This is a genomic window from Corallococcus sp. AS-1-12, from assembly GCF_020036995.1.
GTDB lineage: Bacteria > Myxococcota > Myxococcia > Myxococcales > Myxococcaceae > Corallococcus.
In genome coordinates this window covers 112852-170522 of the sequence record NZ_JAIQDD010000014.1, presented here as the reverse complement: position 1 = coordinate 170522, position 57671 = coordinate 112852, and the positions used below count along the sequence as shown (strand labels likewise).

Sequence of the window (57671 nt, the reverse complement as noted above, 5' to 3'; positions counted from 1 at the left end):
GCGTGCTGGAGGCAGGCGGCGCGCCGGTGGCGCTCGGCCCCACGGACCTGGACTCGCTGGCCGTCTATGCCGTGGAAGGCAGCGCCGTGCCCCGGCTCATCACCTGGCGCGGGCTCTTCACTTCGGCACGCCTGGAGTCCTCGCGCGTCCTGCACGTCGAAGAGGTGCTGGGAGACGTGTCGCCGGCAACGGAGGCGCTGCCACTTCCGTCGCCAGAGTCCCTGGCGTGGCTCCTGCCCATGGGGGCGGGCCAGCCCGCGTGGGCGTTGAGTCACGCGTCGCTCACGGGCTTCTTCGCGGGACTGGATGCGCCGCTGCGTCCGGCGCCGGGCACCACCTGGCTCGCCGCGTCCGAACCCGCCCCCGAGAAGCCCGAACTGGAGTCCCTCTGGGCCCTGTCTCGCGGCCTGCGCGTGCTGTACCCCTCCGAGGCCACCACGTCGCGCCGGGGCTCGCCGGACGAGGCGGCATCACGTCCGCTTCAGCTCAGCCTGTCGTACTTCGCCAACGACGAGGACTCGCTCTCCGGACCCAAGTACGAGCTGCTGATGGAGGGCGCGAAGTTCGCGGACGCGAACGGCTTCTCCGCCATCTGGACGCCCGAGCGGCACTTCCACTCCTTCGGCGGCATCTACCCGCAGCCCGCGGTGGTCTCCGCGGCGCTCGCGTCCGTCACGAAGCACCTGCGCTTGCGCTCGGGCAGCGTGGTGCTGCCGCTGCATGATCCGCTGCTCGTCGCGGAGCAGTGGGCCGTGGTGGACAACCTGTCGCAGGGCCGCGTGGACGTGTCGGTGGCGACGGGCTGGCACGTGCAGGACTTCATCTTCGCGCCCGGGAACTACGCCGACCGGCGCAACATCCTGCTGCGCCACCTGGAGACGCTGCGAGGCCTGTGGCGCGGAGATCGACTGCGGCGCCCGGGCGGCAACGGCGTCACCGTGGAGGTGGGCCTGCGCCCGAAGCCGGTGCAGCGCGAGCTGCCGGTGTGGCTCACCGCCACCGCGAACCCGGAGACGTTCCGGCTCGCGGGCGAGTTGGGCGCGGGTGTGCTCACGGGCCTCTTCGCCCACTCGCTGGAGGAGCTGAAGCCGAAGGTGGCCCTCTACCGCGAAGCGTGGCGCCGCAACGGCCACCCGGGCCGGGGCCACATCACCTGCATGCTGCACACGTACCTGGGGGACGACGAGGCGGAGGTCCTGAGGCGGGTGCGCAAGCCGCTGCTGGCGTACTTCCGGAGTTCGGCGGACATCACCACGTCGCTGCTCGCCGCGCAGGGATACCAGGGGGAGATCGCCAAGGTGTCCCGCGAGGACATCGACGCGCTGCTGGAGCACACCTTCGAGCACCACGCGAAGGGCACCGGCCTCATCGGCACGGTGGAGAGCGGCATCCAGCGGCTGCGCGAGGTGCGGGCCTCGGACGTGGACGAGGTGACGTGCCTCATCGACTTCGGCCTGGAGACGCCGGTCGTCCTGGAAGGGCTCCAGCGTCTGGCCAGGGCGCGAGAGGCCGTAGCCGCCGACGCGGCGTCGCACTCGCGGCGCGTGCGCGGCGAGCAGGAGACGGATGCGGCGGAGGTGCTGTCGCTGGCGAAGCAGTCAGGCGCGGTGCTGGTGAACACCACCGCACGGCTGGCCCGCGCGTTGACGGACCTCCCGGGTGCGCGGGAGGCCCTGGCTCCGGTGGGGGCATGGGTCCTGGAGAACGCGTCCGCGGAGCTGGCGTCGGCGATCCAGCGGACCGCGGGAGGGGACGTGCTGCTCGCGGGGGAGGCCCGGGAGGGAGGCCTGCTGCCGCGTGCGCCAGAGGAGAAGCTGCCGCCGGGCCTGGAGGTCTGGGTGTTGGACGCGGCCGGGGCGCCCGTGCCCGCGGGCGTCGTCGGAGAGTTGGCCCTGTCGGGCGCGGGGCTCCCTGCCGCGCTTTGGAAGGCAACGGGCGAGGCGCCAGACCGGTTGGCGCCGCATCCGAGGAGTGGATCCGCGAGCCTCTACCGCACGGGCCGCGCCGTGCGCCTGCGCGCCGACGGTCGTGTCGAAGCCGTGAACGTCCCTGGCTTCAAGCTGCCCGCGCCACCTGCCGCCACGTCTGGTCCGGACGCCACCTTGCACGCCCCTGCGTCCAAGCTCGCGCCACGCCCCGCGTCGCCCGCCGTTACGAGCGCTCCAGACGCGACCTTGAGCGCCCCTGCGTCCAAGCCGCTCGCGCCACACTCCGCGTCGTCCGCCGCCACGAGCGCCCCGGAAGCGACCTTGAGCGCCCCTGCGTCAAAGCCGCCCGCGCCACGCCTCGCGTCGCCCGCCGTCACGAGCGCTCCGGACGCCGCCTTGCATGCTCCGGCGTCCAAGCCGTCCTCGCCACGCCCCGCGTCGCCCGCGGGCACGGGGGCCCCGGACGCGACCTTGCATGCGGTTTCCCTCAGCGCAGCCGGTGCGCTCCAGACGATCCCGCGAGCGCCGCGCGACCGGCCGTTGCCGCTGTCATTCGCGCAGCAACGCCTCTGGTACCTCCAGGAACTGGAGCCGGAGAGCACCGCCTACAACAACGCGATCATCTTCCGGCTCACGGGCGCGCTGAACGTCACCGCGCTCCAGACGGCGCTCCACGCGCTCGTGGAGCGCCATGAGGTCCTGCGCACCACCTACGCGCTGGGCGACACCGGGGCCGTGCAGGTCATCCACGCGACCGGCACCCTGCCCCTGGAGACGGAGGACGTCCCCGGCGACACGGCCGAGGCGCGGGAGGCCGCCATGCTCCGGCGCTGCCAGGCGTACACCGCGACGCCCTTCCACCTGGACACGGGTCCCGTGGCGCGCGCGCTGTTGCTGCGGCTGGCTCCGGACACGCACGTCCTGCACCTGCTCCTGCACCACGTCGTCTCCGACGCCTGGTGCGCCCTGGTCCTCAGCCGCGAGCTGCCGGTCCTCTACGCCTGCGCCAGCGCCGGTGTGCCCTCCGTCCTGCCGCCGCTGCCGGTGCAGTACGCCGACTACGCCGTGTGGCAGCGCGCGTGGCTGACCGGGCCGGTGCTGGAGGAGCAGGCCCGCTGGTGGAAGGATCTGCTCCAGGGCACGCCGCCGCTGGAGCTGCCCACCGACCATCCCCGCCCCGCCGCGCAGTCCTACGCGGGCGCCGCGCACGCCTTCCACCTGCCTCGCGAGCTGTCCGAGCCGCTCCTCGCGCTGGGCCGCCGTGGAGGCGCCACGTCCTTCATGGTCCTGATGGCGCTGTTCCAGGTGCTGCTCTCCCGCACCTCCGGACAGGACGACTTCGCGGTGGGCACGCCCATCGCAGGGCGCTCACGCCCCGAGGTGGAAGGCCTGCTCGGCTGCTTCGTCAACACGCTCGCCTTCCGCGCGAGGCTCGGCGGGGCACCGGGGTTCCGGGAGCTCGTCTCGCGCGTGAAGCAGCAGGCCCTGGGCGGCTACGCGCGCCAGGACATGCCCTTCGAGCAGTTGGTGGACGTGCTCCAGGCGCCTCGCGACCTGAGCCGCACGCCGGTGTTCCAGACCGTCCTCAACGTCATCAACGTGCCCGAGGCCCAGACGACCGGAGGCGCCGGGCTCCAGATTGGCGGCGTGGACGTGCCGGTGACGACGTCCAAGTTCGACCTGACCCTGGAGGTCTGGGAGCAGCGCGACGGCCTGCGCTGCCGCCTGGAGTACGCCACCGCCCTCTTTGACGCCGCGACGCTGGAGCGCATGGCGGAACACCTGACCGTGCTGGCGAAGGCGGTCGTCGCGACGCCGGACGCGCCGGTCTCCACCTTGTCGCTGCTCACGCCGGCCGAGCGTGAACAGGTGCTGCGCGACTGGAACGACACGCGCGTGGACCATCCGCGAGGCGCCACGCTCCATCACCTCTTCGAAGCCCAGGCCGAACGCACGCCGGAGGCCACCGCGCTCCAGTTCGAGGACCAGCGCCTGACGTACGCGCAGCTCGAAGTCCGGGCCAACCAGGTCGCGCACCACCTGCGTGCGCGCGGCGTCGGCCCGGAGACCCTGGTGGGCGTCTGCATGGAGCGCTCGCTGGAGCTGGTGGTCGCCCTCCTGGGCGTCCTGAAGTCCGGCGCGGCCTACGTCCCGCTGGATCCGGCCACGCCCTCGGAGCGGCTCGCCGGGATGCTGGAGGACACCGCCGCGCCGGTGCTCCTCATCCAGGAGCGCTTCCGCGCCACGCTGACTCCGCAGGCCGCGCGAGATGCGCTGCCTCCGCATGACGAGCACGTCACCCATCGGAATGCCCAGGGAGATATCGACGCCGTGCGGTCGACGCAGGCCGCGCACGTCATCGCGCTCGACAGCCAGTGGGAGGCCATCGCGCGTGAGTCCACGGACCGTCCCGTGTCGCTGGCCGGTGAGGACTCGCTCGCCTACGTCATCTTCACGTCCGGAAGCACGGGCCGTCCCAAGGGCGCGATGAACGCGCACGCGGGCGTCGTCAACCGCCTGCGCTGGATGCAGGGGCGCTACGGTCTGACGCCTTCCGACACGGTGCTTCAGAAGACGCCGTTCAGCTTCGACGTGTCCGTGTGGGAGTTCTTCTGGCCCCTGATGACGGGCGCGCGGCTGGTACTCACGCGGCCCGGCGGCCACCAGGAGCCGGACTACCTCGTGGCCCTGATGGCACGCGAGCACGTGACGACGGTGCACTTCGTGCCGTCCATGCTGCGCGCCTTCGTGGAGGAGCCCGGCCTGGAGTCCCTGTCGCGGCTGCGTCAGGTGATGTGCAGCGGCGAAGCCCTGCCCGCGGACCTGGTGCTCCGAGCCCATGCTCGAATGCCGCACGCCACGCTGCACAACCTCTACGGCCCCACCGAGGCCGCCGTGGACGTGACGTCCTGGGAGTGCCCGCACGACGAGTCCCCGCGAATCATCCCCATCGGCAGGCCCGTGGCCAACACGCGCATGCACGTCCTGGATGCCCACGGTCAACCTGTGCCCCCAGGCATCCCGGGCGAGCTGTTCATCGGCGGCGTGCAGGTGGGCCGGGGCTACTGGCGCCGCCCCTCGCTCACGGCCGAGCGCTTCATCCCCGACGCCTTCAGTGACACGCCCGGCGCGCGCCTGTACCGCACGGGCGACATCGCCCGGTGGCGGACCGACGGCACACTGGAGTACCTGGGCCGCGCCGACTTCCAGGTGAAGCTGCGCGGCTTCCGCATCGAATTGGGCGACATCGAAGCCGCGATCCAGTCCTGGCCCGGCGTGCGCGACACCGTGGCCGTCGTCCGCCAGGAAGGCACGGCGGGACCGCGCCTCGTCGCCTACGTCCGCATCGACGGCGGGACGCTGGACACCGCGGGCCTGCGCGCGTTCCTGCACTCCCGGCTGCCCGAGTACATGGTGCCCTCCACCCTCGTCCGCCTGGACGTCCTGCCCCTCACCTCCAGCGGCAAGGTGGACCGCAGGGCCCTGCCCGCGCCGGACGCGCCCACCACCGGACGCGCGGACCCCATCGCTCCGCGTGACGACACCGAGCGCGCCCTGGCGGAGATCTTCGCGCAGGTGCTCGGCCTCCCCCAGGTCGGCGTGCGGGACAGCTTCTTCGAACTGGGCGGACACTCGCTGCTCGCGACCCAGGTGGCCGCGCGCGTGCGGACGCGCCTGGGCCAGGAGGTGCCGCTGCGCACGCTGTTCGAAGCCCCCACCGTGGAGGCGCTCGCCCGGCGCATCGTCCCCGCCCAGGCCGTGGCCCCCGCACCAACCCAACCGGAGAAGCCCGAGCCCACTGGACTCACGCCGTTGACCCGTGGCGTACGGCCCGCGGTGCTGCCGCTGTCGTTCGCGCAGCAGCGGCTGTGGTTCATCCACCAACTGGGCACCACGGACACGGCCTACAACATGCCGTTCTCGCTCCGGCTGGAGGGCACGCTGGACCTGGGCGCGCTCCAGCGGAGCTTCGACCGGCTGGTGCGCCGGCATGAAGTCCTGCGCACCACGTTCCGCGAGTACGAAGGAGCCCCGGAGCAGGTCATCCACGCTCCCGCTCCGCTGCCCCTGCGACAGGTGGACCTCACCGGCATCCCGGACCTGGAGCCGCGCCGGGCCGAAGCCACCCGGCTCGCCCGCGAGGAGGCGCGCACCCCGTTCGACCTGGAGCAGGGTCCCCTCCTCCGGGCCCTGTTGCTGAAGCTGTCGCCCACGGAGCACGTGCTGGTGCTGAACCTGCACCACATCATCTCCGACGGCTGGTCCACCGGCGTCCTGGTGCGCGAGATGGGCACGCTCTACGCCGCGCTCTCCCGCAACCTCCCCTCCCCGCTTCCCGAGCTGCCGGTGCAGTACGCCGACCACGCGCTGTGGCAGCGGGGCTGGTTGCAGGGCGCGGTGCTGGACGCGCAACTCGGCTACTGGCGGCGGCAGTTGGAAGGCGCGCCGTCGCACCTGGAGCTGCCCACGGACCATCCGCGTCCGGCCCGGCAGTCCTTCCAGGGCGCCCTGATGCCCGTCACCCTCCCGCAAGCTTTGAGCGAAGCCCTGGAGTCCCTGGCGAAGCGCGAGGGCGCCACGCCGTACATGGCGCTGCTGGCCGCGTTCCAATTGCTGTTGTCGCGGTACGCCGGCCAGGACGACGTGCTGGTGGGCTCCCCCATCGCGGGCCGCCGCCACGCCGAGTCCGAACCGCTCATCGGCTACTTCGCCAACACCGTCGTCCTGCGCACCCGCCTGCGCGAGGACGACACCTTCGCCTCCCTGCTGGCGCGCGTGCGGGACACCACCCTGGGCGCCTACGAGCACCAGGACCTCCCGTTCGAGAAGCTCGTCGAAGCGCTGCACCCCGCGCGCGACGCGTCCCGGACGCCGTTCTTCCAGGTCACCTTCACGCTGCAGAACGCGCCGCTGCCGCCGCTCGCCCTGCCCGGCCTGACACTCGAGCCGATGAACGCCGATCCGGGCGCCATCCGCTTCGACCTGGAGCTGCAGTTGCACCGCGCCCCCGAGGGCTTCACGGGAGGCCTCAACTTCAACACCGCCCTGTTCACACCCGGCACGGTGGCCGGGATGGCGCGGCACCTGAACGTGCTGCTCGAAGCCGCGGTGGCCTCGCCAGGGACGCCGCTCTCGCGCCTGCCGCTGCTGACGCCCGAGGAGCGGCGCCAGGTGCTCGTCGCCTGGAACGACACCGCGACGGATTATCCGCGTGACGCCTCCGTGCCCGCGCTGTTCGCGGAGCAGGCCGCGCGCACACCGGACGCCGTCGCCGTGAGGATGCCCGCGAGTCCGGGGGCCTCCCCATCGCCGGGCACGGCGCGTGAGCTCACGTACGGAGAACTGGAGCATCGCGCGAACCAGCTCGCGCACCACCTGCGCCAGGTGGGCGTGCGGCCCGGGGACCGCGTGGGGCTGTGCGTGGAGCGTTCGCCGGAGCTCGTCGTCGCGATGCTCGGCATCCTCAAGGCGGGCGCGGCCTACGTGCCCGTGGAGGCGAAGGCTCCGGCGGACCGCACGGCCTGGGTGCTCCAGGAGGCGGGTGTCGGCGTGCTCGTCACGCAGGAAGCGCTGGCGGATGAGCTGCCGGCGGTGACCGGGCTCCTCGTGCTTCTGGACGCGGAGGCGGATCCGATCGCGAAGCAGCCGGCCACGCCGCCGGGCGTGCGGGTGCCCGCGGAGGCGCTGGCCTACGTGATGTTCACGTCGGGCAGCACCGGCCGTCCCAAGGGGGTCTGCGTGCCCCACCGGGGCATCGTGCGCCTCGTCCGAGGCAATGGCTTCATCGCGTTCGGCCCGGACCAGGTGTTCCTCCAGGCCGCGCCGGTCGCGTTCGACGCCTCCACGCTGGAGCTCTGGGGCGCGCTGCTGCACGGCGCGAAGCTGGTGCTGGCGCCGCCGCAGGCGCTCTCGCTGTCGGAGCTGGGCACGCTGCTCGCCGTGGAAGGAGTGACCACGCTGTGGCTCACCGCCGCCCTCTTCGAGCAGATGGTCCTCCACGAAGGCGCCTCGGTCGCGGGCGTGCGGCAGGTGCTGGCGGGCGGAGACGTGCTGCCCGTGCCTCGCGTGAGGGAACACCTGTCGCGGATGGCGCCGGACGCCGTGCTCGTCAACGGGTATGGCCCCACGGAGAACACCACGTTCTCCACCACGCACACGCTGCGCGCGGGGGACACCGTGGAGCGCTCGGTGCCCATTGGCCGGCCGCTGGCGAACTCCACCGCGTGGGTGCTGGACACGCACCTCCAGCCGCTGCCGCCGGGGCTCCCCGGCGAGCTGTACGTCGGCGGTGACGGCCTCGCCTGGGGCTACCTCCAGCGGCCGGACCTCACCGCCGAGCGGTTCATCCCCCATCCCCACTCCGCCACGCCGGGCGCCCGCCTGTACCGCACGGGCGACCGGGCCCGCTGGCGCGACGACGGCACGCTGGAGTTCCTGGGCCGCACCGACTTCCAGCTCAAGCTGCGCGGCTTCCGCATCGAGCCCGGAGAGGTGGAGGCCGTGCTGCGCCAGGCCCCGGACGTGCGCGAGGCAGTGGTACTCGCGCGCGAGGACGCCTCCGGTGAGAAGCGGCTCGTGGCCTACGTGGTCCTGTCCGAGGACAGCGCTGTCACCGACCGCGTGAAGGCGCACGCGCAGCGGCGGCTCCCGGACTACATGGTGCCGTCCGCCTGGGTGGCGCTGCCGTCGCTGCCGCTGTCACCGAACGGCAAGGTGGACCGCAAGGCCCTGCCCGCGCCCGAAGCGCCCCGGTCCACCCATGCGGCGCGAGAAGCCCCACGCAACGCGATGGAGACCCAGCTCGCGGCCATCTGGGCGGAGGTGCTGCGCCTGGACACCGTGGGCATCCACGATGACTTCTTCGACCTGGGAGGCCACTCGCTCCTGGCCACGCAGGTGGTGTCGCGCATCCGCGCGGTGCTGGGCGTGGAGCTGCCCCTGGGTGAGCTGTTCAACGCGCCCACCGTGGCCGCGCTCGCCCAGCACCTGGGCGCCACCACGAACCGCCGCGAACACGTGCCGCCCCTGACCCGGGCCCCGAGGCCCCCGCTGCTGCCACTGTCGTTCGCGCAGCAGCGGCTGTGGTTCATCGACCAGCTCGAGCCGGGCAGCGCCCTCTACAACATGCCCGTCGCCCTGCGGCTGCTCGGCGCGCTGGACGAGGCCGCGCTGAAGGGGAGCCTGGACGCGTTGATGGCGCGGCATGAATCCCTGCGCACCACCTTCCGCACGGAGGCGGGCCAGCCCGTGCAGCACATCCACGCGCAGGCCACCGTGCCGCTGGAGCGCGTGGACCTGACCACGTGGGAGGACGCCGAAGCCCGGCTGCGCGAAGCGGAGCGCCTGGCGACAGCGGAGTCCCAGCGGCCGTTCGACCTGGAGCGCGGCCCGGTCATCCGAGCCCTGCTGCTCCAGCTCGCGGCCGAGGAGCACGTGCTGGTGCTGCACCTCCACCACATCGTCTCCGACGGCTGGTCGCTGGGGGTGATGGTGCGCGAGCTGACCGCCCTCTACGCGGCCCTGCGGGAAGGCCGTCCGCCCGCGCTCCCGGAGCTGCCCGTGCAGTACGCGGACTTCGCGCTCTGGCAGCGCGCGTGGCTCCAGGGAGAGGCACTGGAGGCGCAATTGGCGTGGTGGAGCCGGCAGCTCGAAGGAGCGCCCCGGGCGCTGGAGCTGCCCACCGACAAGCCGCGCCCCGCCGTCTCCACCCAGCGCGGCGACACGGTGCCGGTGCACCTGCCCCGGGCCCTGTCCGAGCGCGTGGAGGCCCTGGCGAAGCAGGAAGGCGCCACGCCCTTCATGGTGCTGCTCGCGGCCTTCCAGACGGTGTTGCACCGCTACTCCGGTCAGGACGACGTGCTGGTGGGCACGCCCATCGCGAACCGCCGCCACGCGGAGACAGAAGGGCTCATCGGCTTCTTCGTCAACACGCTGGTGCTGCGCGGAAGCTTCGGCGCCCGGACGACGTTCCGGGAGCTGCTGGCCCAGGTGAGAGCCACGACGCTGGGCGCCTATGAGCACCAGGACGTCCCCTTCGAGCGGCTGGTGGAATCCCTGCAAACGACGCGCGACCTGGGCCGCATGCCGCTGTTCCAGGTGATGTTCGCGCTCCAGAACGCGCCGGTGCCGGAGCTATCGCTGCCCGGCCTCACCGTGCGTCCCGCGGCGCTCGCGGAGCGCATCACGTCGCAGTTCGACCTGAGCCTGGACCTGGACCGCCGCGAGGACGGCTTCCGGGGCAAGCTCGAATACGCCACGGACCTCTTCGAGCGTCCGACCATGGAGCGGCTCCTCACCCACCTGCGGGTGCTGCTGGAGGCGGTGCTCACGGATCCGGACGGACCGCTGTCCGGACGGTCGCTCGTCTCGGAGGAGGAGCGGCAGCGGTTGTTGGGGGACCTGGCCGGAGGCATGTCGCCCTACGACGGGGACGGCACGCTGCACGGCCACTTCGAAGCCCAGGTGGCGCGGACCCCGGACGCGGACGCCGTGGTGTTCGGGGACACGACGCTGTCCTTCCGGCAGCTCAACATGCAGGCCAACCAGCTCGCCTGGCACCTGCGGTCGCTGGGGGTGGGCCCGGAGGTGACGGTGGGCCTGTGCCTGGAGCGCTCGGCGGAGACCGTCGTCGCGCTGCTCGCGGTGAACAAGGCCGGGGGCGCCTTCGTGCCACTGGACCCGGCCGCGCCCGCCGCGCGCAAGTCGTTCGTGCTCAAAGACTGTGGCGCGTCCGTGCTGGTGACGACGCAGGCCCTACTGGAGGCATGGCACCCGGAGGTCCCCCACCTGGTGCGGATGGACGCAAAACCTGTCCGACAGTCGGACAGGTTTTCGGACAACCTGCCGCCGACGGCGGGGGCGGAGAACCTCGCCTACGTCATCTACACCTCTGGCTCCACGGGGACGCCCAAGGGGGTGATGGTGCGGCACCGCTCGCTGCTGCACCTGCGCCACGCGCTCCTCCGGACCGCCTACGCGGGGCAGGCGCCGGGACTCCGCGTCAGCGTCAACGCGCCGCTGTTCTTCGATGCATCCATCGAACAGGTGCTGCAACTGCTGGGTGGCCACTGCCTGTGCCCCGTTCCGGAGGACCTCCGTTTGGAGCCGGAGCGGATGCTCGAGTGGCTGGAGCGGACACGGGTGGACGCGCTGGATTGCACGCCCGCGCAACTGAAGCTCCTGCTGGACGCGGGGATGCTGGAGCGCCCCCGACTGCCGTCGCTCGTGTTGGTGGGCGGCGAGGCACTGGACGAGGTGATGTGGCAGCGGCTCGCCGGGACCCGGCGCACGCGGGCCTTCAATGCCTATGGCCCCACCGAGTGCACCGTGGACGCCACCGTCTGGGACATCCAGGGGACGTCCCTCGCGCGGCCCGTCATCGGACGGCCGCTGGACAACCTGCGCGCGTACGTGCTCGACGAGCGCCTGGAGCTGGTGCCCTTCGGCCTGCCGGGGGAGCTGTGCTTCGCCGGTGAAGGCGTCGCGCGCGGCTACCTGGGCCGTCCGCACCTGACCGCCGAGCGCTTCATGCCGGACCCCTTCGGCACCGAGCCCGGAGCGCGCCTGTACCGCACGGGCGACAAGGCCCGGTGGCGCGAGGACGGGACGCTCGAGTTCATGGGCCGCCTGGACTTCCAGGTGAAGCTGCGCGGCCACCGCATCGAGCTGGGCGAAGTCGAGTCCACGCTGCGCGCCCACCCCGACGTCCGGGACGCGTTGGCCCTGGTGCGCGAGGACGTTCCGGGCGACGCGCGCCTCGTCGCCTACGTCACGCCGGAGGTGGACACCGCTCCGCTGCAAGAGCACCTGCGACGGCACCTGCCCGATTACATGGTGCCGGCCGCCCTCCTCGCCCTGCCCGTCCTCCCCCTGACGCCGAACGGCAAGGTGGATCGCAAGGCCCTGCCCGTGCCGGACGCGGCGTCGCGCTCGGCGCGTGTCTTCGAACCGCCCGCGACGCCCACCGAGGAGCGCCTCGCCGCCATCTGGGAGGAGCTGCTCCGCGTGTCCAACGTGGGCCGTCACGACAACTTCTTCGAGCTGGGCGGGCACTCGCTCCTGGCCACGCAGGTGGTGGCGCGCGTGCGCTCCCACTTCGGGGTGGAGCTGCGCGTCCGGGCCCTCTTCGAAACGCCGACCGTGGCGGGCCTCGCCCGGCGGCTGACGGACTCGCCCACGCCCGCGCTGCCTCCGCTGACGAGGACGCAGGGGGACGGACTCGCGCCCCTGTCCTTCGCCCAGCAGCGGCTGTGGTTCATCGACCAGTTGGAGCCAGGCAGCCCGCTCTACAACATGCCCTTCGCGCTGCGGCTGTCCGGGGCGCTGGACGTCCCCGCCCTCCAGCGGGCCTTCGACGCGCTGGTGCAGCGGCACGAAACCCTGCGCACGACGTTCGAGGCACACGACGGAACGCCACGTCAGCGCATCCATCCCGCGCCCACGGGCATCCTGCGCACGGAGGACCTGGAGGCCCTGCCCGAGGACGCACGTGAAGCCGAAGTCTGGCGCCGCGTGGACGCGGAGGCGCTGCGCCCATTCGACCTGGGCACGGGGCCCCTCGCGCGCTTCACCCTGCTGCGGCTGGAGGCGCGGGAGCACGTGCTCCTGCTGTGCACGCACCACACCGTCTCCGATGGCTGGTCCTTCGGAGTGCTCGTGCGCGAGCTGGTGGCGCTCTACGAAGCGTTCCGCCAGGGCCAGCCGTCCCCCCTGCCGGAGCTGCCCGTGCAGTACGCGGACTTCTCCCGGTGGCAGGCCGCGTGGATGGAAGGACAGGTGCTGGAGGGACAGCTCGACGGGTGGAGGCGGCGGCTCGAAGGGGCGCCGCATGCGCTGCTGCTTCCCACGGACCGGCCTCGTCCGGCCCGCCGCTCCGCGCAGGGGGCGAGGTGGCCCGTCCAACTGGCACCGGCCTTGAGTGACGCGGTGGAGGCGCTGGCGAAGCGGGAAGGCGCCACGCCCTTCATAGTGCTCATGGCCGCGTTCCAGTGGCTGCTGGCGCGGTACTCCGGCCAGGACGACGTGCTGGTGGGCACGCCCATCGCGAACCGCCGCCACGCGGAGACCGAGGGCCTCATCGGCTTCTTCGTCAACACGCTGGTCCTCCGCGCGCGCTTCACCCAGGACCTGTCGTTCCGGAAGGTCCTCGCGCAGGTGCGCGCGACCACGCTCGGCGCGTACGAACATCAGGACCTCCCCTTCGAGCGGCTGGTGGACGCGCTCCAGCCCGAGCGCGACCTGGGCCGCACCCCGCTCTTCCAGGTCCTCTTCGCGCTGCACAACACGCCGGAGCCGGAGGTCGCCCTCCCGGGCCTGACGCTGAAGGCGGTGGAGGTCACTCCCACGGCGGCGAAGTTCGATCTGGACCTGGCCCTCACGCGGCAGCCGGACGGCTTCCAGGGCGCGCTCACGTACAGCACGGACCTCTTCGACGCCGCCACGGTCCAGCGGCTGATGGAGCGCTGGAGCACGCTGCTGGAGACGGTCCTCGCCGCGCCCGACGCGGTCCTGGACCGGGGGCCGCTGCTGACGGAGGACGAGCTTCGCCGGATGCACCTCCCGGAGGCCCCGGCCTCCCGTCCTTCCGGAACCCCGGAGGTGGCCCCTCGCGACGACCTGGAGCGGGAGCTGGTGGCGCTCTGGGAGGAGCTGCTGGGCGTCCGGCCCATCGGCGTGACGCGTCCGTTCTTCGACCTGGGCGGTCACTCCCTGCTCGCCGTGAAGCTGATGGCGCGCATCCGGGAGCGCTTCCAGCGCGAGCTGCCCCTGGCCGCCCTCTTCCAGGCGCCCACGGTGGAGGCGCTGGCCCGGCTGCTGCGTCAGGCGCCCCTGGTCTTCTCCCCGCTCGTGCCCATCCAGCGCGAGGGCTCGCGGCGGCCCTTCTTCTGCGTCCACCCGGTGGGCGGCAACGTGCTCGCGTACGCGGCGTTGGCGAAGCAACTGGGCCCGGAGCAGCCCTTCTACGGGCTCCAGTCCCAGGGGCTCGATGGAAGCCGTCCGCCGCTCGACACGGTGGAGGCGATGGCGGCGCTCTACGTGAACGCCGTGCGCACCGTGCAGCCCCACGGCCCCTACCGGCTGGGCGGCTGGTCCATGGGAGGCGTCGTGGCCTTCGAGATGGCGCGCCAGCTCCAGGCCCGGGGCGAGACCGTGGAGCTCGTGGCGCTCATCGATGCCAGCCCCGCGACGGATGAACGCGTGCCGCTCGACGTGGACGACGAAGGACAGGTGGCCGCGCTGTTCGAGCTCGACCAGGGCCAGCTCGCGACGCCGGAAGCGGCCACGGCGGCAGGGCGCACGCTCCTGCACGTCTTCACCCGCAACCTGCGCGCGCTGAAACACCACCGCCCTGGAACGTTCACCGGCCGCGTCCTCCTGCTCCAGGCGGGCGATGCCCCGGCGCGCGGGGACGACGGCTGGAGCGCGCATGTCCACGGCGAGCTGACGCGCGAGGTCCTCCCGGGCACGCACTACACCCTGCTGCGATCCCCCTACGTCGAGCGGCTCGCGGAGCGGTTGACGGAGGCGCTCCAGGGCGCGTCCCGGTAGGCCGGTGCGCCCTCCGCCATGTCCGTGGAGGGCCCTGAGGGGGCATGACAGGCCGCCTCCTCGGAGGAGCCTGCGCGCGTGCCAGGACTGGCACGTTCGCGGCGCGGCCATGTCCTCCGGCGGGCCGGGTTCGCACGTAACGCCCCGGAATCCCGACGGAGAGGCCCTGGCGGCCCGCGTGGCCCCGACCTTGCCATGGGAAGGCCTCGCAACCCTTCACCGGAGCCCCGCATCATGAACTTCCAGAAGCCCTCCGCCGTTCCCCACCTCCCCCGCCGCGCACGGACCCTGACCTGGAGCCTCCTGGCGCTCGCCGCCGCCGGCTGTGGCGCCAGCGCCAGCGACAACCCCAGCACCCTGTCGGAGCGCCCCCAGCCCCTCACCTCGCGGCCCTCCCGCTGCCTGGAGATCAGCGCCGCCCAGCCGGGAGCGCCGGACGGCGAATACGTGCTGTACGTGGCCGGTGACATCCGCGCGTCCTGGACCGCGTACTGCCACGACATGGCCGGCACGCCCACCGAGTACCTCACGCTCAAGCGCACGGACGCCGACTCCAACTTCTCGCAGTACACGGCCGGCGGCTCCTCTCCCGGCACCAACGTGCGCACCCACTACACCCGGCTGCGTATCGACCCGGTGACCCTGCGCGTGGTCACGGGGGACCAGACCTTCGCCACCTCCACGGGCTCGCTGACGCACTCGCCGGACACCGTCACCGCGATGCCCTACGGCGTGGCCATGGCGTGCAGCGGCGGCCAGGGGCTGGGCAACATCGACCTCCGGGGCACCCCGTTCACGGTGGAGGCGGCCTCGTTCGGCGTGGGCGGCGCGAACGCGACCGGCGCCGCCACCTCCAGCGAGGAGGGCCAGGTCGTCACCCTGTCCGGTAACGGCTTCTGCGGCTGGGTGGGCCCGCAGGGCAGCTACAACCCCTTCAACCAGCAGGGCAGCCTGCTCCAGCTCCACTACCGCGGCGAGGAGTTCCCCGCGACGTGTCAGGAGCTCAAGGCGGTCCGCCCCGGTGCGCCGGACGGCGAGTACGCGCTGTTCGTGAACAAGGACCCGCTGAAGCGCTGGACGGCCTGGTGCCAGGACATGGCCGGCACGCCCCGGGAGTACCTCCCCCTGGTGCACACGGAGGAGGGCGCCAACTACTCGCAGTACACGGCGGGAGGGAACTCGCCGGGCACCGACGTGCGGACCCGGTTCACGCGCGTCAGGCTGAACCCCGTCACCCTCGCCGTGGACACCGGGGACCACTCCTTCTCGACGTCCACCGGCTCCCTCATGCACGTCAACAAGGAGCTCGTGACGGCCATGACCTACGCGGCGGCCATGGGGTGCAGCCGCACGGGCCTGGCCAACGTGGACCTGCGAGGCACGCCGTTCTCCGTGCCCGTCGACAGCATCGGCCGGGGGGGCTACTCCAGCGAGTCCTCGTGGTGGGCCTTCCATGACAACTTCCAGGTGGTGGAGATGCGCGGCTACGGCGGCTGCGGCTGGGTGGGCCCGCAGGGCAGCTACAACCCCTTCAACAAGAACGGCGCCCTGCTGCCCCTCGCGTACACGCTGCCGCAGCCCTGACGTTCAGGGCGACGGCTCCAACCCCGCGCCGGGCTTCACCAGCACGGCGCGGGAGTAGGCCATGAGGAAGCCCAGGCGCATGGCGTTGCGCTCCGTGGGGATGCCGGGCGAGGACATGATGGCCGCCAGGTCGCTGCCCTTCTCCTGCCCCCGCGCCAGCCGCGCGGCGATGAGCGCCTGCTGCACGCCGAGCCGCCGGTAAGCGGGCAGCACCGAGGTGCCGAACAGCGAGGTGAGCCCGTCGCTCACCTCGCAACTGCCGGCCCCCACCGGCACGCCGTCGAGCCACGCCATGTACGAGTCCGAGGCGGGGTTGCGCGCGGCCTTCAGGCCCATCTCCAGGAAGACCTCCGGCATCGACTCGCCCTCCGGGACGAAGCCGCTGCCGGCGACGTCCACGAACCGGCGCACCGCCGCGTCGTCGGACGGGTCGACCCGCTCGACGCGCAGCCCGGCGGGAGTGCCGCGGACCAGCGTCGAGAGGTCCTCCCCGGCTTGCAGCGGCCGGTACAGCACGGTCTCGAACTCGCGCAGCACGAAGCCCCGGTCCGCCAGCCCCTTGAGCAGGGACTGGGGCGCGAAGGGGCTCAGCTCCGCCTTGGGCTCCACGCCGCGCGACGCGAAGAAGTCCACCAGCGCGTCCAGCTCCGCGTCCGTGACGCCGCGCTCGAAGCCGTAGCCGCACGACTTGTTGATGTACGAGCCCACGCCGCCGAACGCCATCCAGCCGTCCGCGAGCGGCGCGGAGGCCGTCGACAGCGCCACCGCGGAGGTGGCCTGCTTGCGTTCGAACCGCCGGGCGATCTCCACCAGGTTCACGTCGTTCATCCGCCCCGTTTACACCGGAGCGGTCCGCCGCGTCAGCGCGCCGAGGCGCTCACCCCGGTCCGTTTCCCTGGGGCGGCGGGGGCGAGGACAGCAGGCCATCCATGACGCCGTAGGCGTAGAGCGCCGCGAAGGCGTAGGCCCCCACGAGGTAGGAGACATTGAAGGCGCGGGCCGTGGGCGCGTCCTGGGCCGAGTAGCGGCCGTCCGGGCCGCGCAGGGACAGGGCCACGCCCAGGGAGACCGCGGACACGGCGAACGCCGTGCCCTGCCCTACCGCGAGCACGGTGCCCTTGGAGCGTTGGCCGTGCACGAAGTGGCCCACGCCGAACGGCACCAGGTACCAGCCTTGGGAGGCCGGGCGGGATTCGACGAGGACGGGAGCGGCGGTGGAGGTCGCGGTCGCGGGAAGGAGCACGGGCGGCCGGAGCCGGGCCGCGCGATGGTCGATGCGATCCCGCCGCTGTACGCGAACCCGTTCGAGGAAGGCGATGAAGTCCGGCGGATACACCAGGGGGTCCAGCTTCGCGTCGGGGTCGAGCGCGAGCCCCTCCACGGCCTCGCGCTCCGCTCGGGGGAGGTCCTCCTGGGCGTGGAGTGTCGCCGCGAGCAGCAGGTGGGCTTCGGCCTCGTCCTGGGGACGGGAGAGCCGGGAGGGCTGGAGCAGGGCCTCCAGCGCGGCGCGGGCGCGGGGCAGGTCGCCGGACTGGTAGGCCTCACGAGCAGGGCCCAATGGGGACGAAGCCGCGAGCAGCAGGGCGACGATGGCGGTCTTCATGGAGCAGCCCCCAGCACGACCGTGGTGCGGGACCCCGCCACCGCGTCGAGCGATTGCCTCAGCACGTTGCCTCCGGGGTCGCGGGCGGACAGGAGGTGTCCTCCGTGGGAGAGCCGCAAGGGGGCGTGAAGCGGGGCCACGCCCACCTCCACGCCGTCGACGAAGACGCGGGAGGCCGCGGGCGCGACGATGGTGACCTCCGCGTCGCGCACCTGGAGGGAGACTTCACGGAAGACGGCAGCGCCGGCGGCCACTTCGAGGACCTCCTCGACGGGCTCGCACAAGGGGTTGGCGAAGCGGATCCGGTGGGCACCGGGAGACAGCCGCAGCGAGCGGAGCCGCGGGGTGTAGCCCCGGCTCTGACCGTCGACGAACACCTCGGCCCAGGGGCGGGTCACGACCGTGAGCGTCGCGAAGTCCGGGGCCTCCGGCACGCGAACCGGCAGCTCCGTGCCGCTCACGGGCCGTTGCGAGGAGTCCTGGGTGGGGCGAGCCAGCGGCGCTGCCCGAGGCGGTCTGCCCGGAGCATCCGGACGCGCGGCCAGGGCCGGCGTCCCGGCTGTCACCTGATTCAAGTGACGCGAAGGCCTCACCGCTGAATCAAGGCGGGCGACAGCCACGGGCGCGGCGGAGTCCTCGCTTGTGACAGACATGCCCGCATGCGCGGCAGAGGCGACCGTTGTCGCAGCAGAGTCGGCACCGGGTACGAGCGCAGCGGAGGCACCCGGCTTTGCACGCGAGCCCGGAGAGTGCGCGGCCGAGGCATCCGACGTCGCTGGCACGCCCCCGGCGGTCGCACGAGGCACGGCGGTCAGCACCGTTGCATCCGCCCCCGTCGCGGATGCGGGCGCCGGCCCTGTGGCCCCTGTCGAAGTCCTGGCTTCACTCGCGCGCCAGGCCCACGCTCCCAGCCCGCCCAACAGCCCCGCGATAACCACGCCCGTCAGGAACGGCCGCTTGTGCTCCGCCCACGAGCGCGGGAACGCATCCCACGCTCGCCGGCCGAGCCCCTTCTTCATGGGCCGCGAGCGCAGGAGCGCCAGCACCTCGGGGGCTCCGGGCCGGAGCGCCAACGCGGCGTTGAGGCACCGAGCCGCCTGGGCGCCCTGCCCCGCCGCGAGCAGCGCACGCCCTTCGCCCATCAGCCGCTGGAACCGGTCCTCGCGCCAGCGGACCACGGAGGACTCCGGAGCCTCGAAGAAGGCCCGTGACGCCTCGGCGGGCGCCCCGACCCACGGCCGCAGCACCGCCTCCAGCTCATGCGCCAGCGCCCCACCGTCCACGGGCCTGTCACGCGCATCCCGGGCAAGACACCGCGCGACCAGCGTCGACAGGGCCACGGGCGTGCCCGGCGCGGCCTCCACCAACGGCGGCGCATCGCGGGTCATCACCGAGACCGCCAGCCGGGCGCTGCCCTCCCCCGCATGCGGCGTCGTACCGGTGCACAGCTCGAACAACACGACGCCCACCGCGTAGACGTCCGACGCCGGGGACCACGCCCCGGTATCGATGCGCTCCGGCGCCATGTACCCCAGCGAGCCGATGACGGCGCCAGTGCTCGTCAGCCGGGCCCGGTCCGCCAGCGCGGCGATGCCGAAGTCCGCGAGCTTCAGCGGCCCCCCATGCGCCACGAGCACGTTCTCCGGCTTGACGTCCCGGTGCACCACCCCGCGCACATGCGCCACCTCCAGCGCCCGGGCCAGCTCCCAGCCCAGCAGCGCGACGGCCTCCGGCGGCACGGGAGCCAGACGCCGCGCCAAATCGCGCAGGTTCACACCCTGCACCCATTCACAGACAAGGAACGGCCCGCGCACCGCGTCCTCGCCAAAGTCATGCACCGCCAGGACATTGGGGTGCTGGAGCGAGGCCACCACCTCCGCCTCCTGGCGGAAGCGTTCGGTGAAGCGGGCGTCCAGGCCCGGGTGCAGCACCTTCACCGCCACGCGGCGGGACAGCCGGAGGTCGAGGGCGAGGAAGACCGTCGCCATCCCGCCCCGCCCCAACTCCTGCTCCAACTGGTAGCGGCCGGCCAGCAGTTCGCCCGTCATCGCGCGCGCAGTCTAGGAAGCGGGATCCGCGCGATCAAACCCCGGGGCGCCCTCACTGCTGGCACACGCGGAGGGCGGAGCCCGGGAGCTGCACGCACGCGCCTGCCTGCCCCCCGGGACACTCCGCATCCGACCGGCAGGGTTGGTGACAGGCCTTCCCACGTCCCAGGTCCGCGCAGAAGCCGCAGCGGGCACAGTCCATGGACGTCTCGCAGGAATCGCCCAGGTGCTCCGGGGACCGGTCCTCGCACGTCTCGACGCACAGCGACTCCGGAGCCGGTGAGCATTGGTAGCCCGTGGGGCAGCCCGGGTCGCAATCCCGTGTACAGCGCCCCTTCACGCAGTACGCGAACGTCGAACAGGCCAGGGGGTTGGAGCAGGGCTCGGTGAGGCGGGGGCCCGGTTCGCATTCCTTGTAGACGTCGGAGCAGCGCTGGCCCTCCGGACACTCCCGGTCCGCGGCGCAGGAGCGCGCACAGGCGTCCCCCAGACAGCCGGCGTCCACCTCCTCACGCACCTGGATGTCGAGCGGACACCCCGGGGCCACGAGCAGGACCAGCAGCAGGAACGGGAGCGGGAAGCGCATGGGCTCGGGACTCCTGCGAGGCGAAGGAAGGACCGTCGTCACTCCTCCTCCCCCAGATATCGGAACACGGAGCGCACGCCGATGCCCAGGGCCCGGGCCGCGTCCTTCTTGCTGCCTCCACTGCGGGCAATCGCCTCGCGCACGTAGCGCAGCACGAAGGCATCACGCGCTTCATCCAGGGGCACCAGCGGCGCCGAATCCGCGGCCAGGTCCAGGTCCTCGACGCCGATGAGCTCCCCCGACGCCAGGATGGCCGCGCGCCGCACGCGGGACGCGAGCTCACGGACGTTGCCCGGGAAGGGATGGCCGCGCAGGGCCTCCGCCGCCTTCTGCGTGAAGCCCCGCGCACGCGCGCCCTGCTGCTTCAGCACATGGTGCGCGATGAGCAGCACGTCCTCGCCGCGCTCCCGCAGCGCGGGCACCTCCAGGCGCACCTCGTCCAGCCGGAAGAGGAGGTCCTCGCGAAAGGCCCCTCGGGCGACGAGCGCCTTCAACGGCTGATGCGTGGCGGCGACGACCCGCATGTCGACCCTGCGGGGCCGGTGCTCCCCCAGCCGCGTCACCTCGTGCTCCTGGACGACGCGCAGCAGGCGCGACTGGAGCGACAGCGGCATGTCTCCAATCTCATCCAGGAACAGCGTGCCCCCATCCGCCGCCTCCACCAGCCCCGCGCGGTCGGAGATGGCACCGGAGAACGCCCCGCGAACGTGGCCGAACAGCTCACGCTCGATGAGCGACTCCGGCAGCGCCGCGCAATTGATGGCCACCAGCCGCCCGCGCCGGCCGCTGCGCCGGTGGAGCGCGCGGGCCACCTCCTCCTTGCCCGTGCCCGTCTCCCCCTGGATGAGCACGTGCAGGGACGTGGGCCCCAGGCGCTCGATCCGCCGGTAGAGATCGCGCATGGCCGGAGACTCGCCGATGAGCCCTTCGAACGTCGCCGCGGCGATCCGCTGCGTGAGGCTGTCCACCTGCGCGCGCAGCTCCGTCAGCTCCCGCGCCGTGGCCAGCAGCAGCGCCGCGAGCGACGACAACGCCATCGCCTCCTCCAGCTCACGCGTCGAGAACGGAGGACTGCCCAGGCGCCGTCCCAGGTACACCACGCACAGCGGCGCGGAGCCCGCGCGAAGGGGCAGCACCAGGGCGGACGTCAACCGCAGCGCCTGGACGCTGGGGCCCCCGCCAGCGCCGCCTCCGCCGCGACGTCCGGCACCAGCACCGGAGCCCCCGAACCCACGACCTGATCCACCAGGCTGTCCACCACCGCCGAGTCCGGCACGGAGCCGGTGGCCGCCAGCGCCTGCCGCCGGTCCCCCTCCACCGACACCAGGAACCCCACGTCCGCGCAGGTGACGTCCGCGATGCCGCGCAGCGCCGCCTCCAGCAGCTCCGCCGAAGGGCGCTGCACGAGCAGCCGTGAAGCGAAGTCCGTCAGCACGCCCAGCAGGCGGGACGGCGCCGGGGCAGCCTCCACGCGAACCGGCGCGTCCGAGGCGCTCAGCGTGAGCGAGGCCCTGCCCACGCTGAAGGACTCCCCGGGCTCCAGCGGCGCCAGCTCCACCCGCTTGCCGCGGACCCGGACGTCACAGTCCGCGCTGGCGGCGGACACCGTCCACCCGCGCGCGTCGCGGAACACCAGGGCATGACTGCCCTTCACCCCGGGCCCGGCGAGCACGACGTCGCACGCGGGCTCGGCCCCCACGGACACGACGGGTTTCTCCAGCGGGAAGGAACGGCCGTCCGGGAGGTTCAGGAAGAAGCGCATCCGCGCCCATCCTAACGTCCCTCCGCGGGTGGCGGTTCCTCCCATCCCCCACCCAGCGACAGGAACAAGGCTATCTGGTCGGCCACCAACTGGGTCCGCGCGGAGGCCAGCGACGCCTCGGCGTCGGCCCGGGTGCGCTCCGCGTCGAGCACCCCCAGGAAGCTCTCCCGGCCTCCCCGGTAGAGCGCGTCGGCTTCGCGCGCGGCCTCGGCGCTGAAGTCCCGCGCTGCCGTGAGCGCGGCGACGCGCTCCAGGTCCTGCGTGTACTGCGTCAGGTTGCTCTCCGTCTCCAGCAGCGCGTTGAGCACCACGCCGTCGAACTCCGCGAGCGCCCCTCGCGCGACCGCGCCCGCCTGCTCGATGCTCGCCCTGGCGACGCGGGTGTTCGGGAACGTCCAGGACAGGAGCGGCCCCAGGCTCCAGCGCAGCGTGCTGTCCTGCCCGAAGGCGTTCATCAGTCCCAGGGACCCCGCGGACAGCCCGAGGTTCACCGTGGGATAGAGGTCCGCCGTCGCCACGCCGATGCGCGCGGTCGCCGCCGCCAGCGCCCGCTCCGCCTGCCGGACATCCGGACGTCTGCGCAGCAGCGCGGCCCCGTCCCCCACCGGGATGGGGGAGGCCAGCCGTGGCGGCGTCTCGCACGCCTCCACGTCCGGAGGGAACGCCGCGGGCGGCCTGCCGCTGAGCACCGCCAGCCGCAGCAGCGCGATGCGCCGCTGCACCACCAGCGGGGGCACGTTCGCGCGAAGCACCTCCACCTGCGCCCGCGCCCGGCTCAGGTCCAGCGCCGTCCCCCGCCCCGCCTCCACCAGCCGCCGCGTCCGCTCCAGGCTCGCCTCCTGCAGCGCCAACACGCGACGCGCCACGGACAGCTCGTAGCCCACCGAGCAGACGCTCGCGTACGCCCGGGTCGTGTCCGCGGCCACCGTGATGCGCGTCAGGTCCAGCGCGGCCTGGAATGCCTCCGTCTCCGCGCGCGCCGCCTCGATGCCCCGGCGGATCCGCCCGAACAGATCCACCTGGTACGACACGCCGAAGTCCACGCCGTAGGTCACCGACGGCGCGAGGGGCGGCTCCCGGCCCACACCCACCGACGCGCCCACCGCCGAGGAAGGCAGCTTGTCGGCCCCGGCCTGCACCAGCAGCGCCCGCGCCCGCGCGAGGTTCGCCTCCGCCACCCGCAGGTCCACGTTCGACTTCAGCGACTGCCGCACCAGCCCGTCCAGCACCGGGTCCTCGTACAGCCGCCACCACTCCCCTGGAACGGGCGCCGCCGAGTAGTGGGGCTCCGCCGCGCCCAGGAACGTCTCTGTGGCCTCGGGCATGTGGACGACCGCGGACGGCGGCGGCCCCCGGTAGTCAGGCCCCACGGTCGTGCAGGCGGACACCAGCAGCGCCAGGGCCGCCCACGCCCCCCGCGTGCTCATGGACGGACGTCCCCGCCGCGCGCGACTGGAGCCCCGTCCCCTTCCTCATGCACCGTCACCGTCGCGGTGCGCCCGGACACGAGCCGGACGCCCTCGGGCACCGCGTCCAGCGCGATGTACACGGGCACCCGCTGGGCCAGGCGCACCCAACTGAACGTGGGGTTCACGTTGGGCAGCAGGCTGGGGCTCGCCCCGCGCTCGCGGTCCTCGATGCCCGCGGCGATCCCCTCCACGTGCCCGCGCAGCAGGGCCGGCTCGCCCATGAGCCGGATGGAGGCCGGCGCGCCCATGCGGATGCGCGGCAGCTTCGTCTCCTCGAAGTAACCCTCCACGTGGAAGGAGTCGCTGTCCACCAGCGCGACCATCTCCCGCCCGGCGGTGGCGTAGTCCCCGACATCCACGTCCAGGTTGGTGACGATGCCGTTCACCGGCGCTCGCACCGTGGAGCGGTCCAGGTTCAGCGCGGCGACGTCGCGGTTGACCAGCGCCTGCTGCAGCGCTGCTTCCGCCTGCGCCACGCGGGACAGCCCCTGCTCGCGCGTCTCCTCGGACACGAGGTTGCCCAGGCCCTGGTCGCGCTCGGACTCCCGCTGCGCCTGCGCCCGCACCGCCTGCCGGCTCGTCACCACCGCCTCCGCCTGACGCAGCGCGAGCTCGAACCGGGCGCGGTCGATGACGAAGAGCACCTGCCCCCGCGTCACCCGCTGGTTGTCCTCCACGTCCACCGACGTGACGACGCCCGACACGTCCGGCGCCAGTTGCACCACGTCCGCCAGCAGGCGTCCGTCGCGCGTCCACGGCTCGACTTGATAGTGCCGCCACATCCACCGGCCCGCGAGCAGGGCCAGCGCGACGACGGCCGCCGTCACGCCAATCCGGAGGAGCTGCGGGCGCGTGGGTTTCATGGCGTCTCAGGGGAAGCGCGAGGCGATGAAGGTCACCGCGAACCAGAGGAGGACGAACAGCGCCAGGTCGAAGAGCGCCGGGTGCCACACCCACCGGTAGACATGGAGCGCGGCGAGCCCCCGCCGCAGCGGCACGCCGAGCGCCACCGCGACCAGCGCCCAGACGAGGAGCGCGGGGACGAAGACCCCCTGGACGTCCAGCTCGCCCCTCATCGCGCTGGCTCCAGGGGCCCGGCCCGGTAGGGCGCCGCGTCCGGGAACAGCGCGCGCCGCAACCCCACGAGCGCGAGCACCCCGTCGCGCTTCGCCGCGGAAGCCGGCGCGTCCGCGACGCTCCCCAGCGTGGCGTCCAGCGCCCCGAGCAGCTCCACCGGAGGCGCCGTCACCCGGCCCAGCGAGCGCGCCCGGAAGTGCCCGGAGATGCGCTGGAGGAGCAGCCCCGCGGACAGGCTCGCGGCGGCCCCCACGTGCGGACGGACGCGCTGGAGGTCCACGACGTTCAGGCCCAGCCGCAGGTCCGCCAGCGCATCCGCGGCCTCCAGCGCCTCGTCGCGGGACGTGGCCAGCGCCAGCCTGGGGGTGAGCAGGCCCAGCCGGTCCAGCATGCGGCTCGTCCAGCCCGCGCGGTCCGGCATGGCCTCGGCGGAGGCCAGGCCCGCCAGCTCCCGCCACCCGGTGCGCAGCAGCCGGTGCGCGCTCCAGTCCGTGCCCACGGAGCGCAGGAAGCGGGTGGACACCGCCGCGGCGATGAAGCCCGCGGCCTGCGCCAACGAGCCGTTGAGGAACGCCGCCAGGTTCGCGGAGTAGCGCTCCTGGAGCGACAGCGTCCCCAGCAGGCCCAGCACCGCGATGCTCGCGCGCCCCGCCCACCGGGGGTCCGCCATCAACAGCCCCACCCCCAGGAGCGTGGGGGCCAGCGCGGCGGCCAGCAGGGGGAAGCCGTCGATGCCGGGCAGGACGCCGAACAGGTACACCCCGCCCACGACGAAGGACACCCCGGTGAAGGCCAGCGCGGACAGGATGGCCGGCACCGGATCATCCTGGGTCGCGAAGAGGCAACTGTAGACGGCCGCCATCATCGCCGCCGCGCCGCCCTCCGGCCACGCGAGCGAAATCCACACGGCGCAGCAGAGCAGCACGGCCGCCGCCGCCGCGATGCCGGACAGCAGCGCCAGTCCCCGGTCGCGGTGAAGCGGACGCTGGACGCGCGCGAGCAGCAGCGGCGTCAGGCGCTCCGGCGCGGACCCGGTGGGGTCGCGGATGAAGGCGCGCAGGTCGCGGCAGTCCTGGACGGTGTCCACCCATTCAGCAAGGCGCACGGCGAGGCTGGTGGTGACGAGCGCGGCCCAGTCCGCCTTCGCGTCCAGCGGCGGCGCGAGCGCGGCGCAGGCCTCGGAGAGCCGCTGGCCTTCGGCGCGGGAGGCGTCGGGCCCCGCCTGGCTCCACGCGCTCAGCGCCCGCAGGAGCGCGTCCCGCCGGGCGTCGGGCGCCCCGCCCGGGCCCTGGAGGACGGCGAGCCGGTCCTCGATGCTGGAGAGGATGGGCAGCAGCATGGACATGCGCTCATGCAGCGCGCGCACGGCGCCGGCCCGGGGGCGAAGGCCCGCGGTGTCGAACGGGAGGTGCGTGGCCAGGAGGTGGAGCGCGGTGACGTCCTCCGCCAGCCGGTGCCACTCGCGGCGCGTCCGCGCGTCCCGCCGCCCCGCGAACGCGTCCCGGGCCCACCGGCCCGCGTCCGCGAGGAAGCCATCGACGCGGTCCAGCAGCACCGGCCCCACCGGCCGGGGGAAGAGCACGGTGTGCACGACGGTGGCGCACACGATGCCCAGGCCAATCTCCTCCACCCGCACCAGCGCCGTGGCGAAGAGGGCGCCCGGCGCGGAGACGCCGGGAAAGCCGATGATGGCCGCGGTGTAGCCGCCCAGCATGAAGACGTAGCTTCGCGGCGTGCGGTCCAGGAGCGCCAGGTACAGGCAGCCGCCCACCCACAGCGCCATCGCGAGCGACAGCAGCTCCGGCGCGTTCACCAGGTTCGGGACGAGCACGCACGCCATCGCCGCGCCCAGCACGGTGCCCAGCAGCCGGAAGACGGCCTTCGAGCGCAGCGCGCCGGACAGCGGCTGACTGACGATGTAGACGGTGATCATCGCCCAGTACGGCCTGGGCAGGGAGAAGCGCAGGCCGAGGAACAGCGCGGCGATCGCGGCGACGAAGGTGTTGAGCGAGAACACCCAGGCCCTGAGCCGCGGAGTCATCATCCCCACGGGTCTAGGCCGCGCCCCCCGGCCCTGTCGTCAGCCCCGGGGTCTCACTCCTTCGTGAGGTCGTAGACCTCCTGGATGTTGTGGAGCGTCTGGACGAAGTCCAGCTTCAGGTCCTGGATCATGCCGTTGCGCAGGTCGAACACCCACGAGTGCACGATGGGGAAGCCGCGCGTCAGGTAGGACTTCTGCACGGCGGCCGTCTTGATGATGTTGATGCTCTGCTCCAGGACGTTGAGTTCCACCAGCCGCTCGTAGCGCTTCGTCTCGTCCGCGATACCGTCCAGCTCCTGCTTGTGGAACCGGTACACGTCGCGGATGTTGCGCAGCCACGGGTTGAGGATGCCCAGGTCCTTGGGCTGCATCGCCGCGCGCACTCCGCCGCAGCCGTAGTGGCCGCAGACGATGATGTGCTTCACGTCCAGGTGCCGGACGGCGTAGTTGATGACCGACATCACGTTCAGGTCGACGTTGTTGACCAGGTTGGCGACGTTGCGGTGCACGAATACGTCACCCGGCGGCAGCCCCATGATCTGGTTGGCGGGCACGCGGCTGTCCGAACACCCGATGTAGAGGAAGTCCGGCTGCTGCGACACCGACAGCTTGGTGAAGTAGTCCGGATCCGCGCGGAGCTGCTCCTCCGCCCAGAGCTTGTTGTTCTCGAAGATCTTGTCGTAGGGGGTCACGCCCAGGACGCTCGCACGGGCGGACCCCACCGTCGAGCAGTCACTTCCCGCAGTGTTCACGCGCGGCCACGGAGCATGATGGGGCTTCACGAAGTCCGCCTCCCTCTGTCATGCCACTCAAGGACAGGAGACCTCGACATGCTCTTCCGCCAACTCTTCGACTCCGAGTCCTCGACCTACACCTACCTCGTCGGGGATGAGGCCACGCGCCAGGCCGTCCTCATCGATCCGGTGCTGGAGCAGGTGGACCGCGACCTGCGGCTCGTCGGTGAGCTGGGACTCGTCCTCTCCCACGTCTTCGACACCCACGTGCACGCGGACCACGTCACCGCGTCCGGCACGCTGCGCGAGCGCACGAACTGCCAGGTGGTGTCCGGCCCCGGCGGGGCCCGGTGCGCGGACCTCCAGGTGCGGCACGGCGACACGGTGCACGTCGGACAGTGCGCCTTCCAGGTGCTCGCCACGCCGGGCCACACCGACGACAGCGTGAGCTACCTGCTGGGCGACCGCGTCTTCACCGGGGATGCCCTGATGGTGCGCGGCAACGGCCGCACCGACTTCCAGAACGGCAGCGCGGGCCAGCTCTACGACTCCATCACCCGCGTCCTCTTCCAGCTCCCGGACGCGACGCTCGTCTACCCCGCGCACGACTACCACGGTCACACGGCGACGAGCATCGGCGAGGAGAAGCGCCACAACCCGCGGCTCGCGGGCAGGAGCCGCGAGGAGTTCATCGAGGTGATGAACAACCTCCACCTGCCCCGCCCCAAGAAGATCGACCTGGCCGTCCCGGCCAACCGCGCCTGCGGCCGGCCCCAGGCCCCGGCGCCGGAGGTCTGAGCTCAGGCCGGCTTCGCCAGCTCCGCGTCAATGGCCTGGACCAGCCGCGGATCCTCCGCCGTCACGTCCGGCGCGAAGCGGCCCACCACGCGGCCGTCCCGGCTGATGAGGAACTTCTCGAAGTTCCACTGCACCTCCGGCTTCGGGTTGGCTTCGATGCCGTAGCCCTTGAGGTTCGCGCGCATGGGCCCCTCCCCCGTGGCCTCCGGGATGGCGCCCGTCAGCGCGTGGTAGAGCGGGTGCTTGTCCTGCCCCACCACGGAGATCTTCGAGTACAGCGGGAAGGTCACGTCGTACTTCAAGGTGCAGAACTGCTGGATCTCCGCCTCGCTCCCAGGCTCCTGCCCCAGGAAGTTGTTCGCCGGGAAGCCCAGCACCTCCAGGCCCTGCCCCTGCCGGCTCGCGTAGAGCTTCTGCAGTCCTTCGTACTGGGGCGTCAGGCCGCACTTGGAGGCGACGTTCACCACCAGCAGGACCTTGCCCTTGTGCTGACCCAGCGTCCGGGGGGCGCCGTCGATGCCGGTGAGGGGGATGTCGTAGAGGTTCTGGCTCATGTTCAGGCTCGGCCTTCCGTTCAAGGGGGCGGCCACTCTAGCGCAGGCCCGCCAGGGGACGGCCCCGGACAGGTCCGGCAAAGTGCCAGCCCCGGTGTGGTGATTTGCGGCGGTCGTGGCGCGGCGCAAGGCACCGGCCCCTGGAGGGAACGGCTGGCCCGGGCCTTGCGTTGTGTGGGCTCCCCTGCACTCCATGCACCGCCTCCTCGTCCCCCTCGTCCTCCTGCTCGTTGCCCTGGCCAGCGTGGCGGGCGGCGCCGTGTGGTTCATCCAGCGCGACCGGCAGGCGCTCGTGGAGCAGTTCGGGCGCGACCGGCAGGCCCAGTTGGAGGAGGCCGCCAGCGGCGTCGCCCGGTCGCTGGAGGACCTGGGGGACAACCTGCGCTTCGCGAGCGAGCTGCTCGCCCAGCCCGGCTCCCTGGCGGACCACCACAACGAGCTGCGCGCCCTGCTGGAGTCCGTGGGCCAGTACCGGGCCATCGCCGTGCTGGGCCCGGACGGCGAGGAGCGGCTCTTCCTGGTGGACCACAAGTCGCGCCACCTGCCGAGGGAGGCCGTCCACCCCCCGGCGCTCACGGACACCGCGCGGCAGGCGCTCACGGCCCCGGTGGGCCACGTCATCCCCTCGCACCCGATTGCAGGCGCGTCCTCCGGGTGGATGCGCGTCTTCGCCATCCGCATCGACTCCGACCTGCCCGGCGGCGGCGCCATCGCCATCCTGGTGGACACCGAGCCGCTCTTCGCGCCGCTGCGCATGGTGACGGTGGAGGAGAACACGCGCCTGCTGCTGCTGGGCGCCCACGGCACGCCCGCGCCCATGAGCGACCCGGCGCTCGCGTCCTGGCACCGGCGGCTGGAGGAACCGGAGGGCAAGCACGTGCCGGGCCTGCGCACCCTGGTGGCGCGGATGCGCGCGGGCGCGGCCGGGACGCTGCGGCTCAACGAGGCGGAGGCCACGCGCCTGGGCCTGGGCGCCGCGGACGCGGTGGCCACCTTCCGCCCCCTGCGCATGCGCGGCGAGGCCTCCTGGTCCGTGGCGACGCTCTCCTCCACGAGCGCCCTGCGCGCCCACGAGCGCACCCTGGGCCTGCGCCTGTCGCTGGCGGCGCTGCTGGTGGCGGTGGTCCTGGTGGCGTTCGGGGCCTACGTGGTGCTCGCCAACCGCCGGGCGGTGGCGCTCCAGGAGCGCCTGCGCCACGCCGCGAGGTTCGCGCACCTGCACGAGAAGACGCAGAAGATCCTCGACCACATCCCCACGGGCATCCTGGCGCTGGACCGCGAGGGCCGCATCCGCGACGTGAACCAGGCCCTGCGCGCGCGGCTGCCGGCCACCGCCGTGGGCAGCCCCCTCCCGGACGCCTTCCCCACCGCGCCCGCGGCCGCGGTGCAGCGGCTGACGGCGCTGGTGCTGGCCGCGCGGGACAAGGGCGCCGTGCGCAGCCTGCACGGCGAGCCGCTCAGCCTCTTCAACGACAAGGACCAGTTCAACGTCCACGCCGTCCCGCTGGAGCACGGCGACGGAGAGGCGAGCACGCTGCTGGTGCTGGAGGACCTGAGCAACGTGCGCATGCTGGAGGATCAGCTCCTGCGCGCGGAGAAGCTGGCCACGGTGGGCGTGCTCGCCGCGGGCGTGGCCCATGAAATCGGCACGCCGCTGGGCATCATCCGGGGCCACGCCGAATACATGCTCCAGAAGGTGGGCGGCGTGGAGCACCCGCAGGGCCGGGGCCTCAACGCCATCGTCACGCAAATTGACCGGGTGAGCCGCATCATCCGCCAGCTCCTGGACCTCTCCCGCCTGCAGCCCGCGCGGGCCGGCGTCGTCCCGCTGGCGGCCGTGGTGCGCGGCCTCCAGGAGCTGCTCGACGTGGAGGCCGAGCGCCGGCACGTCCACTTCGAGCTGGACGTGCCCGAGCGGCTGCCCAGCCTCGCGGCGGACGCGGATCAGCTCCAGCAGGTGCTCCTCAACCTCACCCTCAACGCCTGTGACGCGTGCAGCGCCGGAGGCCACGTGCGGCTGAGCGCCACGACGTGCATGGCGGGAGACGTCCAGGCGGTGGAGATCCGCGTCCAGGACGACGGGCGGGGCATCGCGCCGGAGCACCTGCACCAGGTGTTCGACCCCTTCTTCACCACCAAGAAGCGGGGCCAGGGCACGGGCCTGGGCTTGAGCGTGGTGGCGCAGATCGTCCGCAACCACGGTGGCCAGGTGGGGGTCGAAAGCGAGCCCGGCCGGGGCACCGTCGTCACGTTGCGGTGGCCGGTGGCCGCCGCTTCCGGCTGGGAGGAACGGCATGCCGTCTAGCGCGCGCATCCTCGTGGTGGATGACCACGAGGAGATGGGACAGATGTTGAAGGAGCCCCTCATGGACGCGGGCTACCGCGTGGACCTGTCCACGGGCGGCGCGGACGCCATCGCGCAGCTCCGGGCCCGCGTCTACGACGTCGTCCTGTGCGACCTGCGCATGGAGGAGGTGGACGGGCTGGACGTGCTCGCGGCGGCGCGCCGGCACGACCCGGAGCTGCCCGTGCTCCCGATGACCGCCTTCGGCGCCGTGGAGAGCGCCGTGGAGGCCATGAAGCGCGGCGCCTACCACTACCTCACCAAGCCCTTCCGCCTGGACGAGGTCCTGCTCCACGTGGGGCGCGCGCTGGAGTCCCGGCGCCTGCGCACCGAGCACCGCGACCTCAAGCGCCTGGTGACCCAGCGCGGCGGCCTGGGCTCGCTCCTGGGCCACAGCGTCCCCATGCGGACGCTCTACGAGCTCGTCGACCGCGTGGCGGCGTCGGACGCGCCGGTGCTCATCCGGGGCGAGAGCGGCAGCGGCAAGGAGCTGGTCGCCAGGGCGCTGCACTCCGAAGGCCCCCGCGGCCAGGCCCCCTTCGTGGCGGTCAACTGCACCGCCCTGCCCCACGCCCTGCTGGAGAGCGAGCTGTTCGGCCACATCAAGGGCGCCTTCAGCGGCGCCACCACCACGCGCCGGGGCCTCTTCGTGGAGGCGGACGGCGGCACGCTCTTCCTCGATGAGATCGGGGACATGCCCCCGGAGCTCCAGGCGAAGCTGCTGCGCGTGCTCCAGGACGGCGAGGTGCGCGCCGTGGGCGCGGACGGCTCGCGCCGCGTGGACGTGCGCATCCTGGCCGCCACGCATCAGGACCTGGACGCGCGCGTGAAGGAGGGCCGCTTCCGGGCGGACCTCTTCTACCGGCTCAACGTCGTCTCGCTGCGCGTGCCGCCGCTGCGCGAGCGCACGGAGGACATCCCGAAGCTCGCGGAGCACTTCGTGGCGCAGGCCCGCGCCCGCAACCCGCGCTCACCCGTCACCGCCCTGGCCCCGGAGGTCGTGGCCACGCTCGTGCGCATGCCCTGGCCCGGCAACGTGCGCGAGTTGGAGAACCTGGTGGAGCGCCTGGTCGTCCTGGGCGCGCAGCCCACCGTGGACCTGCCCCAGTTGCGCCTGCACACCGCGGACGCCGCGCCGGAGGTCCACCCGCTGGCCGCGGCCCACGGGCAGGTGGTGCCGCTGAGACAACTGGAGGGTGAATACATCGCGTGGGTGGTCGCCCGCTGTGGAGGCAACAAGACGCGCGCGGCGGAGCTGCTGGGGATTGATGTCTCCACCATCCACCGCAGGGAGAAGACGGACAGCGGCGTTTCGCAACGCTAGGACGTCGCGCTTTGCCAGTCATCGCGCCACCCCGCGCGAGACGCCAGACGGAAGGTTTCACGGCACAGCCCTTGCTCATGTGTCAGGGCATGAACCGAACCCACCTGGTCCTCCTGCTGTCAGTCATTGGCCTCACGGGTTGCGCGAGGCGCGCGGCCAACACCCGCACCACCGACGCGGCGGCCCACCCGCCCGCGCCCTCCGCCAGCGACCGTGGCAACGCGGCGCGGCCCGCCCCTGACGACGCGGAGCAGGCGCTCGCGGCGCTCAACGCCGCGCCCATCTACTTCCCGCTCGACTCCTCCCTCCTCCCGTCCGAGGCCACCGACGAGCTGTCGCGCATCGCCCAGGCCCTGCGTCAGCGGAGCATGGCGAAGGTGACGGTGGCGGGCCACACCTGCGAGCTGGGCACCACGGAGTACAACCTCGCGCTGGGCCAGCGCCGCGCCGCCAGCGTCCGCGCCTACCTGGTGAACCTGGGCGTCGAGCCCGGCCGCATCTCCGTCATCTCCTACGGCGAGGAGCGGCCCGCGGATCCGAACGCCCCGGAGAAGAACCGCCGGGCGGAGTTCTCCTTCCGGCTGGCCGAGCAGGCCCGCGCTGGCGAGCTGTAGTCCCTTCCCTCCACCTCCCACCGAGTCCCCACCACATGAGCCCCAGCGAAAACGCCCCCCTCCCGCCGTCTCCCCTCCGCTCCCTGCGCTGGCCCCTGGGCATCGCCGCCGCCGTGGCGCTCCTGGGAGGTTCGAGCTACTTCCTGCTGCGCACGCCGGAGCCGCCCCCCGCCCCCACGCCCGCGGTCGCCGAGCCCACGCCTCCGGCGCCGCCCGCGCCCCCGGCGGTGCAGCTCTCCGGCACCGACGCCCGCGTGAGGGAGCTGTTGAAGGGGCTCTCCAGCGACGCGGACTTCGCGCGCTGGCTGGCCTCCGAGGACCTGGCCCGCCGCTTCGCCGCGTCCGCGAACCTGATCGCCGAAGGCCAGAGCCCGCGCATGCCCCTGTCCTTCATGGCGCCCGCCGGGACCTTCCGTGCGACAAAGCGTCACGGCCACCTGGTCACGTCGCCGGAAAGCCATACCCGTTACGACGGGGTGACCCGCGTCATCTCCTCCCTGGACGCGAAGCGGGCGGGACAGGTGTATCAGGAGCTCAAGCCGCTGCTGGACGCCGCCCACGCGGAGCTGGCCCCTCCGGGCCGGAGCCTGGACGCGACGCTGTCCCGGGCCATCGGGCGGCTCACCCGGGTCCCTGTGCCCAGGACGGCTCCGGAGCTCACGCCGAAGGGCGCGCTCTACGCCTACGCGGATCCGGACCTGGAAGCGCTGGGCGCGGCGGAGAAGCACCTGCTGCGGATGGGCCCGGAGAACATGCGCAAGGTGCAGGCGAAGCTCACCGAACTGGCGGCCGCCCTGGGCCTGCCGTCGCCGGAGCAGGCCCGCGTGCCGTAGCCCCTGACGTGCGGTGTCTGGCTTTGAAGACACCCGCGCGCTACTCGCAAGGGGGGCCCCGGGGCCCCCGCCGTGTCTACCCCTGGCGCGCTTTACGCCACGTGCTGTTCCAGGCGACTGTTCACTGGCTGGACGCGACCAATCCGCGTCCCTGATCAAGACCTCTTGATTCCATGAACACGTATGCCTTTGCGCCGGCGCCCGCCGCCAGCGGCAGCATTGCGTAGCCAGAGGGGGAAGTCCGTGGCTGATACAGGTGGTGGCGCAGCCCGGGACGAGGAGCTCGCCTCCCGTCTTGCGGCGATGGGCGTCCTGGAGACGCGGATGGCCCGGCTCGGCGCAGGCCAGCCGCCCGTGGTGATGGCAGGCCCCTTCTTCCACGCGACGGCCCCCGCCGAGGTCGAGCGCGTGCGCCAGTTCCGCGACGCCCAGTACCGCGCGCGCCTGAGCTACCTGCTGAGCCCCGAGCAGCTCCAGCTCGACTGGCGGTTGGAGCTGGACGAGCGCAGCGCGCACTTCCACGCCAGCCGCGAAGGCCAACTGCTGGGGAGCCTGCGCATCACCCCCGCCCCCTTCGAGTTCCAGGCGCTCGCCCCCACCCTGGAGGCCGGGGCGCCCCGCTTCCAGGGCTACGCGGAGTTCAGCCGGCTGGTCGTGGATCCGGACGCGCGCAGCCCCTCCGTCACGCCGCGCCTGCTCATCGCGGCCTGCACCTGGGCGATGACGGAGGGCTACGTCGGCATCGTCGGGTTGTGCCGCCGCGCGGCGCGCACCGTGTTCGAGCGCTACGGCCTGACCGCGGCCACCGAGGAGCCGCACCACGTGCCCATGCGGGGCCCCCAGCCCTACACGCTCATGGCGGGCACCTGGCCACGGCTCATCGCCGCGAGCACCCGGATGTCCGAACGACTCACCCGCCTCCGGCTGAATGACTCACCGGACGCCTACACCCGCTTGGTTGAGGTGGAACAGACATGACCGACACGACGCAGGCCCCCTCCGGACTGGAAGCCCTGAAGCAGCGCCGCTCCCAGGTCTGGGACGAGCTGCTGGCCCAGTCCCGCTTCGTCCGCACCATCCAGCAGGGCGAGGTCACCAAGGCGCTCTACGCGCTGTATCTGATTGAGACGTACCACTACACCCGGCACAACGCCCGCAACCAGGCGCTGGTGGGCGTGCGCTGCGAGGACGACCGGCACTACCAGAAGTTCTGCTTCAACCACGCCGAGGAGGAGGTCGGCCACGAGCAGATGGCCCTGCACGACGTGGCCAGCATGGGCCTGCCGCCGGGGTTCCCCATCCCTCGCGCCCTGCCGGCGACCGAGGTCCTCATCGGGTACCTGTATTGGATCTCCTACCAGGGCAATCCCTTGCAGCGCCTGGGGTACAGCTTCTGGGCGGAGAGCTGCTACGACTACATCCGGCCGCTCCTGGGCCAGGTGCAGAAGACGCTGGGGCTCACCCCGGCGCAGATGACCTTCTTCGTCGCGCACTCGGACATCGACGCGGAGCACTCGCAGGCGGTCGACGAGATGATCGCCAAGAAGTGCAGGACGCCCGAGGACTGGGAGGACGTGGCGCAGGTGATGGAGACCAGCCTGCGGCTGACCTGGGAGATGATGGACGCGGTGGCGGACGCCTACGCGCGGCTCGCCGACGGGCGCAGCGACCGGGCCGCCTTCCTCAAGGCGCTGTGAGCCAGCCGCCATGGGCGCCTACTTCCGCCACCTGAACTATTCGCTCGGCGACGAGGACTCCAGCGTCGAGCTGCACGCCCTTCCCCCGGACGCCCGGCACGTGGTGGCCGTGGCCGGCAGCGGAGGGCGCGTGGTGCCGCTGCTCGCGCGCGCGCCCCGGAAGGTGACGTGCGTGGACATCTCCGACACGCAGCTCGCGCTCACCGAGCTGCGCATCGCCGCGCTCCGGCGACTGAATCACGCGGAGTACCTGGGCCTGCTGGGCTACGAGCCCATGTCCCCCCAGCGCCGGCTGGAGCTGCTCGCCACCCTGCCCCTGTCCGGGCCCGCGAGGAAGGCCCTGGACCCCGTGTGGAAGGCGGTGGAGGCCGGCGAGCGCATCGTCTACCTGGGCCGCTTCGAGGGGATGCTGCGCACGCTGTCGCGCGTCGTCGGGCTGTTCACGGGCCAGCGCGGACGCAAGATGTTCGACCAGCCGGATGTCGCGGGGCAGCGCGCGTACCTGGACGCGGGCTTTCCCCGGGGCGCGTGGCGGCTGGTGCTCCTGTTGATGGGGAACTCGGCGGTGCTGAACTCGCTGCTCTACCGGGGGGACTTCCCGAAGAAGAACCGGCCCGAGAGCGCGTTCCGCATCTACTGGGACCTCTTCGACCGGCTCTTCCGCACGATGCCCGCGCGCTCCAGCTTCTTCCTCCAACTGGTCTTCTTCGGAGAGCTCCGCTACCCGGAGGGCTACCCCATCGAGTGCGACGCCGACGTCTTCCTGGCGGCGCAGCGGGCCGCGCGCACCGCCGACATCGAATACGTCCAGGGCGACATCCTCCAGCACGTCCAGGCGCAGCGGGACGTGGACTTCGTGTCCCTCTCCGACGTGCCCTCGTTCCTCCCACCGGAGCGCGAGCGCGGCTTCCTGGAGGCGCTGAAGCCCGGCCTGGCGCCGGACGCCCTGGTCGTCACCCGGGGACACCTGCGCGTCGCGGCGCCGGAGGTCCAGGGCTACGAGGACGTCTCCGGCCGCTACACGGACGCCATCGCGCGGGAGCGCACCCAGCTCTGGCGGATCCACTTCTATCAACGACGTCCTTGAGGAGCGCCGTTCCATGCATGCCGTGAAGCTGACGAAGACGTTCGATGCCCAGGCGCTGGAGACGGCCTATCACGCCGTCCGGCGCCAGGTGGAGGCCCAGCCCGCGGGCTACCCCGGCGAAGGCCACCAGGGGTGGACCTCCATCTGCCTGCACTCCGCCACGTCGGGCGCGTCGCCGGTGCTGGAGCAGGCCCCGTACCTGCGCGACCTGCTCTCCCGTCTGGGGTTGAAGCTGCGGCTGGCGCGCCTGCTGCGCCTGGAGCCCGGCGGCGTCATCCGCGAGCACCAGGACGCGTTCCTGTCCAGGCGCATCGTCCGGCTCCACATCCCCGTCGTCACGCACCCCGACGTGGAGTTCTACGTGGGCGGCCAGCGCTGCGTCTGGGGCGCGGGGGAGTTCTGGTACGGCGACTTCTCCCTGCCGCACCACGGGGTGAACAAGAGCGGCGTGGCCCGCATCCACCTGGTGCTGGACGTGACGGCGGACGACGCGCTGCTCCACCTCTTTCCGCCCCAGCAGGTCCCTGCGTCGCTCCAGGCGCTGGGGAGCGACGACACGGAAGGAGAGCTGGATCCACGCGTCATCGAGCGCTTCGCCTTCGACTTCACCCTGCCCCAGGGCTTCAGCCTCCCGGGCACCGGGCTCGCGCCGCTGACGTCCGAGGCCCGGGGCGGCATGCGCAGGGTGGACAACGAGCTGTGCATCTTCGTCAACGAGCAGCCGATGCTGAAGGCCGTGCCGGTGTCGGAGGACACGGTGGACCTGCTCGGCATGGGGCCGGAGGCGCGCCTGCGCTACACGTTCCGTGGCGAGGCCGTGCGGGAGGTGACGCTCACCGTGGGCACGACCCCGGTGTACTCGTTCGACGTGCGCCATGGCTCCGGTCAGGCTCATTGAGCGCGCGGGGCCTCCGCCCCCGGATGAAGCAGGCAGCCCCAGCGCGACGCTGGCGTCGAAGCTCGTCGGCCCCTACGTCGAGCGCGGCACCGAGCCCTTCATCGCGAACACCCGCCACCGCGTCCTCCTGGCGGAGGTCGACGGCGAGGTGACGCCGCTCATCGTCAACGACGGCGCGGACAGCGACTGCTACCTCACGTCGCCGTTCATCAACTACATCACCTACGCGGAGGACTTCGCGCGCTCCGTGAAGGACCCGCGCACGCGGCGGGCGCTCCTCGCGTTCATCCGGGCCGTGCGGGCGGTCATCCGTCCCAGGGACCTGGACCGGGTCGTCTACGTCAATCACTGGATGCTGGCCACGGGGCCGGCGCTCCGCTTCACGCCGGAGCAGTTGGAGCGGCTGACGCGGGCGCTGCGCGAGCGGTTCCCCCAGCACGCCCTCGTGTTCAAGCGGGCCACCGCGGAGACGGCGGCGGTGGCCGGGGAGCGCCCGGACGCGCGGCTGCACGCCATCTTCAACCGGCAGATGTACGTGTGGCGGCACGAGCCAGGAAAGAAGCCGCCCCGGGAGTTCCGGCAGGACCGCAACCTGCTGAACCAGCACCGCGCGAACCTGCGCAGGCTCACGGCCGGCGAGCCGGGCGTCATCGACCGCCTGCGCGAGCTGTACCGGGCGCTCTACATCGACAAGTACTCCGACCATAACGCCTTCTTCACGGAGGCCTGGTTCCAGCAGGTGTTCCAGCAGGGGCTGCTGGAGGTCTACGGCATCGAGGTGGACGGCCAGCTCGCCTACTTCGTCACCTGCTTCGTCGCGGGCGAGGAGCTGATTGGCTCCGTGGTGGGCCACGACCCGGTGCTGTCGCGCAAGCACGGCCTCTACCGGGCCGGGATGAGCCACCTGATGCAGCTCGCGGAGGCGCGGGGCCTGCCGCTCAACCTGAGCTCGGGCTCCGGGCAGTTCAAGCAGAAGCGCGGCGCCACGCCGCTCACCGAGTACGAGCTGCTCTGCTTCTCTCACCTGCCGTGGCGTGCAAGGCTGTCCTGGTCGCTGCTCCGACGCATCTACAACGCGGTCGGCCCCAGGGTCTTCACCGCCCTGAGCATCTGACCGCGCCTTCCGTCGAGGACCGCATGCTCTACACGCCCCGCACCTTCCAGGAGTCCGACCTCCCCACGCTGCACGCGTTCATGAAGCAGCACAGCTTCGCGACGGTCATCTCGCAGGGCGGGGGGCTCAACGTCTCGCACGTGCCCCTGCTGCTGGTGCCGGGACAGGGCGACAAGGGCACGCTGATGGGGCACCTGGCGCGCGCCAACCCGCACTGGAAGGACTTCAACGGCGAGCAGCCGGTCCTCTGCGTCTTCCACGGCCCGCACGCCTACATCTCACCCACCTGGTACAAGGTCCGGCCCGCGGTGCCGACCTGGAACTACGCGGTGGTGCACGCGCTCGGGCGGCCACGGCTCATCGACACGCCGGCGGAGCTGTCGAAGCTCATCGACGTGACGCTCGCGGAGTACGAGCCCGCGATTGGAGCCCCCAGCCATGAGGCGTACCTGCCCGACGAGCTCCGCGCGCGGATGCTGGAGCAGATCATCGGCTTCGAGCTGCCCATCGAGGAACTCCAGGGCAAGTTCAAGCTGGGCCAGAACCGCTCCGCGGAGGACCAGGCGGGGATGATGGAAGCCCTCGCGGGCCAGGGCGGCGACGCGCTGGCCCTGCTCGAATTGATGCGCGAGCGCGCCCGCGCGCGCGGAAGACCCTGACGCAATCCCTCTCTCCGGAGGCCCCGCACATGGCCAGGCAGCGCGTCCTCACCCCTTCCGAACCGCTGAAGCGGACGTGGGCGCTGAGCGCCGTGGACGTCGCGCTGAAGGACATGTTCGTGAGCTTCGCGGCGGTCTTCGGCGGGAGGATCGACACCGAGCGCTTCACCCAGGCCCTGCGCCAGACGCTCATCCGCTATCCGTTCTTCCACGGCACGCTGAGGCAGCAGGAGGACGCGGTGCTCGTCCTCTGCCACCACCCGCCCCGGCCCGGCACCCGCGAGGGCATGAGCGCCGTGGGCCTGGACCTGGACGACGTGGACGCGCCCTTCCCCACGCGGGACCGGCGCATGCTCTACACGGGGGACTTCGTCTCCAGGCTGGTCCCCGGGAAGCCCCCGGTCCACGACGGGCGCCGCCCCCTGCTGCACCTGAAGCTCACGCACTACCGCGACGCCTCCGTGGTGGGCCTGTGCTGGAACCACGCGCTGACGGACCTGCACGGCATCTACGACTTCCTCCGGGCAATCTCGGAGGCCTACAGCCACCCGGGCCGCGACCCCGGCGCGCCCCCCGTGTTCGACCGGAGGGACATCTGGCGACAGTTGGAAGCGCCGGGAGAAGCGGCGCGTGGCCAGCCTTCGCGGGAGGGGCGGCACGGCATCGTCCACATCTCACGCGTGAAGGCGGCGCTGGGCATCGCGCGCTACCTGAAGCAGGCCGTGACGGATGCCGTGCCCGTCTGCCTCTTCCTGGACGAGGACGGCGTCGACGCCATCAAGGCCCAGGCGCTGGCCGCCGGCACGAAGGTGTCCACCAACGACGTGGTCAACGCGACGCTGCTGAAGTTCTTCGGCGAGTGCACCCGCGATCCGCGAGCGCCCCCGGACGTGGGCCTGTACTTCCCCATCGACGTCCGCGAGCTGCTGGGCGCCCCGCCCGGGTCCGTGGCCAACTGCCTGGGCAACGCCTCCGCGGTGCTGCGCCGGGCGGACCTGTGGAGTTCGAGCGTCACCGAGCTGGCCATGCGCAACCGCGCCGTGATGGCCGCCTATGGCCAGACGCAGTTGCGGGATGACCTGCACTGGGCGGACTACTGGCGGCGCCACACGAGCCAGGGCAGCGTGTATCACCACTGGCTGCTCGGACGAGACCGCGTCTATTCCTCCAACTGGACCAGCCAGGAGCTGGCGCGCGTGAGCTTCGACGGCGCGGCCTTCGTCACGCTGCTGCGAAGCTCCCAGCTCAACACGTGGCTGCTGCTACCGGCCTTCCACAGCACGGTCCTGCCCCGGATGGAGGACGGCCGGATGAAGCAGGTGGTGCGGGTGGCCGTGCGGCGCGAGCACTTCCGGACGCTCGCGCGGCACCTGCGGGAGTGGCCTCACGTGCAGGAGGCCATCCGCCTGGACACCGGCAGCTCCGCCAGCGCCGGGTCCTGAAACAGGGGGACGTCCTCGCGGAAGACATTCCGCTCCACGGGAGGCGGCGGCTTCATCAGGTTCTGGGTGAGCCAGCCCAATCCCTGACGCTGGAGGGCGGAGCGGTGCCAGATCCACGCCTGCACGTGGACGGGCTGCGCGCCGACGCTCATCTTCGGGCCCGCCGTGGTCATCCCCATGTTGACCGCCTTGCAGCCGTGCTCGATGGCGTAGCGGACGACCTCGTACAGCAGGCGGAAGTACACGCCCTCCTCCAGGGCCGCCTCGCGGGAGAAGCCGGTGCAGGAGAAGCGGAGCATGGGACCGTCGAGGAACAGCAGCCCGAACCCGGCGATGCTGTCATCGGGCCGGCGGAGCAACATCACCTTCGCCTCGGGCAGGTCGCTGGCGGAGGCGAAGAAGCCTTCGGTGAGCACCAGCCGCCGGTACTGGGTGGCGCGGTCGTAGAGGGTCCGCCACAGCGTCGTCAGCTCCGGAGCCAGTGACGCGAACTGCTCCAGGACCTCCACGCGAAGCGAAGCCGTCTCCTTCATGCACCCCGCCAGCCGCGCGCGGTAGCGGGCGCGCATGTGGGCCTTGTAGTCATTGAACGAGGCGAACGGCACCGGCACGACGAACGCAGCGGGGAGCGGCGAGGGCACGAAGCCCCACTGCCGGAGCACCTCCACGGCGCCGGGCGCGGCGGCCGTCTCGATGTCCCGGATGACGACCAGCGACGCGCGTTGACGCTCCGCCTCCGCTTGCGCCCAGCGCGCCACGGTCGTGATGGCCTCGGCGCTCGTCAGGGAGGAGCGCACCGGGAACCCCACCCCGGCGGGGTTGCCCACTTCGATGACGCCGTACTTCAGGAAGCGGGGGGCGGCGCCTCGCACCAGGTGGACGGCCTGCTGGAGCCGTGGATTGCCCAGGTCCGCCCCGTCGATGGTGTTGCGATAGGTGGCGGCGACGCCCACCGGCTGCCCGCGCCCGTCCTGCAAGAGGATGGGCACCTGATGGAAGCCTTCTATCTGGATGTGCTGGGCGCACTTCAGGAAGCGCTGGCTGAGATTGAAGTGGCCGTCCGGCACCCAGCAATCCCAATCACGCCCGCCGCCGTCCTGCCAGAACGACTCACCGGCCTCTCGGACCGTCACACCGTCAGAGCCATGCTCCACGGATGAAAGCCTCTCGGCACTGCTACCGCGCATGTCATTCCTCCGCGGACATTGGAGGCGGAACAGTGCCCTGGCGCCCCGTGGCGCGGGAAGGCTCCGGCGGGTTGCGAAAGGGCTGTCACGAAAACCAACCGTGATATCGCGCGCATGTCAGGGGCGCCCCGCAGGATGGGCGTCCCCCATGTCTCATTCATCCCAGCCCGTGTCGTCCCGGGAGCGCGTCGCCCTGGTGGATGCCCTGCGCGGCTTCGCGCTGTGTGGCGTCTTCGTCTCCAACGCCTTTCTCTGGTTCGGGGGCCGCAACCTGCTCCCGCCCGAGCAACTCCAGGCCCTGGGCTCACCGCTCCCGGAGTTGGTGACAGGCGCCCTCTTCCTCTTCTTCGTGGCGCACAAATTCCTCAACCTCTTCGGCTTCCTCTTCGGGCTGGGCTTCTCCCTCCAGTTGTCGCGAGCGGAGGCCCGAGGCGCCTCGCACGTCCCCGTCCACCTGCGGCGGATGGGGGTGCTGCTGTGCTTCGGCGCGGTGCACCTGCTGGGGCTCTGGATGGGAGACATCCTCCACCTGTACGCGCTGGCGGGAGTCCTGCTGCTGTTCTTCGCCGGGAGGTCGGACCGGACGCTGGGGTGCTGGGCCGGGGTGTCGCTGGGAGTGATGCCCTTCCTCGTGCTCGCGCTCCAGCTCTGGGGACCGGGGGCCGGGGCGGAGGTCGCGAAGGCCCACGAGACGGCGCTGCGGGCGGAGCTGCTCGCGGCGCTCTCCAGCGACTCGTTCTGGACGGCGCAGGCGGGAAACGCCCGCTACGTCTGGGAGACGTGGTTCAGCACCACCCGGGTGCCCATCTGGCTCGCGCTCATCCTCGGGCGCTTCTTGCTGGGGCTGCTGGCAGGGCGCCACCGGTTGTTGCAGGACGTGGAGCGCCACCGTCCCCTGCTCCGCCGGATGGCGTGGTGGGGCCTGGGCCTGGGAGGCCTGCTCAACGCCGGAGGCCTGCTGGCGTTCCAGTGGAGAGCCCAGGGGCTCGATCCCGCGAACCACGCCGGCCTCTTCCTCCTGATGGCGCTCCAGGAGCTGGGCTATGTGCTGCTGGGCGCCGCGTACCTCGCGGGCTTCACGCTCCTCTTCCAGCGCGAGCGCTGGCGCCGGGTGCTGACGGTGCTCGCTCCCGTGGGCCGCATGGCGCTGACGAACTACCTGATGCAGACGGTGCTGAGCCTGAGCCTCTACAACGGCTGGGGCCTGGGGCTCATCGGCCGCCTGCCGCCATCACAGTGTGTCGCCATCGCGCTGGGCGTCTTCGGGGGGCAGGTGCTGCTGAGCCACGCATGGTTGAAACACTTCCGCTTCGGCCCCGCGGAGTGGCTGTGGCGCTCACTCACCTACGGCCGGCTTCAGCCCCTGCGCTGATGCCAACGGATGAACGGTCGCACGCCCGTGGCAGCGCGGCGGGTGACAGGCCTTCGCACCTCAGCCTGGTTGTTTCGCGGACTGGCGGGAGCCACTCCCACGGCACAGCTTTGATGCGGCCATGGACGTCCCCGCCTCACTGCTCGACTTCTCGCTGGTCCAGGGCACCCTGCCGGGTCGGAGGAGCCGCCGCCGCACCCGTCCCCACCGGGCATCGCGGTCCGTGCGCATCCTCGTCCTGACGCTGGTGAGCTGGCTCCCGCTCCTCGCCTTGTCTCTCTGGGATGGAGGGCCCGAGCAGACACGCGCCTTCCTGCGCGACGTGGCGACGCAGGTCGCCTTCCTGGTGTCCCTGCCGCTGCTCGTCGCGTCGGAGCCCTATATCGACGAGCGCCTCTCGGCGGCCGTGCGCCAGTTCGTCGTCGCGGAGCTGGTCGAGCCGAAGGACCTGCCCACCTTCGAGCGGATCGCCAACAACGTGGTGCGGCTGCGGCGGAGCGTCGTCATCGAGGCCGGGCTGCTGGCCGTCTCCATCGCCGTGTCCTTCCTGGACGTGCCCCGCCTGACGAGCCGTCCCGCCTGGCTCCATGCCCAGCCCCAGGGCCCGCTCACCCTGGCCGGCTGGTGGTACCTCGCGGTGAGCATGCCGCTCCTCCGGTTCCTGCTCTTTCGTTGGCTGTGGCGGGGAGTCCTGTGGGCGAGGTTCTTGTTCAAGGTCTCCCGGCTGCCGCTCGCCCTGGTGCCCACCCATCCGGATGCGGCGGGCGGCCTGGGCTTCCTCGGGACGGTCCAGGCCAGCTTCTCCCTCATCGTCCTCGCGTTGGCCGCCACGCTCACCACGCACCGCCTGTCGCACGCCCCCAGCAATGACATCTCCGACTACGCCCTTCACCTGTTCGCCTTCGCGCTCCTCTGCCTGGTCGTGGTCTTCGCCCCGCTGCTGTCCTTCTTCCGTGTGCTGCTGAGGGCGAAGCGAAGGGGGGACCATGACTACTCCGCCGTGGCGGCCTGGCACTCGCAGCGCTTCGAGCAGCGGTGGTTCCACCAGAAGATGCCGGACGGACTGGACCCGCTGAGCGCGGAGGACTTCTCCTCGCTCACGGACCTGGGCACGTCCTTCAACGCCGCGCGCCGCATGCGCTGGTTCCCGGTGGACCTCCGGGCGGCGGTGGCCGTCGTCGCCGCGGCCATGGCGCCCATGGTGCCCCTGCTCGTCGCCGACCGGCGCTTCCTCGAGGTGTTGCTGGAGCTGGGCAAGAGCCTGCACTGACGCCACCCCGTCAGCGGGGCAGCGGGCGCGGAGGGGCCTCCTCCCGGATGATCAGCAGCCCATCCAGGACCGTCTCCCAGGAGGCCTTCATCCACACGGAGAAGTTCAGGGGACGCGCCACCCGGCGCCCGAGCTCACGGAGCTGGCGCCCATCCAGGTACCGGGTGTCCCCAGCGTGGTCCAGGAACGCCTGGCCCTCCAGCGAATCGGGCGTCGCGGGCGCGAGGACATGCGTGAGGGGGCTGGCGCCGGTGGAGTAGCTGCCGGAGCTCGCGGAGAACCCCAGCACGAAGGCCTGCTCCCCGAACCGCTCCCGCACATAGGACCCGAACGGAATCCGCTGCCGGTCGTCCGTGTCCAGGCCCCTCATGTCCTTCGCGGCGTGAAGGGTGGCGGTCCAGACGATGGCCTTCCGGGGCCGCGGCGACTGGGACAGCAGCCACTCCAGGTTCATGAACAGGGAGCGTTCACGCGCGTTGTGCTCGTTCCAGTCGAGGAGCCCGTTGGGCTGCGCCTGCGCCCGGACCTGCGCGGCGGCCGCGCGGGTGAAGTTCCGCACCAGATTGCGGGCCATCTGCAACTGCACCGGCGTCGCGGGCGCTCCGGGCCTGGAGAGCGCCGACTCCACCCCCTGCGCGCAGCCCAGGAGGACCTTCGCGGTCTCCGCCGTGTACGGGTGGGCTTCGTCATACCGCCAGGCCAGGTACCGCTCGAGCTCCCCTCCGCACGCCGCCTGCCTCGGGTCGTCGAACAGGGGGATGAGCTCACGCACCAGCGCCTTCGTCGCCCAGGTGCCCCGGTTGATCTGATCGTCGGTCCCACCGACCACCAGGGTCCCCGCGCGGAGCCGCCCGGCCAGGAAGGGAATCAGGGGCGCCATCTCCTCGCTGGCCCACATCCCGCCAATGGCTGTCGCGAGCATGTCATCGCTGACGGGCTGGCCCGCCTCCAGCAGCGCCTGGAGGTGGAGGAAGTCATAGGTGCCGGTCTCGATGAAGAAGGCGTCGTACTGGCACTCCTCCACCAGCCTGCGCGTCAGCGCCACCTTGAAGGCCGTGGTCCGGGAGTGGCCATGGTGGGACTCCTCCCCCAGCAGCGCCATCCGCTTGTCGCAAAGCTCCCGGACGATCCGGTCGGCGTCGGACACCCGCGGGGCCTCGCCCCTGGGGGCCGAGGCACAGCTCGCAAGCAAAGGAAGCAGGAGCAGCAGGTATCTCATTCGCGACCCTTCCCTCCGCTGGCCATCCGCCGGAGTGGCTTCAGAGCAGACACTTCAGGGTCGAGGGATCGCACTCGTAGCCGGAGTTGCAATACTTCAACTCGCAACACGGCTGCTTCCAGGCGCCGCAGCCCGGCTTGTTCTGGGCGGAGACGTCCTCCGAGACCGCATCCGCCGCGGGCGCCTGGACATCGGCGGAGACGTCCTCCGTCTCCGCGCCACCACAGGCCAACGCCAGGGACAGGCCCATCACGACGAAAGCACTCTTCACGACACGCATCGGCATCGGGAGCTCCTCTCGGTGAGTACCGCGCCTGCCTGCATATCGAAGGCATGCAATCCATTGCAATTCACCAAAACATCAAGTCGCAATGGGATTGAAGCCTGGGTGTAGAGCTTCACGTCGCCGTGAAGCCCTCTCCCGGCGGTTCAGCGCTCCGCGAAGGCCTTCTCGGTGACGTAGTGCCCGGCCTCTCCGGGGGTGCCCTCCCGGAAGCCGCGCTCCTCCAGCATGGTCGTGAGGTCCGAGAGCATGCCCGGGCTGCCGCAGAGCATCACGCGGTCGACCTCCGGGTTCAGCGGCGGCAGGCCCACGTCCTTGAACAGCTTCTCGCTCTGGATGAGGTCGGTGATGCGGCCCGTGTTGCGGAAGTCCTCGCGCGTGACGCTCGGGTAGTACGTGAGCTTCTGCTTCACCAGCTCCCCGAAGAACTCGTTGTGGGGCAGCTCGTGGAGGAACAGGTCGTGGTAGGCCAGCTCCTCGGCGCGGCGGCAGGTGTGCGTGAGGATGACGCGGTCGAACTGCTCGTACGTCTCCGGGTCCTTCACCAGGCTGAGGAAGGGGGCCAGGCCCGTGCCGGTGCTCAGCATGTAGAGGTTCTTGCCGGGCAGCAGGTGCTTGAGCACGAGCGTGCCGGTCGCCTTCTTGCTGACGAGGATGCTGTCGCCCTCTTTCAGGTGCTGCAGCCGCGAGGTCAGCGGCCCGCCGGGCACCTTGATGCTCAGGAACTCGAGGTGGTCGTCATAGTGGGCGCTCACCATGCTGTACGCGCGCAGCAGCGGGCGGGCCTCGACCTCCAGGCCGATCATCGTGAACTGGCCGCTGGCGAAGCGGAACCCCGGGTCCCGCGTGGTGACGAAGCTGAAGAGGGTGTCAGTCCAGTGGTGCACGCGCAGCACGGACTCCTTCATGAGACTGCTCACGGTTGTTGCTCCAGAAGAGGGCCGGCGGCGTCCAGGAACGGCCGGACGCGCCAGTCAACGGGCCATGTTGTGCGACAGATTCCCCCCTCCCTACCAGAGGAAGAAGCCCGGCGGGCAGCCTTGCGCTTATCGGCGGGTTCAGGTCTCCAGCAGCTCCGCCGGCCGGAGCTGCCCTCCCCCGCCCCCAGGACGCCCCCAGGCCGCCGGGCGGTCAGGCCTGGGCGGGCACCGCCCGTGACAGCGCCTGGCGCACCGCCGCGCGCACGGGCGCGGGCACCGCGTCACCGGGGATGCGGCGGCACAGGGACACCGTGCGCTTGAGCGAGTCACAAGCCCCGGTGCAGCGCGGGCAGCGCGACAGGTGGTCCTCCAGGCGCACGCACGTGGCCTGGTCCACCTCCTGCGCGGCGAACTCCGTCAGCTCCTGCGCCAGCTCCGGACACCCCTGCGCCTGCCCCTGGGCGCCCTCCCCCAGGAGGGTGGAGAGGTGCTCGCGCATTTGGACCCGCGCGCGGTGCAGCCGGCTCTTGAGCGCCCGCACCTCGATGCCCACCACCTGGGCGGCCTCCTCGGCCGACAGCCCCTCTACGTCCCGGAGGATGAGGGCCTCCCGGTACGCCTCCGGCAGCGCGACGATGGCCGCCTGGAGCACCTCCCCCATCTGCCGCGCATGGGAGACCATGTCCGGCGTCGCCTCCTCCGCGGCGACGTGGGTCGCGGCGGGCGAGTCGAGCGGCTGGAAGTCCTCGGGCGCCCCGACGCGCCGGCGGCGCAGGCGGAGGCAGTGCGTGCGGGCCACCTGGTACAGCCAGGTGGAGAGCTCCGCGTCGCCCCGGAACGCGTGCATGCCCCGGAAGGCCGCGAACAGCGTCTCCTGGAGCACCTCCTTCGCGTCCTCCTCCGAGCCGCACATGCGCAGGCCGAAGCGGTACACCTGCTTCTCGTGGCGGACGAGGAGCTCGTCCAGCGCCTTGTCGTCACCAGCGCGCGCGGCCTCCAGCAACTGCACATCGGTTCGCGTCGACATCCGCCCGTCACCTCCGCCTGGCTCGGCGCTACCTCCACGGCGGAGGAGCGCCCGGTCGCCAGGATGCCTTCCCAGACGTCTTCCTGGGAAGACATAGCAGCGGCCTGTCGCCAGCGCCGGAGAGACGGGCTTCTCGGTCCGGTGCCGGACGCTACGCGCGCCCGCGGAGCATGAAATCCCAGTACAGGCGCGGCAAGCCGTACTTCTTCAGCAGCCACATGTCGCGGCGCTCCACGAGCGTGTTGATGAGCGGGAGGCTGGGCGCGGGCTTGCCGTCGTAGTCGAACTCGGCGAGCAGCAGCTTCCCGTAGCCGGTCACCAGGGGGCAGGAGGCGTAGCCGTCGTACCGGGCGGTGAGCGGCTTCCCCTCCATCACCGCGAGCAGGTTCTCCACGAGCACCGGCGCCTCCGCCCGGATGGCCGCCCCCGTGCGGGACGTGGGCAGGTCGCTCGCGTCCCCGATGGCGAAGACGTTCGGATGGTCCGGGTGCTGGAGCGTGTGCTTGTCGGCCTTGAGCCACCCCGCGTTCGGGCCGTCCTTGTGGGCGAGCGGGCTCGCCTTGATGAAGTCGGGCGCGCTCTGGGGCGGCGTGACGTGCAGCATGTCGTAGCCCAGCGTCACCCGCTCCTCGCCGCCCTCCCTCTTCACCGCGAAGACCGCCTCCCGCTGGTCGGGGCGCACCTCGACCAGGTTGTGGCAGAAGTGCGTCTCGATGCCGTAGCGCTTGACCACGCCCTCGAGCACGTCCGCGAACGGCTTCACCCCGAAGATGGCCTTGCCCCCCGAGCCGAACACGACGCGCGACTTCCCGGCGAGCCCGCTGCGGCGCAGGTGGTCCGCCACCAGGTACATGATCTTCTGCGGCGCCCCCGCGCACTTCACCGGCGTGGCCGGGTGCGTGAACAGCGCCGTGCCGCCCTGGAACGCCCGCACCATCTCCCACGTCTTCGGCGCGAGCTTGAAGTCGTAGTTGCTGGAAACGAAGGGCGTCTCCAGCGCCTCGCGAAGGCCCTTCACCTTGTCCCAGTCCAGTTGGATGCCCGGGGCGACCACCAGGAAGTCATAGGACAGGCGCAGCCCGCCCCGCGTGCGCACCTCCTGCCGCACCGGATCCACCTCCTCCGCACGGTCCTGGATCCACTGCGTCCCCTTCGGGATGTAGTCGGCCTCCGGCCGCACGGTGCTCGCGATGTCCGCGGCGCCGCCGCCCACCAGCGTCCACAGCGGCTGGTAGTAGTGATGGGCCGACGGCTCGATGATCGCGACGCCGTGCACGCCCTTGCGCTTCAGCCGTGCGGCGACCGTGAGCCCCGCCGTGCCTCCACCAATGATGAGCACCCGGTGCCGCTCGGACGCGCGAGCGGGCATGAGGGAGGGCGGCTGGCCCTGGAGCTGCTCCTGGGGATTGGACACGTTCATTCTCCATGCGATGGGTCAGCCGGTATGAGCCAGGGCAGGACGAAAAGGATTCACCCTCGGGTGCTACGGAGCGGGCGTCGCGCGCACGCTTGGGGACCCCACGCTCGCACCGCGCCGCGTTTGCAGCACCTGGGCCAGGTACATGCCGGCGAACATGGCGGGCACGAAGACGAGCACCCCCGAAGCGCCGCTGGCCAGTGAGGTGAGCGCCGGACCGGGGCAGTAGCCGCCCAGCCCCCAGCCCACGCCGAAGAGGGCCGAACCCACGAGCAGCTTCCGGTCCAGCTTGCTGATGGAGAAGGTGGGGAACTTCGCGGCGAACAGGGGCCGCTCGCGCTTGTGGATGAGGGGCCGCAGCGCCGCGTGCACGGCGACGGCGCCGCCCATCACGAACGCGAGCCGGAAGTCCCAGGCGCCCGCGATGTCGAGGAAGCCGAGGACGTTGGCCGGATCCGTCATGCCGCCGAGGCCCAGGCCGAGGGCGAAGAGGAGGCCGCTGAGGAATGCACTGAGGTTGGGACGCATGAGAGGGCTTTCTTTAGAGGACGTGACGGACCAGGAAGACGGTGAGGATGCCGGTGGCCATGAAGGTGAGCGTGGCCGCGATGGAGCGGGCCGAGCCCCGGCTGACGCCGCAGACGCCGTGCCCGCTGGTGCAGCCGTTGCCCAGCCGCGAGCCGAACCCGACCAGCAGTCCGGCCACCCCCAGCAGCAGGGCGCCGCCCGTCCCCAGGGACGCGGGGGCCGGGAACGCGCCGGGGCGCACCACCACCAGCAACAGGCCCCCGGTGAGCAGGCCGGCGAGGAAGAGCACGCGCCAGGCGATGTCGCCGCGCACGGGGGCCAGCAGCGAGCCCACCACGCCGCTGATGCCAGCCACCCGGCCATTGGCCAGCAGCAGGAGGGAGGCGCTCAACCCGATGAGCGCCCCGCCGAGGAGAGGAAGGAGGATGGAGGAAGTCATGTCCCGTGAGAGCCAGGGGCCGGTGAAGAGGATTCAGCCCGGGATCCTGCCGGGGGAGGTCCGCTCAAAGCGAGGGGGCACGCCCCCGCGCGCCCGGCCGCCCCACCCGGCCTCCGCGCGCCGCATCCTGAACGGGGAAGGCCTGAATCCTTTTTCCCGTCCCCCGGCTCTCATGGACAGGAGGCGACGACATGATTTTCCGCCAGCTTTTCGACCCAGAGTCCTCGACGTACACCTATCTCCTCGGCGACGAAGCGACCCGCCAGGCCGTCCTCATCGACCCGGTGCTCGAACAGGTCGACCGGGACCTGAAGCTGGTGGGCGAGCTGGGGCTCACCCTCACGCACGTCTTCGACACCCACGTGCACGCGGACCACGTCACCGCGTCCGGCGTGCTGCGCGAGCGCACGCAGGCCACGGTGGTGGGGGGCGTGGGAGGCGCGGCCTGCGCCAACGTCCAGGCACGGCACGGGGACGAGTTGCGCGTCGGGCAGCTCGTCTTCAAGGTGCTCGCCACCCCGGGCCACACGGACGACAGCCTCAGCTATCTGCTGGGGGACCGCGTCTTCACCGGGGACGCGCTGCTCGTCCGCGGCAACGGCCGCACCGACTTCCAGAATGGAAACGCGAGCCAGCTCTACGACAGCCTCACGCGCGTCCTCTTCAGCCTGCCGGACGACACGCTCGTCTATCCCGCGCACGACTACCACGGGCACATGGCGACGAGCATCGGGGAGGAGAAGCGGCACAATCCGCGCGTGGCCGGCAAGAGCCGGGAGGAGTTCATCCACATCATGGAGAACCTCCACCTGCCCAAGCCCAAGAAGATCGACATCGCCGTCCCCGCCAACCGCGCCTGTGGCCACACGGCGCCCGCACCGCAGGGAGCCTGACATGACCGCCCTCCCCTACCAGGACCTCCCCCCTTCACGGTTGGACACGCTCGGCCCGGAGGTGCGCCGCATCGACGTGCGCGAGCCGGATGAGTACACCGGCCCGCTGGGCCACCTGCCCGGAGCGGAGCTCGTCCCGCTGGGCACGCTGGAGGCGGCGTCCGCGTCGTGGCCGCGTGAACAACCGCTGCTGCTCATCTGCCGTTCGGGCAACCGCTCCGCGAAGGCGGCGCAGGCGCTGGCCCGCGGCGGCTTCCAACACCTCTACAACCTGGCGGGCGGAATGCTCGCAGTGCGCGAGACGCTCGCGCCCCAGGGCTGAAAGCGCGCACCGCGCTGGAAACGGATCCCATGCCCATCCTCGGCTTCTCTCTCGCGGCCCTCATCGGCCTGTCGCTCGGCCTGCTCGGCGGCGGCGGCTCCATCATCACGGTCCCCATCCTGGTGTACGTCCTGGGCTTCGGGGCCAAGGAGTCCATCGCCATGGGGCTGGCCGTGGTGGGCGTCACCAGCCTCTTCGGCGCGGCGAGCCACTGGCGCCGGGGCAACGTCCAGCTCCGGTCGGCGCTCGTCTTCGGCGCGGTGGCCATGGCGGGCACCTACGCGGGCGCGCGGCTGTCCGCCTTCGTCTCGGGGACGTTTCAGTTGCTGCTCTTCGCCACGGTGATGCTGGTGGCCGCCTTCTTCATGTTCCGCAACGGCCGCAAGGAGGCGGCCCTCGCGGCGCGCCACCAGACCGCGCCCATCCCGGAGCCCCGCAAGGCGTCCTTCCCCCTGATGGCGGGGGCCGCGCTTGGAGTGGGAGGGCTCACGGGACTGGTGGGGGTGGGCGGCGGCTTCCTCATCGTCCCCGCGCTGGTGTTGCTGGTGGGGCTGCCCATGAAGCAGGCGGTGGGAACGAGCCTGCTCGTCATCGCCCTCAACTCCTTCGTGGGTTTCGCCGGCTACCTGGGCCACGTGGAGGTGCCCTGGCTCTACCTGGGAATCTTCACGGCCATCGCCGTGGCCGGGATCCTCCTGGGCACCTGGGCGTCGCACTACGTCTCGCAAGCGGCGCTCAAGCGGGCCTTCTCCGTCTTCCTCGTCGTGATGGGCGTCTTCATCTTCTTCAAGAACCGGGAGGCGCTGACGAGCCCGGGGAACGCGCACGCGGCCCAGGTCGCACCGCAAGCACGCTGAGCGGCTCCAGGCGCCCACTTCCCAGCGTTTTCAGCGCCTGCCCTGCCTCGAAGGCAAAGAATCCCTTCCGCTGCGCCACCTCCGCCAGAACAGCCTTGGCTTCAGCGGTCCGATAGCGAAGCAAGAATGAAGCAGCCGCGACCCTGACATCGGCCCGCTGATGCGTGAACAGGCTCATCAGCGCCTCACGCCCCGCATCACCCTGGGCACGAAGCTCCTTGAACGCTTGGATGGCGACCGCGCTCGAGAAGAGGTGGCCCGGCTCCGTGAAGCCCTGACCGACGTGCTGCTGGAGGCCGAGGGGCGACACGACATCATCGCTCGAATCGCCACCTCGGCACTCAGCCTCGACCGTCAGTGAGGCTCGTGCGGTCCGGTCACACGCTCGAACGAAACACCCAGGTTCCCGACTGCTTCGAGGGCGTTCTTGACCTTCTCCGAGACAATGAACGCCGTCTTGAACTTCTTCAACCGGAAGACATGGGCGCCTTCGGTCTTCGCGGGGTCGATTCGCAGCCCGTAGATCCAACGGTACTGACCCGCGAACTCAGGGAAGGTGCCTTCGCGGTAGTGCTGCACTTCCTCGCACTGCGCTTCGTCCATGGCATCAACCACCTTGGTTGCGTTGACGACGAAGTATCGTTCGGGCTCTCCCTCTAGCGTCACCGGGAAAAGCTGGACGTCATCTGGAGCCAGTGTCCTGAAGACGTTAGCAATGGCTTCGCTGACGATGGGGGCTTTCTCGATCACGGAGAAGACAAACACCCGCTTGACGCCTGGATGTGAGATTTGGGTCTTGAGAGGACCGGGGTCTGTCAGGACACGACCATCCGCAAACATCCACGGCTCATCAAAGGCCTCGCCAGAGCCTCGTGTCGGCGTATCAATGAGCCACTGGGGCACAGCGCCCATCTCAACCCAATAAAATTGACGCTCCACCTCACTCTCCCCCCTTCACAACAAGACGTCGTAGCGGAGAACCGTGCGTCGTCAGCTCGGCGGAAATTCTTGCTAGCTCTTCCTTCAGATTGGCCTGACAAGCCTCAATTGTCCGGCAGCGGCCGACGGCATCCTGTAGCCGACTCAAGACCTTCTTGTGATACAACTCGGGATGAGGCCCCTCGTGCCCGTTGAGCCGCACCTTGTTCGCGGCATCATCAAGGCTCATCCCCGCCTTCTTGAAGATGCGCTCACACAGCGGCGTCCAAGGGCCGCCTGTGGAAGCCGAAACCAGGTTCTTGTTCGTACAGATGTGATGAACCGGGCCCTCCGAGTCGCCCTGAATACCGCTCGAGTACATCGCGACGGCAGCGGTTGCTCCCGGAGCCAGCGTCACGTTCAGCACTCCAGCCGCGGGCATCGAGATGGACGACACCCCACCATTCAGCGCCGTCCCGAGCTGGAATCCCGCCTCGGCTTGTCCTCTGAACACAGCCTGGGGGAAGCCCGGGAGCCGGGGCCCCTGGGCCGCCATCGCGTTCTTCCCGCCCAGGGCCGCCGTGACGAGCAGCACCAGGACACGCGTGCCGTTTGTACCCAACACCTTTCCGAAACGGTGACCGATGTCCCGCAACTCGATGACGCTCGTTGCCCTCTCAGCGTCGTCCCACAGCCGCACGAAGCCCCGGCCCATCTCCCAGACCGGCACCACTCCGAGGTAGGCCAGCAGCATTGCCGCGCTGAGCCCCACCTAGCTCAGGGGTGGCGTCGCGAGTCTCGCAAGGACCCGCTCCGCCTCCGCGGAGGAGAAACCCAGCGTGGACGTCGCTGCCCAGAACCAGAACAGCACCAGCACCAGCACCAGCACCAGCCATGGCAGCCGCATGCGGAACTCCGGAGCGCGGAAAACGAAAAAGGCCGGCTGCCACGAGGGCAACCGGCCTTTTTCTTCTTGGAGCCGACATCCGGATTTGAACCGGAGACCTACTGATTACGAATCAGTTGCTCTACCAACTGAGCTATGTCGGCGCACCGAAGGCGGCGCGTAAGTACCATCCGCATCCGGACCCGGCAAGGAGTTTTTCCGCGCCCTTTCAAGCGCCCTCCTCCACGCCCGCTTCTATCCCCCAGAAGCCCTGACATTCATGACACAGCGCATCTGTTGGGGTGACACACCGCGTCGGCTAAGCCCGCGACTTTTCTCCCTAATTTGGAGAAATGGCCTGGCGCCAGACTGGTTGAATCCCCGTGGCGCCTGTGCTCATAAGGGCGCCGCTTTCCCCAGTGGCCCCCATCCGGGTGGGCCCTCAAGGAGCACGTTCCATCATGGCCAGCGAAGAGACTTTCATGCGCGCCCCGGCCCCTACGCCCAAGCGCACCATCTACACGGAGGCGATGGAGATCTTCCACTTCGCGGCGGATCTCATCGGCCTGGACAAGCGGGTGCGTCTGGAGCTCGAAGAGCCCGACTACGAGCACATCTTCTACGTCACCGCGAAGCTCAAGGACCGGCTCGTGCCGCTGTCCCAGGACGCGGCGAAGTCCTTCGCCGACCTGTCCGTCACGCAGGTGCGCAACCCCGAAGGCCTGGAGCGCCTGGCCAACGGCAACATCATCCTGAACGGCCGCGCCCTGCTGGGCTCCGACGTCGCCATCCGCCACGGCCACCTGCGCCTGCCGGACGGGCTGGTGTACCAGTTGGTCCCCGGTGAGTCGCAGCGCTTCAAGGCCTACCGCGTCCAGCACAACCAGGCCCGTGGCCCCTACAAGGGCGGCCTGCGCTACCACCGCGAGGTGTCCCTGGACCTCTTCAAGGCGCTCGCCGCGGAGATGACCTGGAAGACCGCCATCGCGGAGGTCCCCTTCGGCGGCGGCAAGGGCGGCATCCAGTTGGATCCCCGCGAGTACGGCCGCGAGGAGATCGAGGCCATCACCCTGCGCTTCATGTACCGGCTCAAGAGCCTCATCGGGCCGAACATCGACATCCCGGCGCCGGACGTGGGCACCAACCCGGAGATCATGGCGCTGCTGTACCGCCAGTTCTCCGACGGTGAGCGCGAGCGCCACAACCTGCGCGGCATCGTCACCGGCAAGGACGTGCGCATCGGCGGCTCGGAAGGCCGCGGCAAGGCCACCGGCCAGGGCGTCGCGTTCTGCATCGAGGACTACTACGCCGACCGCGGCGAGAGCGTGAAGGGCAAGACCTTCGTCATCCAGGGCTTCGGCAACGTGGGCAGCCACGCCGCCATCATCCTGGGGAACATGGGCGCGCGCCTGCTCGCGGTGAACGACGCCGACGGCTCCATCTTCAACGGCGACGGCATCGACGTGAACGCGCTGGCCGCCTACGTGGCGGACCCCAAGAACCTCAAGCGCTCCGTCGTGGGCTTCCCCGGCGCCCAGCGCATCGAGAAGAAGGACCTCTGGGACGTGCAGGCGGACATCCTCGTCCCCGCCGCCCTGGGCGGTGAGATCACCGCGGACGTCGCGGAGCGCCTCAAGGTCAAGCTCATCGCGGAGGGCGCCAACGGCCCCACCACCCCGGAGGCCGACCGCGTCCTGCAGAAGCGCGGCATCGAGCTCATCCCGGACATCATCGCCAACGCCGGCGGCGTGACGGTGTCCTACTACGAGTGGATCCAGAACAAGCGCATGGAGCGCTGGAGCGAGGCCGAGGTCGATCAGCGCCTCGAGCGCGCCATGAAGCGCAACTACCGCATCATCCGGGACATCTCGCGCAACCAGCCGCGCAAGACGGAGATGCACGACAGCCGCCCGTACTGCATCGGGAAGACGGTGGACAGCCGCTGCGCCGCGATGATCCTCGCGCTCAAGCGCATCGAGGCCCACTACCTCCTCGAGGGCTTCTCGCAGTAACCGGCGTCACCGGTTCCGCGCGTCGCCCCACCGGGGCACGGTGTCTTCCCGCTTCACCGCGGGAAGGGCCGTGCCCCGTGGTGTTTCAGTGCATCACCCGCTCGCGGTCCACCAGGAGCAGCGGCGCGTCGTCCAGGGTCTCGTAGGCCACGATGCGCAGGCCCACGCCGCGGCTGTTGCCGGGACGCCCGTCCTTGCGCCCGAAGGCCAGCGCCACCTGGTAGCGGACCTCGCACAGGCACGTCATCTCCGTGCCGTCCTCGCCCGCGAACGTCACCTTCAGCTTCTCGCCCAGCCCCAGCGAGTCGCGCACCTCGATGAACATGCCCCGCGCGCTGATGTTGCGGCCAATGCCCCGCATCATCCCGTCCTGGGTGGACAGGTACACGGTGAAGATCTTGTCGAAGCGCAGGTGGGAGCGGCGTTCCTGGGGCTGCGTGTTCATGCGGGGAGGGCTCCGAAACAGGTGGGGACAGGGGCAAACTACACGGTAGCCAGATGTAGGCAAATAATCACCTACATCCACCCTGACGCACCGTGACGCACCATGTTCCGGTTCACGGGAAAGCGCTGCCCCCGGCGCGGCCATCGGTGGCAGCATCGCCGGGCTGTCCCCCCTCTTTTTCCGGAGTTGCCCGCCGTGAATCGCATCCTGGCCGCCGCCTTTGCCCTCCTTGTGCCCACGCTCGCCCTGGCCGACGTGGACTCGCGCTTCGCGAAGCTGCGCGACGAGTCCGAGCCCCTGGGCGGACTGGGCGCCTTCCTGGAGAAGTACGTGGGCGAGTGTGACGGGGCGCTCGTGGATCCCCAGTGCAAGCAGCAGGCGGAGGCCTTCCGCAAGAAGTACACGGGCAAGCGCCTGTACATGATCATCACCGAGGACGACGCGAGCATGCTGTCCCCGGGCGACTTCAACCCCGGCACCAACGAGTACACCATCAACATCACGCCCTTCTTCTCGGGCGGGAAGTACGGGCTGTCCCACGGCGCGCCGAAGAAGACGGACGCGCAGGGCAACCCGGTGATGAACTACCTCACGGTGAGCGGCACGGCGCCGGACATGTGGAACGGCGGCACGTTCAACCGCATGTTCATGGCGCGGGGCGTGCGCGCGCAGGTCGTCTTCACCCCGCAGTCGGTGTGGACGCTGCCCAAGAAGGGCGGCGGGAAGACCTACGGCGTCAACGCCCGCATCGAAGCCGTCCTCGTCACCGAGGGCCGCACCGGCAACCAGTTGGGGCTGTGGCTCAACGGCAAGGACGCGGGCGGGAAGTAGCCCACCCGCCGTCGCTCAGCGGGCGATGGCGATGTACTGGAGCGCGTCGCCCCGCTGGACGCGCAGCAGGATGCTGGCCCCGGCGCTGCCCCGCTCCAGG

Annotated in this window: 47 protein-coding genes, 1 tRNA gene and 1 pseudogene (2 of these 49 only partly in view); 22 read left to right on the top strand and 27 right to left on the bottom strand. The window is 71.3% G+C overall.

The window, feature by feature from the left end:
* Positions 1-14477: the 3' portion of a non-ribosomal peptide synthase/polyketide synthase gene (locus K8556_RS22675; protein ID WP_223742158.1), read on the top strand. The gene continues 17893 nt to the left of window position 1, outside the view; the window shows 14477 of its 32370 coding nt (coding positions 17894-32370); its start codon lies off the left edge, out of view; its stop codon occupies positions 14475-14477.
* 234 nt (positions 14478-14711) lie between these two features.
* Positions 14712-16061, top strand: coding sequence for a GON domain-containing protein (locus tag K8556_RS22670; RefSeq protein ID WP_223742157.1), 1350 nt, complete (start codon positions 14712-14714; stop codon positions 16059-16061).
* 3 nt (positions 16062-16064) lie between these two features.
* Here the strand turns inward: K8556_RS22670 and K8556_RS22665 are convergent, their stop codons facing one another.
* Genes K8556_RS22665 through K8556_RS22615 form a run of 11 tightly spaced genes read right to left on the bottom strand, consistent with a single transcriptional unit; the run spans position 16065 to position 27339 of the window.
* Positions 16065-16889, bottom strand: coding sequence for a GNAT family N-acetyltransferase (locus K8556_RS22665; protein ID WP_223742156.1), 825 nt, complete (start codon positions 16887-16889; stop codon positions 16065-16067).
* A 49-nt stretch (positions 16890-16938) separates the two neighbouring features.
* On the bottom strand, positions 16939-17664 hold the full coding sequence (locus K8556_RS22660) for a hypothetical protein (protein ID WP_223742155.1): 726 nt from the start codon (positions 17662-17664) through the stop codon (positions 16939-16941).
* Positions 17661-19712, bottom strand: a complete 2052-nt coding sequence (locus K8556_RS22655) for a serine/threonine-protein kinase (protein WP_223742154.1) — start codon at positions 19710-19712, stop codon at positions 17661-17663. The genes K8556_RS22660 and K8556_RS22655 overlap by 4 nt, the downstream gene beginning before the upstream one ends.
* Positions 19713-19764: 52 nt before the next feature.
* The gene (locus K8556_RS22650; RefSeq protein ID WP_223742153.1) at positions 19765-20298 is read right to left on the bottom strand and encodes a latent transforming growth factor beta-binding protein; all 534 of its coding nucleotides are present in this window, start codon (positions 20296-20298) and stop codon (positions 19765-19767) included.
* A gap of 38 nt (positions 20299-20336) precedes the next feature.
* Positions 20337-21449, bottom strand: coding sequence for a sigma-54-dependent Fis family transcriptional regulator (locus K8556_RS22645; RefSeq protein WP_223742152.1), 1113 nt, complete (start codon positions 21447-21449; stop codon positions 20337-20339).
* Complete coding sequence (locus K8556_RS39210; protein ID WP_255652042.1) at positions 21446-22060, bottom strand: FHA domain-containing protein; 615 nt, start codon at positions 22058-22060, stop codon at positions 21446-21448. The genes K8556_RS22645 and K8556_RS39210 overlap by 4 nt, the downstream gene beginning before the upstream one ends.
* 11 nt (positions 22061-22071) lie before the next feature.
* Complete coding sequence (locus K8556_RS22635) at positions 22072-23487, bottom strand: TolC family protein (protein ID WP_223742151.1); 1416 nt, start codon at positions 23485-23487, stop codon at positions 22072-22074.
* Complete coding sequence (locus K8556_RS22630) at positions 23484-24392, bottom strand: efflux RND transporter periplasmic adaptor subunit (protein ID WP_223742150.1); 909 nt, start codon at positions 24390-24392, stop codon at positions 23484-23486. Before K8556_RS22630 ends, K8556_RS22635 begins: the two co-directional genes overlap by 4 nt.
* 6 nt (positions 24393-24398) lie before the next feature.
* Positions 24399-24605 (bottom strand): DUF1656 domain-containing protein, encoded by a 207-nt coding sequence (locus K8556_RS22625; protein WP_223742149.1) that lies wholly within the window; start codon positions 24603-24605, stop codon positions 24399-24401.
* The gene (locus K8556_RS22620; RefSeq protein ID WP_223742148.1) at positions 24602-26650 is read right to left on the bottom strand and encodes an FUSC family protein; all 2049 of its coding nucleotides are present in this window, start codon (positions 26648-26650) and stop codon (positions 24602-24604) included. Before K8556_RS22620 ends, K8556_RS22625 begins: the two co-directional genes overlap by 4 nt.
* A gap of 50 nt (positions 26651-26700) precedes the next feature.
* Positions 26701-27339 carry a carbonic anhydrase gene (locus tag K8556_RS22615; RefSeq protein ID WP_223742147.1) on the bottom strand — a complete coding sequence of 213 codons (639 nt, stop codon included), beginning with the start codon at positions 27337-27339 and terminating at the stop codon, positions 26701-26703.
* Positions 27340-27477: 138 nt separating this feature from the next.
* On the opposite strand from K8556_RS22615, the gene K8556_RS22610 reads away from it, so the two are divergent.
* Positions 27478-28179, top strand: a complete 702-nt coding sequence (locus tag K8556_RS22610) for an MBL fold metallo-hydrolase (RefSeq protein WP_223742146.1) — start codon at positions 27478-27480, stop codon at positions 28177-28179.
* A gap of 2 nt (positions 28180-28181) precedes the next feature.
* On the opposite strand, the gene K8556_RS22605 is transcribed toward K8556_RS22610, so the two are convergent.
* Positions 28182-28733, bottom strand: a complete 552-nt coding sequence (locus tag K8556_RS22605) for a glutathione peroxidase (protein ID WP_223742145.1) — start codon at positions 28731-28733, stop codon at positions 28182-28184.
* A gap of 193 nt (positions 28734-28926) precedes the next feature.
* On the opposite strand from K8556_RS22605, the gene K8556_RS22600 reads away from it, so the two are divergent.
* The 11 genes from K8556_RS22600 to K8556_RS22550 all read left to right on the top strand — a co-directional run bounded on the left by K8556_RS22600 (position 28927) and on the right by K8556_RS22550 (position 40745).
* Complete coding sequence (locus K8556_RS22600) at positions 28927-31038, top strand: ATP-binding protein (RefSeq protein WP_223742144.1); 2112 nt, start codon at positions 28927-28929, stop codon at positions 31036-31038.
* Positions 31028-32401, top strand: coding sequence for a sigma-54 dependent transcriptional regulator (locus K8556_RS22595; RefSeq protein WP_223742143.1), 1374 nt, complete (start codon positions 31028-31030; stop codon positions 32399-32401). The genes K8556_RS22600 and K8556_RS22595 overlap by 11 nt, the downstream gene beginning before the upstream one ends.
* A gap of 89 nt (positions 32402-32490) precedes the next feature.
* A complete protein-coding gene (locus K8556_RS22590) occupies positions 32491-33015 on the top strand; it encodes an OmpA family protein (RefSeq protein ID WP_223742142.1) in 525 nt (174 codons plus the stop codon).
* Positions 33016-33050: 35 nt separating this feature from the next.
* Positions 33051-33848: a DUF3014 domain-containing protein gene (locus tag K8556_RS22585; RefSeq protein WP_223742141.1), complete on the top strand. Its 798-nt coding sequence runs from the start codon at positions 33051-33053 to the stop codon at positions 33846-33848.
* A 324-nt stretch (positions 33849-34172) separates the two neighbouring features.
* Positions 34173-34826 (top strand): GNAT family N-acetyltransferase, encoded by a 654-nt coding sequence (locus K8556_RS22580; RefSeq protein WP_223742140.1) that lies wholly within the window; start codon positions 34173-34175, stop codon positions 34824-34826.
* A complete protein-coding gene (locus K8556_RS22575; RefSeq protein ID WP_223742139.1) occupies positions 34823-35545 on the top strand; it encodes an iron-containing redox enzyme family protein in 723 nt (240 codons plus the stop codon). The genes K8556_RS22580 and K8556_RS22575 overlap by 4 nt, the downstream gene beginning before the upstream one ends.
* 10 nt (positions 35546-35555) lie before the next feature.
* The gene (locus K8556_RS22570) at positions 35556-36632 is read left to right on the top strand and encodes a DUF3419 family protein (protein WP_223742138.1); all 1077 of its coding nucleotides are present in this window, start codon (positions 35556-35558) and stop codon (positions 36630-36632) included.
* A gap of 13 nt (positions 36633-36645) precedes the next feature.
* Positions 36646-37530 carry an aspartyl/asparaginyl beta-hydroxylase domain-containing protein gene (locus K8556_RS22565; protein ID WP_223742137.1) on the top strand — a complete coding sequence of 295 codons (885 nt, stop codon included), beginning with the start codon at positions 36646-36648 and terminating at the stop codon, positions 37528-37530.
* Positions 37508-38644 (top strand): GNAT family N-acetyltransferase, encoded by a 1137-nt coding sequence (locus K8556_RS22560; protein ID WP_223742136.1) that lies wholly within the window; start codon positions 37508-37510, stop codon positions 38642-38644. Before K8556_RS22565 ends, K8556_RS22560 begins: the two co-directional genes overlap by 23 nt.
* Before the next feature lie 23 nt (positions 38645-38667).
* A complete protein-coding gene (locus tag K8556_RS22555) occupies positions 38668-39303 on the top strand; it encodes an FMN-binding negative transcriptional regulator (RefSeq protein ID WP_223742135.1) in 636 nt (211 codons plus the stop codon).
* 29 nt (positions 39304-39332) lie between these two features.
* Positions 39333-40745, top strand: coding sequence for an acyltransferase (locus K8556_RS22550; RefSeq protein WP_223742134.1), 1413 nt, complete (start codon positions 39333-39335; stop codon positions 40743-40745).
* Here K8556_RS22550 and K8556_RS39830 read toward each other — a convergent pair.
* Positions 40688-41878, bottom strand: a complete 1191-nt coding sequence (locus K8556_RS39830; RefSeq protein ID WP_223742133.1) for a GNAT family N-acetyltransferase — start codon at positions 41876-41878, stop codon at positions 40688-40690. The two genes, K8556_RS22550 and K8556_RS39830, sit on opposite strands and share 58 nt — an antisense overlap.
* Positions 41879-42080: 202 nt before the next feature.
* Here K8556_RS39830 and K8556_RS22540 point away from each other — a divergent pair, with 202 nt between their 5' ends.
* Positions 42081-43304, top strand: coding sequence for a DUF418 domain-containing protein (locus K8556_RS22540; protein WP_223742132.1), 1224 nt, complete (start codon positions 42081-42083; stop codon positions 43302-43304).
* A gap of 121 nt (positions 43305-43425) precedes the next feature.
* Positions 43426-44574, top strand: coding sequence for a hypothetical protein (locus K8556_RS22535; protein ID WP_223742131.1), 1149 nt, complete (start codon positions 43426-43428; stop codon positions 44572-44574).
* Positions 44575-44584: 10 nt separating this feature from the next.
* Here the strand turns inward: K8556_RS22535 and K8556_RS22530 are convergent, their stop codons facing one another.
* From K8556_RS22530 to K8556_RS22500, 7 genes are all read right to left on the bottom strand, one after another.
* Complete coding sequence (locus K8556_RS22530; protein WP_223742130.1) at positions 44585-45721, bottom strand: erythromycin esterase family protein; 1137 nt, start codon at positions 45719-45721, stop codon at positions 44585-44587.
* 112 nt (positions 45722-45833) lie between these two features.
* Positions 45834-46079 (bottom strand): hypothetical protein, encoded by a 246-nt coding sequence (locus K8556_RS22525; RefSeq protein WP_223742129.1) that lies wholly within the window; start codon positions 46077-46079, stop codon positions 45834-45836.
* A gap of 143 nt (positions 46080-46222) precedes the next feature.
* Positions 46223-46996, bottom strand: a complete 774-nt coding sequence (locus K8556_RS22520) for a ferredoxin--NADP reductase (RefSeq protein WP_223742128.1) — start codon at positions 46994-46996, stop codon at positions 46223-46225.
* Between the two features lie 211 nt (positions 46997-47207).
* Positions 47208-48023, bottom strand: coding sequence for a sigma-70 family RNA polymerase sigma factor (locus tag K8556_RS22515; protein ID WP_223742127.1), 816 nt, complete (start codon positions 48021-48023; stop codon positions 47208-47210).
* A gap of 151 nt (positions 48024-48174) precedes the next feature.
* Positions 48175-49437: an FAD-dependent oxidoreductase gene (locus tag K8556_RS22510; protein WP_370639954.1), complete on the bottom strand. Its 1263-nt coding sequence runs from the start codon at positions 49435-49437 to the stop codon at positions 48175-48177.
* A 69-nt stretch (positions 49438-49506) separates the two neighbouring features.
* Positions 49507-49968, bottom strand: a complete 462-nt coding sequence (locus K8556_RS22505) for a DUF6691 family protein (protein ID WP_223742126.1) — start codon at positions 49966-49968, stop codon at positions 49507-49509.
* A gap of 13 nt (positions 49969-49981) precedes the next feature.
* Positions 49982-50407, bottom strand: coding sequence for a YeeE/YedE family protein (locus tag K8556_RS22500; RefSeq protein WP_223742125.1), 426 nt, complete (start codon positions 50405-50407; stop codon positions 49982-49984).
* 191 nt (positions 50408-50598) lie between these two features.
* On the opposite strand from K8556_RS22500, the gene K8556_RS22495 reads away from it, so the two are divergent.
* The 3 genes from K8556_RS22495 to K8556_RS22485 are packed head-to-tail and all read left to right on the top strand — an operon-like array spanning position 50599 to position 52479.
* Positions 50599-51300 (top strand): MBL fold metallo-hydrolase, encoded by a 702-nt coding sequence (locus tag K8556_RS22495; RefSeq protein ID WP_223742124.1) that lies wholly within the window; start codon positions 50599-50601, stop codon positions 51298-51300.
* 1 nt (position 51301) lies between these two features.
* A complete protein-coding gene (locus K8556_RS22490; RefSeq protein ID WP_223742123.1) occupies positions 51302-51622 on the top strand; it encodes a rhodanese-like domain-containing protein in 321 nt (106 codons plus the stop codon).
* Positions 51623-51651: 29 nt separating this feature from the next.
* Entirely contained in the window at positions 51652-52479 is an 828-nt protein-coding gene (locus tag K8556_RS22485) for a sulfite exporter TauE/SafE family protein (RefSeq protein ID WP_223742122.1), read from the top strand.
* Here the strand turns inward: K8556_RS22485 and K8556_RS22480 are convergent.
* Positions 52409-52657, bottom strand: a complete 249-nt coding sequence (locus K8556_RS22480; RefSeq protein ID WP_255652033.1) for a DUF2019 domain-containing protein — start codon at positions 52655-52657, stop codon at positions 52409-52411. The two genes, K8556_RS22485 and K8556_RS22480, sit on opposite strands and share 71 nt — an antisense overlap.
* Between K8556_RS22480 and K8556_RS22475 the strand changes: the two genes are divergently transcribed.
* Positions 52640-52840, top strand: coding sequence for a hypothetical protein (locus K8556_RS22475; RefSeq protein WP_223742170.1), 201 nt, complete (start codon positions 52640-52642; stop codon positions 52838-52840). The genes K8556_RS22480 and K8556_RS22475 overlap by 18 nt on opposite strands.
* Here K8556_RS22475 and K8556_RS22470 read toward each other — a convergent pair.
* The 4 genes and pseudogenes from K8556_RS22470 to K8556_RS22460 form a co-directional block, all read right to left on the bottom strand.
* On the bottom strand, positions 52834-53418 hold the full coding sequence (locus K8556_RS22470; RefSeq protein WP_223742121.1) for an imm11 family protein: 585 nt from the start codon (positions 53416-53418) through the stop codon (positions 52834-52836). The two genes, K8556_RS22475 and K8556_RS22470, sit on opposite strands and share 7 nt — an antisense overlap.
* A 1-nt stretch (position 53419) precedes the next feature.
* Positions 53420-54169, bottom strand: a pseudogene (locus K8556_RS22465) (AHH domain-containing protein); the annotation flags it as partial.
* Positions 54170-54304 (bottom strand): hypothetical protein, encoded by a 135-nt coding sequence (locus tag K8556_RS39200; protein ID WP_255652030.1) that lies wholly within the window; start codon positions 54302-54304, stop codon positions 54170-54172.
* A 67-nt stretch (positions 54305-54371) separates the two neighbouring features.
* Positions 54372-54447, bottom strand: a tRNA-Thr gene (locus K8556_RS22460).
* A 297-nt stretch (positions 54448-54744) separates the two neighbouring features.
* Here K8556_RS22460 and K8556_RS22455 point away from each other — a divergent pair.
* Positions 54745-56295 (top strand): Glu/Leu/Phe/Val dehydrogenase, encoded by a 1551-nt coding sequence (locus tag K8556_RS22455; RefSeq protein WP_306799631.1) that lies wholly within the window; start codon positions 54745-54747, stop codon positions 56293-56295.
* An 85-nt stretch (positions 56296-56380) separates the two neighbouring features.
* On the opposite strand, the gene K8556_RS22450 is transcribed toward K8556_RS22455, so the two are convergent.
* Complete coding sequence (locus K8556_RS22450) at positions 56381-56740, bottom strand: PilZ domain-containing protein (RefSeq protein WP_120549467.1); 360 nt, start codon at positions 56738-56740, stop codon at positions 56381-56383.
* A 195-nt stretch (positions 56741-56935) separates the two neighbouring features.
* On the opposite strand from K8556_RS22450, the gene K8556_RS22445 reads away from it, so the two are divergent.
* Positions 56936-57571: a DUF6066 family protein gene (locus tag K8556_RS22445; RefSeq protein WP_223742118.1), complete on the top strand. Its 636-nt coding sequence runs from the start codon at positions 56936-56938 to the stop codon at positions 57569-57571.
* Between the two features lie 15 nt (positions 57572-57586).
* On the opposite strand, the gene K8556_RS22440 is transcribed toward K8556_RS22445, so the two are convergent.
* Positions 57587-57671, bottom strand: the final stretch of a protein-coding gene (locus tag K8556_RS22440; RefSeq protein ID WP_223742117.1) for a trypsin-like peptidase domain-containing protein. The gene runs 1451 nt beyond the window's last position; the window shows 85 of its 1536 coding nt (coding positions 1452-1536); its start codon lies off the right edge, out of view; its stop codon occupies positions 57587-57589.

Coding starts and splice junctions, on each gene's coding strand:
- K8556_RS22670 (WP_223742157.1), top strand. CDS start 14,712: ATGAACTTCCAGAAGCCCTCCGCCGTTCCCCACCTCCCCCGCCGCGCA.
- K8556_RS22550 (WP_223742134.1), top strand. CDS start 39,333: ATGGCCAGGCAGCGCGTCCTCACCCCTTCCGAACCGCTGAAGCGGACG.
- K8556_RS22525 (WP_223742129.1), bottom strand. CDS start 46,079: ATGCCGATGCGTGTCGTGAAGAGTGCTTTCGTCGTGATGGGCCTGTCC.
- K8556_RS22540 (WP_223742132.1), top strand. CDS start 42,081: ATGTCTCATTCATCCCAGCCCGTGTCGTCCCGGGAGCGCGTCGCCCTG.
- K8556_RS22555 (WP_223742135.1), top strand. CDS start 38,668: ATGCTCTACACGCCCCGCACCTTCCAGGAGTCCGACCTCCCCACGCTG.
- K8556_RS22475 (WP_223742170.1), top strand. CDS start 52,640: ATGCGTGAACAGGCTCATCAGCGCCTCACGCCCCGCATCACCCTGGGC.
- K8556_RS22480 (WP_255652033.1), bottom strand. CDS start 52,657: ATGAGCCTGTTCACGCATCAGCGGGCCGATGTCAGGGTCGCGGCTGCT.
- K8556_RS22595 (WP_223742143.1), top strand. CDS start 31,028: ATGCCGTCTAGCGCGCGCATCCTCGTGGTGGATGACCACGAGGAGATG.
- K8556_RS22630 (WP_223742150.1), bottom strand. CDS start 24,392: ATGAAACCCACGCGCCCGCAGCTCCTCCGGATTGGCGTGACGGCGGCC.
- K8556_RS22600 (WP_223742144.1), top strand. CDS start 28,927: ATGCACCGCCTCCTCGTCCCCCTCGTCCTCCTGCTCGTTGCCCTGGCC.
- K8556_RS22625 (WP_223742149.1), bottom strand. CDS start 24,605: ATGAGGGGCGAGCTGGACGTCCAGGGGGTCTTCGTCCCCGCGCTCCTC.
- K8556_RS22665 (WP_223742156.1), bottom strand. CDS start 16,889: ATGAACGACGTGAACCTGGTGGAGATCGCCCGGCGGTTCGAACGCAAG.
- K8556_RS22490 (WP_223742123.1), top strand. CDS start 51,302: ATGACCGCCCTCCCCTACCAGGACCTCCCCCCTTCACGGTTGGACACG.
- K8556_RS22585 (WP_223742141.1), top strand. CDS start 33,051: ATGAGCCCCAGCGAAAACGCCCCCCTCCCGCCGTCTCCCCTCCGCTCC.
- K8556_RS22605 (WP_223742145.1), bottom strand. CDS start 28,733: ATGAGCCAGAACCTCTACGACATCCCCCTCACCGGCATCGACGGCGCC.
- K8556_RS22495 (WP_223742124.1), top strand. CDS start 50,599: ATGATTTTCCGCCAGCTTTTCGACCCAGAGTCCTCGACGTACACCTAT.
- K8556_RS22610 (WP_223742146.1), top strand. CDS start 27,478: ATGCTCTTCCGCCAACTCTTCGACTCCGAGTCCTCGACCTACACCTAC.
- K8556_RS39200 (WP_255652030.1), bottom strand. CDS start 54,304: ATGCGGCTGCCATGGCTGGTGCTGGTGCTGGTGCTGGTGCTGTTCTGG.
- K8556_RS22455 (WP_306799631.1), top strand. CDS start 54,745: ATGGCCAGCGAAGAGACTTTCATGCGCGCCCCGGCCCCTACGCCCAAG.
- K8556_RS22565 (WP_223742137.1), top strand. CDS start 36,646: ATGCATGCCGTGAAGCTGACGAAGACGTTCGATGCCCAGGCGCTGGAG.
- K8556_RS22650 (WP_223742153.1), bottom strand. CDS start 20,298: ATGCGCTTCCCGCTCCCGTTCCTGCTGCTGGTCCTGCTCGTGGCCCCG.
- K8556_RS22500 (WP_223742125.1), bottom strand. CDS start 50,407: ATGACTTCCTCCATCCTCCTTCCTCTCCTCGGCGGGGCGCTCATCGGG.
- K8556_RS22655 (WP_223742154.1), bottom strand. CDS start 19,712: ATGACGGGCGAACTGCTGGCCGGCCGCTACCAGTTGGAGCAGGAGTTG.
- K8556_RS22505 (WP_223742126.1), bottom strand. CDS start 49,968: ATGCGTCCCAACCTCAGTGCATTCCTCAGCGGCCTCCTCTTCGCCCTC.
- K8556_RS39210 (WP_255652042.1), bottom strand. CDS start 22,060: ATGCGCTTCTTCCTGAACCTCCCGGACGGCCGTTCCTTCCCGCTGGAG.
- K8556_RS22590 (WP_223742142.1), top strand. CDS start 32,491: ATGAACCGAACCCACCTGGTCCTCCTGCTGTCAGTCATTGGCCTCACG.
- K8556_RS22485 (WP_223742122.1), top strand. CDS start 51,652: ATGCCCATCCTCGGCTTCTCTCTCGCGGCCCTCATCGGCCTGTCGCTC.
- K8556_RS22560 (WP_223742136.1), top strand. CDS start 37,508: ATGGCTCCGGTCAGGCTCATTGAGCGCGCGGGGCCTCCGCCCCCGGAT.
- K8556_RS22515 (WP_223742127.1), bottom strand. CDS start 48,023: ATGTCGACGCGAACCGATGTGCAGTTGCTGGAGGCCGCGCGCGCTGGT.
- K8556_RS22580 (WP_223742140.1), top strand. CDS start 34,173: ATGGCCCGGCTCGGCGCAGGCCAGCCGCCCGTGGTGATGGCAGGCCCC.
- K8556_RS22535 (WP_223742131.1), top strand. CDS start 43,426: ATGGACGTCCCCGCCTCACTGCTCGACTTCTCGCTGGTCCAGGGCACC.
- K8556_RS22635 (WP_223742151.1), bottom strand. CDS start 23,487: ATGAGCACGCGGGGGGCGTGGGCGGCCCTGGCGCTGCTGGTGTCCGCC.
- K8556_RS22450 (WP_120549467.1), bottom strand. CDS start 56,740: ATGAACACGCAGCCCCAGGAACGCCGCTCCCACCTGCGCTTCGACAAG.
- K8556_RS22620 (WP_223742148.1), bottom strand. CDS start 26,650: ATGATGACTCCGCGGCTCAGGGCCTGGGTGTTCTCGCTCAACACCTTC.
- K8556_RS22570 (WP_223742138.1), top strand. CDS start 35,556: ATGGGCGCCTACTTCCGCCACCTGAACTATTCGCTCGGCGACGAGGAC.
- K8556_RS22660 (WP_223742155.1), bottom strand. CDS start 17,664: ATGAAGACCGCCATCGTCGCCCTGCTGCTCGCGGCTTCGTCCCCATTG.
- K8556_RS22575 (WP_223742139.1), top strand. CDS start 34,823: ATGACCGACACGACGCAGGCCCCCTCCGGACTGGAAGCCCTGAAGCAG.